Origin of the sequence: Aminobacter sp. DSM 101952 (genome assembly GCF_001424795.1) — a bacterium.
Taxonomy (GTDB): Bacteria; Pseudomonadota; Alphaproteobacteria; order Rhizobiales; family Rhizobiaceae; genus Aminobacter; species Aminobacter aganoensis.
Genome location: NZ_LMCL01000002.1, coordinates 166793 through 217149, shown reverse-complemented (window position 1 = coordinate 217149; position 50357 = coordinate 166793). Strand labels below are relative to the sequence as shown.

47 protein-coding genes, 1 tRNA gene, 2 pseudogenes and 1 riboswitch (1 of these 51 cut by a window edge) are annotated in these 50357 nt (G+C 63.3%); of the genes and pseudogenes, 30 read left to right on the top strand and 20 right to left on the bottom strand.

Annotation, left to right across the window (positions count from 1 at the left end):
* The 9 genes and pseudogenes from ASC75_RS04540 to gcvP form a co-directional block, all read left to right on the top strand.
* Positions 1-291 (top strand): annotated as a pseudogene (locus tag ASC75_RS04540) (S-(hydroxymethyl)glutathione dehydrogenase); the annotation flags it as partial.
* 111 nt (positions 292-402) lie between these two features.
* A complete protein-coding gene (locus tag ASC75_RS04535; protein ID WP_055970935.1) occupies positions 403-867 on the top strand; it encodes a GNAT family N-acetyltransferase in 465 nt (154 codons plus the stop codon).
* A gap of 24 nt (positions 868-891) precedes the next feature.
* On the top strand, positions 892-1374 hold the full coding sequence (locus ASC75_RS04530; protein ID WP_055970933.1) for a YaiI/YqxD family protein: 483 nt from the start codon (positions 892-894) through the stop codon (positions 1372-1374).
* On the top strand, positions 1371-2027 hold the full coding sequence (locus tag ASC75_RS04525) for a DUF1345 domain-containing protein (protein WP_055970931.1): 657 nt from the start codon (positions 1371-1373) through the stop codon (positions 2025-2027). Before ASC75_RS04530 ends, ASC75_RS04525 begins: the two co-directional genes overlap by 4 nt.
* 114 nt (positions 2028-2141) lie before the next feature.
* The gene (locus tag ASC75_RS04520; RefSeq protein ID WP_055970929.1) at positions 2142-3017 is read left to right on the top strand and encodes a cytochrome b/b6 domain-containing protein; all 876 of its coding nucleotides are present in this window, start codon (positions 2142-2144) and stop codon (positions 3015-3017) included.
* A gap of 1 nt (position 3018) precedes the next feature.
* A complete protein-coding gene (locus ASC75_RS04515) occupies positions 3019-3810 on the top strand; it encodes a molybdopterin-binding protein (protein ID WP_055970927.1) in 792 nt (263 codons plus the stop codon).
* A gap of 138 nt (positions 3811-3948) precedes the next feature.
* Positions 3949-4035, top strand: a riboswitch (glycine riboswitch).
* Between the two features lie 149 nt (positions 4036-4184).
* Positions 4185-5285 carry a glycine cleavage system aminomethyltransferase GcvT gene (gcvT, locus tag ASC75_RS04510; RefSeq protein ID WP_055970925.1) on the top strand — a complete coding sequence of 367 codons (1101 nt, stop codon included), beginning with the start codon at positions 4185-4187 and terminating at the stop codon, positions 5283-5285.
* Between the two features lie 5 nt (positions 5286-5290).
* Positions 5291-5659 (top strand): glycine cleavage system protein GcvH, encoded by a 369-nt coding sequence (gcvH, locus tag ASC75_RS04505; protein ID WP_055970923.1) that lies wholly within the window; start codon positions 5291-5293, stop codon positions 5657-5659.
* Positions 5660-5673: 14 nt separating this feature from the next.
* Positions 5674-8484: an aminomethyl-transferring glycine dehydrogenase gene (gene gcvP, locus ASC75_RS04500; protein ID WP_055970922.1), complete on the top strand. Its 2811-nt coding sequence runs from the start codon at positions 5674-5676 to the stop codon at positions 8482-8484.
* Positions 8485-8577: 93 nt separating this feature from the next.
* Here the strand turns inward: gcvP and ASC75_RS04495 are convergent, their stop codons facing one another.
* On the bottom strand, positions 8578-9753 hold the full coding sequence (locus ASC75_RS04495; RefSeq protein WP_055970920.1) for a diguanylate cyclase: 1176 nt from the start codon (positions 9751-9753) through the stop codon (positions 8578-8580).
* A 252-nt stretch (positions 9754-10005) separates the two neighbouring features.
* Between ASC75_RS04495 and parE the strand changes: the two genes are divergently transcribed.
* Complete coding sequence (parE, locus tag ASC75_RS04490; RefSeq protein ID WP_055970918.1) at positions 10006-12066, top strand: DNA topoisomerase IV subunit B; 2061 nt, start codon at positions 10006-10008, stop codon at positions 12064-12066.
* A gap of 13 nt (positions 12067-12079) precedes the next feature.
* On the opposite strand, the gene ASC75_RS04485 is transcribed toward parE, so the two are convergent.
* Entirely contained in the window at positions 12080-13201 is a 1122-nt protein-coding gene (locus tag ASC75_RS04485) for a DUF2336 domain-containing protein (protein WP_055970916.1), read from the bottom strand.
* A gap of 150 nt (positions 13202-13351) precedes the next feature.
* Here ASC75_RS04485 and ASC75_RS04480 point away from each other — a divergent pair, with 150 nt between their 5' ends.
* Positions 13352-13804, top strand: coding sequence for a MaoC family dehydratase (locus tag ASC75_RS04480; RefSeq protein ID WP_055970914.1), 453 nt, complete (start codon positions 13352-13354; stop codon positions 13802-13804).
* On the top strand, positions 13804-14682 hold the full coding sequence (locus ASC75_RS04475) for a CoA ester lyase (RefSeq protein ID WP_055970913.1): 879 nt from the start codon (positions 13804-13806) through the stop codon (positions 14680-14682). Before ASC75_RS04480 ends, ASC75_RS04475 begins: the two co-directional genes overlap by 1 nt.
* On the opposite strand, the gene ASC75_RS04470 is transcribed toward ASC75_RS04475, so the two are convergent.
* On the bottom strand, positions 14679-15284 hold the full coding sequence (locus ASC75_RS04470) for a flavin reductase family protein (protein WP_055970911.1): 606 nt from the start codon (positions 15282-15284) through the stop codon (positions 14679-14681). The two genes, ASC75_RS04475 and ASC75_RS04470, sit on opposite strands and share 4 nt — an antisense overlap.
* Positions 15285-15289: 5 nt before the next feature.
* Complete coding sequence (locus tag ASC75_RS04465) at positions 15290-15874, bottom strand: nitroreductase (protein WP_055970909.1); 585 nt, start codon at positions 15872-15874, stop codon at positions 15290-15292.
* A 136-nt stretch (positions 15875-16010) separates the two neighbouring features.
* Here ASC75_RS04465 and ASC75_RS04460 point away from each other — a divergent pair, with 136 nt between their 5' ends.
* A complete protein-coding gene (locus ASC75_RS04460; protein WP_055970907.1) occupies positions 16011-16979 on the top strand; it encodes a hypothetical protein in 969 nt (322 codons plus the stop codon).
* A gap of 90 nt (positions 16980-17069) precedes the next feature.
* Here ASC75_RS04460 and thrS read toward each other — a convergent pair whose 3' ends face one another.
* From thrS to yidD, 4 genes and pseudogenes are all read right to left on the bottom strand, one after another.
* The gene (thrS, locus tag ASC75_RS04455) at positions 17070-19046 is read right to left on the bottom strand and encodes a threonine--tRNA ligase (RefSeq protein WP_055970905.1); all 1977 of its coding nucleotides are present in this window, start codon (positions 19044-19046) and stop codon (positions 17070-17072) included.
* 148 nt (positions 19047-19194) lie between these two features.
* A pseudogene (gene blaOXA, locus ASC75_RS04450) lies at positions 19195-19926 on the bottom strand (class D beta-lactamase); the annotation flags it as partial.
* 139 nt (positions 19927-20065) lie between these two features.
* Positions 20066-21172 (bottom strand): D-alanyl-D-alanine carboxypeptidase, encoded by a 1107-nt coding sequence (locus ASC75_RS04445; RefSeq protein ID WP_055970903.1) that lies wholly within the window; start codon positions 21170-21172, stop codon positions 20066-20068.
* Positions 21173-21427: 255 nt separating this feature from the next.
* Positions 21428-21802, bottom strand: a complete 375-nt coding sequence (gene yidD, locus ASC75_RS04440) for a membrane protein insertion efficiency factor YidD (RefSeq protein WP_055970901.1) — start codon at positions 21800-21802, stop codon at positions 21428-21430.
* A gap of 347 nt (positions 21803-22149) precedes the next feature.
* On the opposite strand from yidD, the gene ASC75_RS04435 reads away from it, so the two are divergent.
* Positions 22150-23064, top strand: coding sequence for a LysR substrate-binding domain-containing protein (locus ASC75_RS04435; RefSeq protein WP_055970899.1), 915 nt, complete (start codon positions 22150-22152; stop codon positions 23062-23064).
* On the opposite strand, the gene ASC75_RS04430 is transcribed toward ASC75_RS04435, so the two are convergent.
* Positions 23061-23501, bottom strand: a complete 441-nt coding sequence (locus ASC75_RS04430) for an iron-sulfur cluster assembly scaffold protein (RefSeq protein WP_055970897.1) — start codon at positions 23499-23501, stop codon at positions 23061-23063. The genes ASC75_RS04435 and ASC75_RS04430 overlap by 4 nt on opposite strands.
* Before the next feature lie 237 nt (positions 23502-23738).
* Between ASC75_RS04430 and folE the strand changes: the two genes are divergently transcribed.
* From folE to ASC75_RS04415, 3 genes are all read left to right on the top strand, one after another.
* Positions 23739-24374 (top strand): GTP cyclohydrolase I FolE, encoded by a 636-nt coding sequence (gene folE, locus ASC75_RS04425; RefSeq protein WP_055970896.1) that lies wholly within the window; start codon positions 23739-23741, stop codon positions 24372-24374.
* 37 nt (positions 24375-24411) lie between these two features.
* Positions 24412-24870: a phosphoribosyl-AMP cyclohydrolase gene (gene hisI / locus ASC75_RS04420; RefSeq protein ID WP_055970894.1), complete on the top strand. Its 459-nt coding sequence runs from the start codon at positions 24412-24414 to the stop codon at positions 24868-24870.
* An 84-nt stretch (positions 24871-24954) separates the two neighbouring features.
* Positions 24955-25926: a patatin family protein gene (locus ASC75_RS04415; RefSeq protein ID WP_055970891.1), complete on the top strand. Its 972-nt coding sequence runs from the start codon at positions 24955-24957 to the stop codon at positions 25924-25926.
* Here the strand turns inward: ASC75_RS04415 and recJ are convergent.
* From recJ to ASC75_RS04390, 5 genes are all read right to left on the bottom strand, one after another.
* A complete protein-coding gene (recJ, locus tag ASC75_RS04410) occupies positions 25923-27713 on the bottom strand; it encodes a single-stranded-DNA-specific exonuclease RecJ (protein ID WP_055970889.1) in 1791 nt (596 codons plus the stop codon). The two genes, ASC75_RS04415 and recJ, sit on opposite strands and share 4 nt — an antisense overlap.
* A gap of 56 nt (positions 27714-27769) precedes the next feature.
* The gene (glpX, locus tag ASC75_RS04405) at positions 27770-28744 is read right to left on the bottom strand and encodes a class II fructose-bisphosphatase (RefSeq protein WP_055970887.1); all 975 of its coding nucleotides are present in this window, start codon (positions 28742-28744) and stop codon (positions 27770-27772) included.
* Positions 28745-28934: 190 nt separating this feature from the next.
* Positions 28935-30248 carry a homoserine dehydrogenase gene (locus ASC75_RS04400; protein WP_055970885.1) on the bottom strand — a complete coding sequence of 438 codons (1314 nt, stop codon included), beginning with the start codon at positions 30246-30248 and terminating at the stop codon, positions 28935-28937.
* 53 nt (positions 30249-30301) lie between these two features.
* Entirely contained in the window at positions 30302-31519 is a 1218-nt protein-coding gene (locus ASC75_RS04395; RefSeq protein WP_055970882.1) for an LL-diaminopimelate aminotransferase, read from the bottom strand.
* A gap of 49 nt (positions 31520-31568) precedes the next feature.
* The gene (locus ASC75_RS04390) at positions 31569-31958 is read right to left on the bottom strand and encodes a hypothetical protein (protein WP_082496390.1); all 390 of its coding nucleotides are present in this window, start codon (positions 31956-31958) and stop codon (positions 31569-31571) included.
* Between the two features lie 99 nt (positions 31959-32057).
* Here ASC75_RS04390 and phaC point away from each other — a divergent pair, with 99 nt between their 5' ends.
* From phaC to ASC75_RS04375, 3 genes are all read left to right on the top strand, one after another.
* Positions 32058-33887: a class I poly(R)-hydroxyalkanoic acid synthase gene (gene phaC / locus ASC75_RS04385; RefSeq protein ID WP_055970878.1), complete on the top strand. Its 1830-nt coding sequence runs from the start codon at positions 32058-32060 to the stop codon at positions 33885-33887.
* 216 nt (positions 33888-34103) lie between these two features.
* Entirely contained in the window at positions 34104-35285 is a 1182-nt protein-coding gene (locus ASC75_RS04380) for a YcbK family protein (RefSeq protein WP_082496389.1), read from the top strand.
* A 79-nt stretch (positions 35286-35364) separates the two neighbouring features.
* Positions 35365-35439 (top strand) — tRNA-Glu (locus ASC75_RS04375).
* Between the two features lie 106 nt (positions 35440-35545).
* On the opposite strand, the gene ASC75_RS04370 is transcribed toward ASC75_RS04375, so the two are convergent.
* The 4 genes from ASC75_RS04370 to ASC75_RS04355 form a co-directional block, all read right to left on the bottom strand.
* Complete coding sequence (locus ASC75_RS04370) at positions 35546-36562, bottom strand: DNA topoisomerase IB (RefSeq protein ID WP_055970876.1); 1017 nt, start codon at positions 36560-36562, stop codon at positions 35546-35548.
* Positions 36563-36575: 13 nt separating this feature from the next.
* Positions 36576-38387 carry a trehalose-6-phosphate synthase gene (locus ASC75_RS04365; RefSeq protein WP_055970874.1) on the bottom strand — a complete coding sequence of 604 codons (1812 nt, stop codon included), beginning with the start codon at positions 38385-38387 and terminating at the stop codon, positions 36576-36578.
* Positions 38388-38480: 93 nt separating this feature from the next.
* A complete protein-coding gene (locus tag ASC75_RS04360; RefSeq protein ID WP_055970871.1) occupies positions 38481-40649 on the bottom strand; it encodes an amylo-alpha-1,6-glucosidase in 2169 nt (722 codons plus the stop codon).
* A gap of 47 nt (positions 40650-40696) precedes the next feature.
* Positions 40697-41740: a glycosyltransferase family 4 protein gene (locus ASC75_RS04355; RefSeq protein WP_055970870.1), complete on the bottom strand. Its 1044-nt coding sequence runs from the start codon at positions 41738-41740 to the stop codon at positions 40697-40699.
* A gap of 166 nt (positions 41741-41906) precedes the next feature.
* On the opposite strand from ASC75_RS04355, the gene ASC75_RS04350 reads away from it, so the two are divergent.
* Entirely contained in the window at positions 41907-43607 is a 1701-nt protein-coding gene (locus ASC75_RS04350) for an HAD-IIB family hydrolase (protein WP_055970868.1), read from the top strand.
* Between the two features lie 28 nt (positions 43608-43635).
* On the opposite strand, the gene ASC75_RS04345 is transcribed toward ASC75_RS04350, so the two are convergent.
* Positions 43636-43818, bottom strand: a complete 183-nt coding sequence (locus ASC75_RS04345) for a hypothetical protein (protein WP_055970866.1) — start codon at positions 43816-43818, stop codon at positions 43636-43638.
* A 236-nt stretch (positions 43819-44054) separates the two neighbouring features.
* On the opposite strand from ASC75_RS04345, the gene ASC75_RS04340 reads away from it, so the two are divergent.
* The 7 genes from ASC75_RS04340 (at position 44055) to ASC75_RS04310 (ending at position 48122) form a co-directional block, all read left to right on the top strand.
* A complete protein-coding gene (locus ASC75_RS04340) occupies positions 44055-44267 on the top strand; it encodes a hypothetical protein (RefSeq protein WP_244487751.1) in 213 nt (70 codons plus the stop codon).
* 343 nt (positions 44268-44610) lie between these two features.
* Positions 44611-45000 (top strand): DUF427 domain-containing protein, encoded by a 390-nt coding sequence (locus tag ASC75_RS04335; RefSeq protein WP_055970862.1) that lies wholly within the window; start codon positions 44611-44613, stop codon positions 44998-45000.
* 63 nt (positions 45001-45063) lie between these two features.
* Positions 45064-45324, top strand: a complete 261-nt coding sequence (locus tag ASC75_RS04330) for a hypothetical protein (protein WP_156381101.1) — start codon at positions 45064-45066, stop codon at positions 45322-45324.
* Positions 45325-45573: 249 nt separating this feature from the next.
* Positions 45574-45873: a DUF1236 domain-containing protein gene (locus ASC75_RS04325; RefSeq protein WP_055970858.1), complete on the top strand. Its 300-nt coding sequence runs from the start codon at positions 45574-45576 to the stop codon at positions 45871-45873.
* 221 nt (positions 45874-46094) lie between these two features.
* Positions 46095-46622 carry a DUF427 domain-containing protein gene (locus tag ASC75_RS26915; RefSeq protein ID WP_055970856.1) on the top strand — a complete coding sequence of 176 codons (528 nt, stop codon included), beginning with the start codon at positions 46095-46097 and terminating at the stop codon, positions 46620-46622.
* An 81-nt stretch (positions 46623-46703) separates the two neighbouring features.
* Complete coding sequence (locus ASC75_RS04315; protein WP_055970854.1) at positions 46704-47663, top strand: SDR family oxidoreductase; 960 nt, start codon at positions 46704-46706, stop codon at positions 47661-47663.
* Positions 47664-47750: 87 nt separating this feature from the next.
* Positions 47751-48122 carry a nuclear transport factor 2 family protein gene (locus tag ASC75_RS04310; protein WP_055970853.1) on the top strand — a complete coding sequence of 124 codons (372 nt, stop codon included), beginning with the start codon at positions 47751-47753 and terminating at the stop codon, positions 48120-48122.
* A 13-nt stretch (positions 48123-48135) separates the two neighbouring features.
* Here the strand turns inward: ASC75_RS04310 and ASC75_RS04305 are convergent, their stop codons facing one another.
* Positions 48136-49056: a LysR family transcriptional regulator gene (locus ASC75_RS04305; protein ID WP_055970851.1), complete on the bottom strand. Its 921-nt coding sequence runs from the start codon at positions 49054-49056 to the stop codon at positions 48136-48138.
* A 110-nt stretch (positions 49057-49166) separates the two neighbouring features.
* Here ASC75_RS04305 and ASC75_RS04300 point away from each other — a divergent pair, with 110 nt between their 5' ends.
* Together ASC75_RS04300 and ASC75_RS04295 are read left to right on the top strand one after the other, a co-directional pair.
* Positions 49167-50282: a BMP family ABC transporter substrate-binding protein gene (locus tag ASC75_RS04300; RefSeq protein WP_055970850.1), complete on the top strand. Its 1116-nt coding sequence runs from the start codon at positions 49167-49169 to the stop codon at positions 50280-50282.
* A 29-nt stretch (positions 50283-50311) separates the two neighbouring features.
* A protein-coding gene (locus tag ASC75_RS04295; protein ID WP_055970970.1) for an ABC transporter ATP-binding protein crosses the window boundary here: on the top strand, positions 50312-50357 show its 5' end (the start). 1544 nt of this gene lie beyond the right edge of the window; 46 of the gene's 1590 nt are visible here — the first part of the coding sequence; the start codon lies at positions 50312-50314; the stop codon falls past the right edge of the window.

Genomic DNA, 50357 nt, shown 5'->3' with positions numbered 1-50357 from the left:
ATGCGCCAGGCGCTGGAAGCCAGCCATCGCGGCTGGGGCCAGTCGATCGTCATCGGCGTTGCGGGCGCCGGCCAGGAGATTTCGACGCGGCCGTTCCAGCTGGTCACAGGCCGGACCTGGAAAGGCACCGCCTTCGGCGGCGCGCGCGGCCGCACCGACGTGCCGAAGATCGTCGACTGGTACATGGAGGGCAAGATCCAGATCGACCCGATGATCACGCATACGCTCAAGCTCGAAGACATCAACAAGGGTTTTGACCTGATGCATGCCGGCGAGAGCATCAGAAGCGTCNAAGATCCAGATCGACCCGATGATCACGCATACGCTCAAGCTCGAAGACATCAACAAGGGTTTTGACCTGATGCATGCCGGCGAGAGCATCAGAAGCGTGGTCGTCTACTGATGAGCGCAGTCGCATATGAGGTCGACGTCAGGGGCCTGGACGACCTGTCCCCTGGCGATCTCTATGCGATGCTGAAAATGCGCATCGACGTCTTTGTCGTCGAGCAGAAATGCGCGTTCCCGGAGCTGGACGGCAAGGACCCCGAGGCTCTGCACCTCAGGCTGCTTGCCGGCAAGGAATTGCTGGCAAGCACCCGGATCATCGGGCCCTCCGGCACCGACGGCCCGGCCTATATCGGCCGGGTCGTGGTGTCGCCCGGCCACCGCGGCAAACGGCTTGGCGACAAGCTGATGGCCGAATCCATCGCCGCCTGCGAACGGCTGTTCCCCAGCCGCCCGATCGCGCTGTCGGCGCAGAGCCATCTCGAAAAATTCTATGCGTCCTTTGGCTTCGAGACCGTGTCGGAGGAATATCTGGAAGACGATATCCCCCATATCGACATGCTCCGGCCCTTGCCTGCCTGAGCCTTGCGCATGCAAGGTGCAGCGATGGACAACAAGCCTATCATCTACGTCGACGCCGACGCCTGCCCGGTCAAGGACGAGGTGGTGAAGGTCGCCGAACGCCTCGATCTCATCGTCACCTTCGTCTCCAATGGCGGCCTTAGGCCGTCGCGCGATCCAATGATCCGCAACGTGGTGGTCTCCAAGGGAGCGGATGCCGCCGACGACTGGATCGTCGAAAACAGCCGCGCCAACGACATCGTCGTCACCGCCGACATTCCGCTGGCAGCCAGGGCGGTCGCGCTGGGCGCCCATGTGCTGGGGCCGACCGGCAAGCCCTTCACCCCCGAGACCATCGGCATGGCGGTCGCCATGCGCGACCTCAAGCAACATCTGCGCGAGACCGGCGAGAGCAAGGGCTACAACGCATCCTTTGCACCGCAGGACCGCTCGCGCTTCCTTGGAGCGCTGGACCAGATGGCGCGCCGGGCCGTAAAAGTGGCAGCAACGGGTGGCGCACCGGCATGAAGCCGTTCGGCCGCCACTTCATCTTTCTCGCCAGCGCAGGCATTGGCCTGGTCGCGCTTGTCGCGGCACTGCTGTTTCACCATCCTCTCAGCTACAGCATCGCCGCCAACGCCTTCTTCGCCTGCTACATCTTCCTGGTGCTGCGCGAGATGCCGAGGCTGACCGCGGACTTCCTCAGCCGGCGCGCCCAGCAGGCCGACGAGCCGATCTGGATCATCTTCCTGGTGACGATCGGCATCGTGGTGGTTGCCGTCGGCTCGCTGTTCATCCTGATCAACGCGAAACAGGTACCCCACGCCTATTGGCTCGCCTTTTCGCTGCTGTCGCTGCCACTCGGCTGGCTGACAATCCACGCCATGGCGGCACTTCACTACGCCCGTCTGTACTGGAAAGGCGACAGCAAGGCAGACGCCACCTCGACGCGCAGCCGCAAGCCCGTCGGCGGATTGATCTTTCCCGGCACGGAACGCCCCTGCGGCTGGGACTTCCTCTACTTCGCCGTGGTCATCGGCATGACGGCGCAGACAGCAGACACCAACATCTCCTCGACGCACATGCGCCAGGCAGCGCTGGTCCATTCGATCCTGTCGTTCTTCTTCAACACCATCATCGTCGCTGCCGCAGTCAATCTCGTGGTTTCGCTCGCCAGCTGATTTCACGCCGATGTCATCGTCACCGCGAAACCCTTCCCTTGCCGCATCCGTAATTCGACCAAGGTATGCGCTCGGCGGGCAGTCTCCCGTTGCGCCCGACGGAGGTCAGCTACGATGGAAAGCCATGTTCTCAAGGCACATGACGGCGAGCCGGCGAATGCGGCGACTGGAACGCTCGTCTACCGGCAAACGTGGTGGACGCGCTTCACCCACTGGATCTGGGCGCTGTCGCTGTTCTTCCTGCTGCTCAGCGGATTGCAGATCTTCAACGCCCACCCGGCGCTCTACATCGGCAAGCAATCGGGCTTCCAGTTCGACAATGACCTCCTGGTCATTGGGTCCGACTATAATTCGAATGGACCAATAGGTTACACCGAATTCCTCGGCAAAAAATTCAACACCACCGGTATCCTCGGCCTTTCCGGCCCTGCCGACAATCTCGATGCCCGCGCGTTTCCCGCATGGGCGACAATTCCTTCCGGCCAGGACCTTGCGACTGGCCGCATCGTCCATTTCTTCTTTGCCTGGGCCCTGTCGGGAACACTGCTGGCATGGTTTGCCGCGAGCCTGCTCAACGGCCACCTGCGCCGCGACCTCGTGCCTCGCGTCGATGACATCAGGCGCTTGCCCAGGGACATCGCCGACCACGCCAGGTTGAAGTTCCACCACAGCCGCGACTACAACACGCTGCAGAAGCTCGCCTATGGCGGCGTGCTGTTCGTGCTTTTGCCGCCGATGGTCGTGACCGGCCTTGCCATGTCGCCAAGCATGAACGCGGCCCTTCCATTCCTCGCCGACCTGCTTGGCGGTCGGCAGACGGCGCGAACGATACATTTCGTTGCGATGGTGCTTCTGGTCGCGTTCTTCATCGTCCACATGCTGATGATCCTGGCGGCAGGCCCGATCAACGAACTGCGCTCGATCGTCACCGGGTGGTACCGCACGGATCCGCCCAATGGCGACAACGGTTCCCACAATGGGAGTGCGTGACATGCCGAAATTCCAACTCAACCGCCGGCGCTTTCTGACCGCGGCATCGCTCGGCATCTCGGGAATGGCACTGTCCGGCTGCGATGCATTCGACTTCCTGCAGGACCGCGACAACGGCGTGCGCAACGTGCTCGAAGGCGCCAACGGACTGACCTATCGCGCGCAGAGGCTGCTCGCGGGCCGCGCTTCGCTTGCCCAGGAGTTCTCCGAGGCGGACATTCGCCAGCCGCAGCGGCCCAACGGCGTGACTGCACCCGACGACGACACCTACAAGGGCCTGCTGTCGAATCAGTTCGCCGACTGGCGGCTCGACGTGGCCGGGCTCGTCGAAAAGCCGCTGTCGCTGTCGCGAGAGCAACTGATGGCGATGCCTTCGCGCACCCAGATCACCCGGCATGACTGCGTCGAGGGCTGGAGTTGCATCGCCAAATGGACCGGCGTGCAGATGGGGCTGGTGCTCGACGCCGCCGTGGTGAAGCCGAATGCCCGCTACGCGGTTTTCCACTGCCTGGACACGATCGAGCGCAGCCTGTCCGGCGAGGTCAAATATTATGGATCGATCGACCTGGTCGACGCGCGGCACCCGCAGACGATCCTGGCCTACGGCATGAACGGCAAGGCTTTGCCGGTCGAGAACGGCGCGCCGCTGCGCGTCAGGGTCGAACGCCAGCTCGGCTACAAGATGCCGAAATACGTGCACAGGATCGAGTTGGTCGACGGTCTCGGCGCGATGGGCCTGGGCAAGGGCGGCTATTGGGAAGACCGAGGCTACGACTGGTATGGCGGCATCTGACGACAGTGACAGCAATTGCGTTCACTACCCGGAAGTATTGGATGGGACTATCCGGCCGTGTGAATAAGCACTGCGCTCCTAGGTGACAAAGAGTCGTCGTTGGGATATTGACGAGTCGTCTGGGGCCTTTGCGGGCTCCACCTGTTTGCGGGAGAGAGCAGCGAAAGCTGACGCCGAAGGGGAAATCGCCCGAAATCTCTCAGGCAAAAGAACCGTAAACGGGAAGGACACTCTGGAAAGTCGGGGCCGAAAACCCCGCGCCGAAGGTGTAAGCGCTGCCGACAGAGTTCCGGAGCGCGAGTCTCTCAGGCTTCAGACAGAGGGGCACGGAATGGCCGCCGCAGCGGCTGGACACGTGCGACTCTGGAGAAGACATGACGGGCGACAACACCCACAACCTACCGCTTGCAGACCTGCATTCCGCCGCTGGCGCGCGCTTTGGTGCCTTTGCCGGCTGGAACATGCCGCTGACCTATCCCGCCGGCGTGATGAAGGAGCACCTTCACACCCGCGAGCATGTCGGCCTGTTCGACATTTCCCACATGAAGCTGTTCGTGGTCAGCGGCCCCGGTGCCGCCGACCTGCTCAACCGTGCCTGCCCGCTCGACTCCAAGGCGCTCGAGCTTCGCCAGTCGAAGTACACCTTCTTCCTGACCGAGGCGGCTGGCATCATCGATGACCTGATCATCACCCGGCTCGGCGACGAGCGCTTCATGGTGGTGGCCAATGCCGGCAACGCCGCGACCGACGAAGCGCATCTGCGCGACCTAGCCAAGGGCTTCGATGCCACGGTCGAGCCGCTCGACCGTGTCTTCATCGCCATCCAGGGCCCGGAAGCGGCCGAGGTGCTGGCAAAGGCAGGCATTGTCACTGACGGGCTGTTCTTCATGCAGGGCCTCGAACCCCGCGCCAACTGGTTCATGAGCCGCTCGGGCTATACCGGGGAAGACGGTTTCGAGATCGGCCTGCCCGAGGCGGACGCCCGCGAACTGCTGGGCAAGCTGCTCGGCGACGAACGCGTCATGTGGATCGGCCTGGCCGCACGCGACAGCCTGCGGCTCGAAGCCGGCCTCTGCCTGCACGGCAACGACATAACGCCCGAGACCGACCCGGCAGGCGCTGGCCTGATGTGGGCCATCCCCAAGGATCTGCGCACCGAAGGCACGTTCATCGGACGCGCGGCACTCGCCAAGATCCTCGCCGACGGAGCTGTGGAAAAGCGTGTCGGGCTGAAGCCCGAAGGCCGCCAGCCGGTGCGTTCGGGCACGCAACTCTTTGACGCCGACGGCAATCCGGCCGGTCGCGTCACGTCGGGCGGCTTCGGTCCCTCGGCCGGCTTCCCGGTCGCCATGGGCTATGTCCCGGCATCGCTTTCCAAGGCCGGCACCCGCGTCTTCGCCGATGTTCGCGGCACCAGGGTGCCTGTCGACGTCCATTCCCTTCCCTTCACGCAGCATCGCTATCGCAAAGGATAATTTCCATGACCAAGACCTATTACACAGAAGACCACGAGTGGCTGCGCGTCGAGGGCGACATCGCAACGGTCGGCATCACCGACTACGCGCAGGAACAGCTTGGCGACCTCGTCTTCGTCGAACTGCCTGAAGCCGGACGCAAGCTCGCCAAGGGCGACGTCGCCGTCGTCGTCGAATCCGTCAAGGCGGCTTCGGACGTCTATGCGCCGCTCGACGGCGAGATCACCGACGCCAACGCAGCCCTTTCGTCCGACCCGGCACTCGTCAACTCCGCCGCCACCGGCGAAGGCTGGCTGTGGAAGATGAAGATCGCCAATGCGGGCCAACTCGAAGGCCTGATGGATGAAGCGGGCTACAAAGCCCATATCGGTTGACAGGATTGCCTGAGATGACCACTGCACCATACCCCTTTTCGGCCCGTCACATCGGGCCCGGCGCGGCCGAAACCCGCGCCATGCTTGCCTCCATCGGCGTGCCCTCGGTGGAAACGCTGATCTCCCAGGCGGTTCCGAAGTCGATCCGGCTGGATCGTCCGCTGGCGCTGCCGGCGCCTGCGAGCGAACATGAAGCGCTTGCCGAACTCGGCGAGAAGATGGGCCGCAACAAGGTGCTGAAGAGCTTCATCGGCGCCGGCTACCACGGCGTCAACGTGCCGCCGGTCATCCAGCGCAACCTGTTCGAGAACCCGGCCTGGTACACCGCCTACACGCCCTACCAGGCCGAGATCAGCCAAGGCCGCCTGGAACTTCTGTTCCACTTCCAGACGCTCGTCGCCGAACTGACGGGCCTGCCCGTCGCTTCCGCATCGCTGCTGGACGAGGCGACCGCCGTCGCCGAGGCCGTCGGCATTGCGCTGCGTCATCATCGCGACAAGCGCAGCCGTGTCGCCCTCGCCGGCGCAACGCATCCGCAGACGCTGGACGTCGTGCGCACCCGCGCCGAGCCCATCGGCACCGAGATCGACGGCGCGACCATCGACGACAACACCGCGGCACTGATCGTTTCCTGGCCCGACACCAACGGTGTCTATGGCGACCACAAAGCCGCGATCGAGAAGGCCAAGGCCGCCGGCGCGATCGTCATCTTCGTCTCCGACCCGCTCAGCCTGACCGTCACCGATGCGCCTGCCAGCCTCGGTGCCGACATCGCCGTCGGCTCGATGCAACGCTACGGCGTCCCGATGGGCTTTGGTGGTCCGCACGCCGCCTATTGCGCTGTCTCCGACAAGCTGACCCGCCTGATGCCAGGCCGCCTCGTCGGCCAGTCGGTCGACAGCAAGGGCCGCCCCGGTTACCGGCTCGCTCTGCAGACCCGCGAGCAGCACATCCGCCGCGACAAGGCGACGTCGAACATCTGCACGGCGCAGGCTCTGCTCGCCAACATGGCGGCGTCCTTCGCCATCTGGCACGGCCCGTCCGGCCTGCAGGCGATCTCGGAGCACATCCACGCACTGGCTAGCCGTCTGGCCGATGGCCTTAAGGCTGCCGGCGTCGCCGTGCTCGGCGACAAGCGCTTCGACACCGTCACCGTCGAAGCCAAGGGCAAGGCCGAGGCGATCGCCGCCGACGGCGAGAAAGTCGGCCGGCTGCTGCGGGTCATCGACGCCGACCATGTCTCGATCGCCTTCGACGAAACCTCCACCGCGGCCGACCTCGAAGCGATTGCCGCGCTGTTCGGTGCCAAGGTGCCGGCGGAGGCCAAGCGCGCCCTGCCCGGCAAGCCGCGCGGCAAGGAGTTTCTGACCCAGCCGGTGTTCCACCAGAACCGCTCGGAAACGGACATGATGCGCTTCCTGCGCCGGCTCGCCGACAAGGACCTGGCGCTCGACCGCGCCATGATCCCGCTCGGCTCCTGCACGATGAAGCTCAACGCTGCCGCCGAGATGATGCCGGTGAGCTGGCCGTCGGTCGCCAACCTGCATCCGTTCGCACCGACGAGCCATTCGCTCGGATATCGCGCCATGACCGACGACCTCGAGGCATGGCTGTGCGAAATCACCGGGTTCGACGCGGTCAGCCTGCAGCCGAACGCCGGCAGCCAGGGTGAATATGCCGGCCTTCTGGCGATCCGTCGCTATCACCACTCGCGTGGCGAGACGCAGCGCAACATCTGCCTGATCCCGTCCTCGGCGCATGGCACCAACCCGGCAAGTGCGGCCATGGCCGGCATGGAAGTGGTGGTCGTGCACTGCCTCGACGACGGCGACATCGATGTCACCGACCTCAAGGTCAAGGCCGAGCAGCACGCCGACAAGCTTGCGGCGCTGATGTTCACCTACCCCTCGACGCACGGCGTGTTCGAGGAAGGCGCGCGCGACATCTGCGAGATCGTGCACACGCATGGCGGCCAGGTCTATTTCGATGGCGCCAACCTCAACGCCATGGTCGGGCTTGCCCGCCCGGCCGACATCGGCGCCGACGTCTGCCACATGAACCTGCACAAGACCTTCTGCATCCCGCATGGCGGCGGCGGCCCCGGCATCGGGCCGATCGGCGTCAAGGCGCACCTGGCACCCTTCGTGCCCGGCCACGTCGATGCAGGCACAAGCCATGCAGTTTCGGCTGCGCCCTTCGGCAGTGCCTCGATCCTGCCGATCACCTGGATGTACATCCGGATGATGGGTGGTTCGGGCCTGAAGCAGGCGACGGAGACGGCGATCCTGAACGCCAACTACATCGTCACCAAGCTCGAAGCGCACTATCCGGTGCTGTTCAAGGGCCGCAACGGGCGCGTGGCGCATGAGTGCATCCTCGACACCCGCGTGCTGAAGGAGCGCGCCGGCATCTCGGTCGAGGACATCGCCAAGCGCCTGATCGACTACGGCTTCCACGCACCGACCATGTCGTGGCCGGTCTCGGGCACGCTGATGGTCGAGCCGACCGAATCCGAGCCGAAGCACGAGATCGATCGTTTCTGCGAGGCAATGATCGCGATCGCTGCCGAGGCGGCCAAGGTCGAAAAGGGCGTGTGGCCGAAGGACGACAATCCGCTGGCCAATGCACCGCACACGGCGACCGAGACGCTTGCCGGCGAGTGGAAGCATCCCTACTCGCGCCTTGAGGCGGCCTATCCGGGCGGCGACCCCGACACCGCAGCCAAGTACTGGCCGCCGGTGTCGCGCATCGACAACGTGGCGGGCGACCGCAACCTGGTCTGCGCCTGCCCGCCGCTGTCGGAATATCTCGGCGCCGCCGAGTAAGCAGGCCCGAAACCAGATGAGACGGCCGGACATCTGTCCGGCCGTTTGCTTTTGCGGCGATGGCGCTATCTGCAGCCGTGCCGGATGACGAGTTTAGGCAAACAGCCGTGCAGGCTCATAGGTTGTCGCGCCACCCGTGGTGTCTGCCGTGACCGCCCGGTTTCGGCCGGAACGCTTGGCAGCGTAAAGCGCCGCGTCCGCCGCGAGCAGCATTTCATCGAGCGACGTCACTGCTTCATCGCCGAAACAGACGCCGACGCTGACGGTACTGCGCAGTGGCCCGAGCTTGGTGGCGACGATCTCGGCTCCAAAGGCGGCGCCGATTGCGCGCAATATCTCGTGCGCCTCATCGGGAGCGACGCCCGACATGACGACGGCGAATTCCTCGCCGCCCAGCCGAAAGCACTCGACACCTTCCTGGGCGTGGCTCCTGACGACATCGGCGAAGCGTTGCAGGACCGTATCGCCCGCGGCGTGGCCGAAGACGTCGTTGGTGCGCTTGAAATGGTCGAAATCGAACATGGCCAGCGCCATCGAAGGTCCGAACCGAGTGTCACGATGAAACATCGTCAAGGCCCTGCGGTTCAGCAAGCCGGTCAGGGGGTCGGTCAGCGTCTGCACGGTCAGCTGGCGCTGGGTGCGCAGGTGATGCAGCGAAATGGTCAGCGCCCCAAGTGCCGTCATGCAGGCAACGACGACGGCAGTGTTCAGGTCTTCGGCCCAGTTCTTGGGAACGGTGCCCAGCGACCACTGCCCCTCCAGGACCAGGACCAAGGCGCAGAGCGTGAAGGAGACGGCAGCGCTGCCAGCGAGCAAGGTGACGGCGGCCAGGATACGCCGATCATATTCGCCGGCGGCCCAGAACATCGCCGTTATCACCACCAGCAGCGCCGTAACCGTCGAATAGGCGAGGACGAAACCCAGACCGTCATAGCCGGCGGCGGTTGCCGCCGTGATCACCACCACCGCCGCAAGGACTGGCCCTGCTGCCATCCTGTGCCAACCGCGCTCGAGATACTGGGCCGTCGAGCACAGGATGACGAAGAAACCGGCAACCAGCAGTGCCAGGGTCACCTGACCAAGCCATGGCGAGGCGTTGCGGCCATATTGCCAAAAGCCGATGACATGGACGACAAGAAGTAGTATCCCCACCGCCATCGTGAAGACGAAACGCGCTTGGCGCGCCGTCAGCCAGATGGCGAGCAGCGTTCCGCTCAGACAGGCGCCGGACAGAGCCGTTGCGAGCAAAAGGGAACCGAAGTCAAGCACGAGGCCCCCGCCTTGTTGATTGTCCGATTGTTTGGGAAGCACTTATGGACTTAGCGGTCGCCCAGCAACCGCCAAAGGCCAGATCGTCGCCACTCATCAACCGGTGATTTCGGTTTGCGTTTACGAATAGTTGCACGGTTGTGTCGCGTTTGACAACATGACGCACGAACATAACCGGAACTTCTATTGCGCCGACGGCAAAACTGGCACACTTGGCAAACTGATTCGCAGCATCGGAAAACCGTATTGAGCATGGACGATAGCAACGATCTTTTCGGCAGCCTCGACAAGCAGCCGCCCCGCCCCGTTTCGCGTCCGGCGGACCCGCTGGTGCAGGCGGCAGTGGCCAAGCGCCCTGCTCCGGCGGCCAAGGACGGCAGCGAGGGCTACAGTGCAGCCGACATCGAGGTGCTCGAAGGCCTGGAGCCGGTGCGCCGGCGCCCCGGCATGTATATCGGCGGCACCGACGAGAAGGCGCTCCACCACCTCTTCGCCGAAGTCATCGACAACTCGATGGACGAGGCCGTGGCCGGGCATGCCACCTTCATCGAGGTCGAGCTTGACGCCGAAGGTTTCCTGACCGTCACCGACAACGGCCGCGGCATTCCCGTCGATCCGCACCCGAAATTCAAGAACAAGTCGGCGCTCGAAGTCATCATGACGACGCTGCATGCCGGCGGCAAGTTCGACTCCAAGGTCTACGAGACCTCGGGCGGCCTGCATGGCGTCGGCGTTTCGGTGGTCAACGCCTTGTCGGACCTGCTCGAGGTCGAGGTAGCGCGCGGCCGCCAGCTCTATCGCCAGCGCTTTTCACGCGGCGTGCCGCAAGGCGGGCTCGAAAGCCTGGGCGACGTGCACAACCGGCGCGGCACCAAGGTGCGCTTCCACCCCGATCCCGACATCTTCGGCAAGGGCGCGCATTTCGAACCGGCCCGCATCTACAAGATGGCGCGTTCGAAGGCCTATCTGTTCGGCGGCGTCGAGATCCGCTGGAGCTGCGACCCGACGCTGCTGAAGGAAAAGGACGAAACCCCGGCGAAAGCGGTGTTCCATTTCCCTGGCGGCCTCGGCGACTATCTCAAGGCCTCGCTTGGCGACGAGATGCAGGTCACCCGCGAAATCTTCTCGGGCAAGAGCGACAAGCAGAGCGGCCACGGCTCGATCGAGTGGGCTGTCACCTGGTTCGGCGGCGATGGCTTCATCAACTCCTATTGCAACACCATCCCGACCGGCGATGGCGGCACCCACGAGATGGGCTTCCGCAACGTCCTGACGCGCGGCCTGCGCGCCTATGCCGACCTCGTCGGCAACAAGCGTGCAGCGATCGTCACTTCCGAGGACGTGATGATCTCGGCTGCCGGCATGCTGTCGGTGTTCATCCGCGAACCGGAATTCGTCGGCCAGACCAAGGACAAGCTGGCAACGGTCGAGGCCATGCGAATCGTCGAGACAGCGATCCGCGATCCGTTCGATCACTGGCTCGCCGACAACCCGCAGGAAGCCTCCAAGCTGCTCGACTGGGTGATCGCGCGCGCCGACGAGCGCGTGCGCCGACGCCAGGAAAAGGAAGTGTCGCGCAAAAGCGCAGTGCGCAAGCTGCGCCTGCCAGGCAAGCTGGCTGACTGTACGCAGAACGCCGCCGCAGGTGCCGAACTGTTCATCGTCGAGGGTGACTCGGCAGGTGGCTCGGCCAAGCAGGCGCGCGACCGAAAGATGCAGGCGATCCTGCCGCTGCGGGGCAAGATCCTCAACGTCGCCAGCGCTGGCAACGACAAGCTGGCGTCGAACCAGCTGATCGGCGACCTGATCCAGGCACTGGGTTGCGGCACGCGCTCGAAATACCGTGAAGAAGACCTGCGCTACGACCGCGTCATCATCATGACCGACGCCGACGTCGACGGTGCCCACATCGCCTCGCTGCTCATTACCTTCTTCTTCCAGGAGATGCCGCAGCTCGTTCGCGGCGGTCACCTCTATATGGCGGTGCCGCCGCTCTACTCGATCCGCCAGGGCGGCAAGGTGGCCTATGCCCGCGACGACGCCCACAAGGAAGAATTGCTGCGCACCGAGTTCAGCGGACGTGGCAAGGTCGAGATCGGCCGCTTCAAGGGCCTTGGCGAGATGATGGCAAGCCAGCTCAAGGAAACGACGATGGACCCGTCGAAGCGCACGCTGCTGCGCGTCGAGGTCCTCGACGATGCCGACGAGACCAAGAGCGCGGTCGATGCGCTGATGGGCACCAAGCCGGAGTTGCGCTTCCGCTTCATCCAGGATCGTGCCGAATTCGCGGCGGCGGACGCCCTCGACATCTGAGGCAAGCGGCGGCTCAGGCCGCCGCGATTGCCAGCGCGTGGCCGCGTGCATTCTCGCGCAGCGCGTCGAGATGGATCGACTTGACCAATCCGGCCAATTCGCCTTCGGCGGCTTGGCCGCCGAGTTCCTTCAGCATCAGCCAGCTGACCTCCTGTGCACCGGCGACGCGGCGTCCATTGGCCACCTCGCGCCAGATCTTCAGGGCCCGCAGGATGATTGCATGCGTCGCATCGGCAAGACCTGCCGAGCGGAACAGGGCCGTCAGCGCCACGTCCTGGCCGGCAGAGAGAAGCGCCCTCACCCGTGGTTCGTCGCGACCGGTCAGCACGACCAGGGCAGCGCCGAAGAAGTCGACCTTGCCGTGGGCGAGGATGCGGATGATGAAGCTTGCCGTGAGATCCCCACGCAGACGAAGATGCTCGACGAGTGCCGCGTGTTCCTGGGCGCGAGTGCCTTCGATGAGCGTCATCGAAGCCTTCACGCAGGCGTCGCGCGTCACGCGCTCGGCACGGGCAGCACCCATCAGTGCCAGGACGAAAGGCGAGGCCTTCAGCGCTTCGCCGAGCTTGACCAGAAGCAGATGCCGGCAATCGGAAGGCAGCCGCTGGTCGGCCACCAGTGCCTCGCGCACACGCGCGTCGCTGCCGAAGCGCTCGGCGATCCGGCGGAAGCTCAGCGAAGCGATGTCGGCGCCATAATTCTGCAGCAACGTGACGCAGGCCTCGGCCTCGCCCACCTCGGCGATGGCGGCCGAGAGCGACATGGAGACGGCAGGCCGGTCGGCGATAAGTACCTGTATGGCGCACGAGCCCGCGGCGACACGGTCGATCAGGTCGGCGTCCGTCAAGAGCGGCGAGCGCGCCAGAACCAAAGCTGCGACGTCGGGCTGGTCGGATGCAAGAGCGGCGATGACCTGCAGCGGCGCATGAGCGCTCATCGACAGCGCCTCTGCCAGCGACTGACGCACCTTCGACGAGGGATCGTCTAGCAACAGCGTCAGCGCCGCCTCTGCGGCGCAGCGGTCCTCGAACGGCATTTCGCGGTTGACGTAGGCATTGGCCAAGGCGGCTGCGGCGGCTGCGCGCTCGCCCACCTTGGCGGTGTCGATCCATCTCAGGAAATGCGAGACCACCATTCGCTTTTCTTCGCCCCCGGCCAGCCGTGCCAAACCCCTGCCACGACCCTAGGAACAAAAGGTTTACGAACCGTTCACCATATCCGTTAACCCGCTTGCCGCCTGCCGTGGCAGCGCCTATCAAAACCGGTGCAACAGGAGGAAATGCGGATGGCCGGTCTTTATCTTGAGGAGTTCGTCGTCGGCCAGGTGATCCGGCACCAGCTCACCAAGACCGTCACAGAGAGCGACAACATGATGTTTTCGACGATGACGCTGAACCCGCAGCCACTGCACATCGATTTCGATTTCGCCGCCAAGAGCGAATGGGGCCAGCCGCTGGTCAATTCACTGTTCACGCTCGGCCTGATGATCGGCATTTCGGTGCACGACACCACGCTGGGCACCACCATCGGCAATCTCGGCATGACCGAGACCACCTTCCCTCACCCCGTCTTCCATGGCGACACCATCCGCGTCGAGACCGAGATCCTTTCGGTGCGCGAATCGAAGTCGAAGACCGATCGCGGCATCGTCGAATTCCTGCATTGCGCCTATAATCAGCATGGCACGCTGGTCGCCAAATGCCAGCGCCAGGCGATGATGAAGAAGAAGGCCGCCTGATGCGTTCGCTGCTGTTCGTTCCCGGAGATTCGGAAAAGAAGCTCGAACGCGGCTTCTCGTCGGGCGCCGACGTCGTCATCGTCGATCTCGAGGATTCGGTGGCACCCGACAACAAGGGCCATGCGCGCGGCGTCGCCGCCGATTTCATCGCCAGCAAGAAACTTGCGACACGCGCCTCGATCTACGTCCGCGTCAACGATCTTTCGACCGGAATGACCGACGACGACCTGCGCGCGATCGTCCCCATCGCACCCGACGGCATCATGCTGCCGAAGTCGAATTCCGGCGCCGACGTCCAGCATCTTTCGACCAAGCTCAGGGTGCACGAGGCCGAGAACGGCCTGCCTGACGGCGCGATCCGCATCATCCCGATCATCACCGAAACCGCCGCCGGCACCCTCGCAACCGCCAGCTATGCTGGCGCCAGCGCGCGCGTTGCCGGCCTGACCTGGGGCGCGGAAGATCTATCGGCGGCAATCGGGGCGCGTGCCACGCGCGACGGCGAGGGCCGCTACACCGACGTGTTCAGGCTCGCGCGTGCCTTGACCGTTCTCGCCGCCTCGGCAGCCGAGGTCGCCGCCATCGATACGGTGTTCGTCAACTTCCGCGACCACGAGGGCCTTCGCACCGAATGCCTGGAGGCCGAGCGCGACGGTTTCACTGCCAAGATGGCCATCCACCCCGACCAGGTCGCCATCATCAACGAGGCCTTCACGCCGGCGAAGGAAGCCGTCGAGCATGCGCAAGCGGTGGTCGCCGCGTTCAGGGAGGCCGGCAATCCTGGTGTCGTCGGCATTGGCGGCCAGATGTACGACCGGCCGCATCTGCGCCGCGCCGAGCGCCTGCTTGCACGGGCCGAGGTCGCCTTTGGGACTTAGTCCTCCCAGCGCGGGCGGCGCATCGCAAAGACTTCACTGACGCTGGAATAGTCCATGTAGCCGAGGCGTGAGACATTGCCGGACTTGACGACGTCGAACAGGCCGTCGGTCAGGAATGCCTCGTCGATGTGCACGCCGACGACCTCGCCGACGATGACGAATATGTCGGTCTGGTTTCCATCCAGTCCCTTCGGGCGAAAGATCTCCGTGACCTTGCATTCCAGCGCTGCCGGTGCCTCGGCAACACGCGGCGGCGCGACCAGCCGCGACGGTGCAGCCGTCAGCCCGGCATAGCCGAACTCGCTCGTGCCCCTGGGGGCATTGACCGAGCTCCGGTTCATCTTCTCGGCGAGGTCGCGCCCGACGACATTGGCCACGAACTCGTGGGTCTCGGCGGCAAAGGTTGCGCTGTCCTTCGGCCCCTCGGAGGAAAACCAGACCAGCGGCGGCTTGCCCGTCAGCGCGTTGAAGAAGGAATAGGGCGCAAGGTTCAGCGCGCCGTCCTTGCCGATGGTCGAGATCCAGCCGATCGGCCTGGGCGAAACGAGCGCCTTGAACGGATCGTGCGGCAGGCCGTGGCCTTGCGAAGGCTCGTAGAACATCGTTCCTAGCCCTCCCAGGGGCCAGTGTAGTCGCTGTGGAGCTTCGCCACATCAGGCCGCGGCCGCTCAATGGCCGTGCCTTCGTAGCTGCCGATATGAATGAAGCCGACAACCCGCTCATGCGGCGCCAGACCAAGCAGGGCGCGAGCCTCCTCGACATCGGAGTACCAGTTGGTGATCATGTTGGTGCCATAGCCGAGCGCGTTGGCTGCGGTCATCAGGTTCATCGCCGCCATGCCGCCGGACAGGAACATCTCCCATTGCGGGATCTTCGGATTGTCCTTGGGGCTCGAAACGACGCCGATGACCAGCGGCGCGCGTGAAAAGCGGGCGAGTTCCTGGTTGCGCCGTCCCTCCGGCAGCGGCCCTTCGCGGCGCTCTGCCAGTTCAGCCAGCTTCTTGCCGATCTCGATGCGCGCATCGCCGCGATAGAGGATGAAGCGCCAGGGCTCGAGACGGCCGTGGTCGGGCACGCGCGTTGCTGCCCGCAGCATCGTCTTGATCTCGCTGTCGGAAGGCGCCGGCGCGCGCAGTTCCGGGATCGGCGCGGAATTGCGGGTCAGCAAAAAGTCGATGATCGGCGATGGCACGGCGCGGGTACTCCTCGGTTTTGGGCTGAAGCACCGGCAGGAATGGCGGCTGCTTTGGCGGCGGCGCATCGCTGGTCGGAATCCATGGCGCCCGAATAGCCTTGAAATTGCCACCGCCTTGGGCTTCAAACAAGGGATGTCTAGGGGACGCTTCCGCTTTTTCGCACCGATTCTGGGTGCCGCACTGTTTGCAGTGCCGTCTTTTGCCGCTTTTGCCCAGGACGGCGCCGCAGCGATCGATGGCTTGAGCCTTCCCGGCATTTCAAGTTTCGCCGCGCCGCGCGGCGACGAATCCCTGGCAACCAGCGCGTTCGGCGAAATCACCCTGACCGCGCAGCTCACCGACAAGGGCGGCGACATCGGCCGCGGATTGGTCTGGCGTGTGTTCCGTCCCGAAGCTGGCCCGGATGGCAAGCTGCCGCTGGTGGCCTCCGCCCAGGGCGGCACCAGCATGTTCCAGCTGCCGCCCGGCAGCTATCTCGTCCATGCCTCCTATGGCCGCGCCGGCGCCACCAAGCGCATCACGGTCGGCAAGGAAGGCAAGCGCGAGAGCCTGGTGCTCGATGCTGGCGGACTCAAGCTCGACGCCGTGCTTTCGGGCGGCGTGCGCATTCCGCCGGCCAAGCTCAAGTTCTCGATCTATGAAGCGGACGAGGGCAGCGACGGCGAGCGCGCGCTGATCATTCCCGATGTCGAACCCAATTCGGTGGTGCGGCTCAATTCAGGCACCTACCACGTCGTCTCGACCTATGGCGCGGTCAATGCGGTGATCCGGTCGGACATCCGCGTCGAGGCAGGCAAGCTGACCGAGGCAACGGTCGAACATCGCGCTGCCGACCTGACGTTCAAGCTTGTGCGCGAAGCCGGCGGCGAAGCCATCGCCGACACGTCATGGTCGGTGCTGACCGAATCCGGCGACCCGTTGCGCGAGGCTGTCGGCGCTTTTGCCTCGATGGTCCTGTCGGAGGGCGACTACACCATCATCGCCAAGAACCGCGACCGCATCTACCAGCGCGACTTTACCGTCGTTGCCGGCCGCAACCAGGACGTCGAGGTCATCGCCTCCGAAGCGGCGGCAATCGACCCCAATGAAGGCGCCGACTGACGGGCGTAGTGACGCCATCCAAATTTTCTTGAACCCAGACAAAAAAGGGGCGGCATTGATGCCGCCCCTTTTTTACATCCATTTGGCCGCTCAACCCTGTGCTGCGCGACGGCGGTCCGGTGTCGTCGCTTCGTCGCGCAGGGCGGCGATCGCATCGTCGAGGCCCATCGACTGCTGGTCGCGCGAACCGAGGCGGCGGACATTGACGCTTGCCTCTTCTGCCTCGCGCTTGCCGCAGACGAGAATGACCGGAACCTTGGCCAGCGAATGCTCGCGGACCTTGTAGTTGATCTTCTCGTTGCGCAGGTCAGCCTCGGCCGAAAGGCCGGCAGCCTTGAGCTTCGCCACCACCTCGCGGGCATAGTCGTCGGCATCCGACGTGATCGTCGCCACCACCACCTGCTGCGGCGCGAACCACAGCGGGAAATGGCCCGAATAGTTCTCGATCAGGATGCCGAGGAAGCGCTCCATCGAGCCGCAGATGGCGCGATGGATCATGACCGGCTGCTTCTTCTCGGAGTCCGAGCCGATGTAGAAGGCGCCGAAACGCTCCGGCAGGTTGAAGTCGACCTGGGTCGTGCCGCACTGCCATTCGCGGCCGATGGCATCCTTCAGCACATATTCGAACTTGGGACCGTAGAACGCGCCCTCGCCCGGATTGATCGACGTCTTGATCTTGCCACCCGACTGCGCCTCGATGGTCTTGAGCACATTGCTCATGATCTCTTCAGCGTGGTCCCAGGCCTCATCCGAACCGACGCGCTTGTCGGGCCTGGTCGACAGCTTCACCGAAATCTCGTCGAAGCCGAAGTCGGCATAGGTCGTCAGGATCAGGTCGTTGATGCGCAGGCATTCTGCCGCGAGTTGCTCTTCGGTGCAGAAGATGTGCGCATCGTCCTGGGTAAAGCCGCGCACGCGCATTAGCCCGTGCAGTGCACCGGATGGCTCGTAGCGATGAACGTTGCCGAATTCGGCAAGTTTTACCGGCAGATCGCGGTACGACTTCAAGCCATGCTTGAAGATCTGCACGTGGCCCGGACAGTTCATCGGCTTGAGCGCGAAGACGCGGTCGTCGTCGGTGTCGTCGCCGGCAACGGTGACCTTGAACATCGCGTCGCGATACCAGCCCCAGTGACCGGACGTCTCCCACAGGCTCTTGTCGAGCACCTGCGGAGCGTTGACCTCCTGATAGCCTTGCGTGTCCAGCCTGCGGCGCATGTAGCTGACGAGGTTCTGGAACATCTTCCAGCCCTTGGCGTGCCAGAACACGACGCCAGGCCCCTCTTCCTGGAAATGGAACAGGTCCATCTCGCGGCCGAGGCGGCGATGGTCACGCTTCTCGGCCTCTTCCAACATGTGGATGTAGCCGTCGAGTTGGGCCTGGTCGGCCCAGGCGGTACCGTAGATGCGCGTCAGCATCGGGTTGTTGCTGTCGCCGCGCCAATAGGCACCGGCAACCTTCATCAGCTTGAAGGCGCTGCCGATCTGGCCGGTCGAAGCCATATGCGGCCCCCGGCAGAGGTCGAACCAGTCGCCCTGGGCGTAGATATTGAGGTTCTGGTCCTCGGGGATCGCATCGATCAGCTCGAGCTTGTAGGCCTCGCCCTTGTCGCGGAACACCTGCTTGGCCTTGTCGCGCGACCAGACCTGCTTGGTGAAAGGCTTGTTGCGGCCGATGATCTCGCGCATCTTCTTTTCGATCGCCGGGAAATCCTCGGGCGTGAAAGGCTCGTTGCGAGCGAAGTCATAATAGAAGCCGTTGTCGATGACGGGGCCGATGGTCACCTGGGTCCCAGGCCACAATTCCTGCACCGCTTCGGCGAGCACGTGGGCCGCGTCGTGACGTATCAGTTCCAGCGCGCGCGGATCATCGCGGGTGACGATCTCGACCTTACCGGACTTGCCGAGCGGGTCGGACAGGTCGCGCACGGTGCCGTCGATGGCATAGGCCACGGCTTTCTTGGCAAGCGACTTCGAGATCGACTCGGCCAGGCCAGCACCGGTCAGCGCCGCGTCGTATTCGCGAACGGAACCATCGGGAAATGTCAGGGAAACGGAATTCGACAAAGCTCTTCTCCTATCCAGTCCCGCAAACGAGCGCGGGTGGGCAAAAACACCGGATGCGTCCGGCAACGAGCGACCTTTTAGGGGGAGAATGGGCTGTCGTAAAGCCGGGCAGCACTGCCCTGCCGCGCCCCGCAACTATGACGGCGCGTTAGTCGGCCGGCTCCACCAACTCGGGAAGACTTGCCAGGAAACTGTCGCGCACCTTGGGGCCGAGGAACACCGGGCTCTTGCCATCATTGACGAAAAGCCTGGCGAAGACGATGCGGCGGCCACCCTTCTCGGCCCAGCCGACAAACCAGCCGAGGGGCCTGCTGCGGTCGATCTTGCCCGACTTGCCAGTCAGCCAGCCGGTACCGGTCTTGCCCTTGACCTGCCAGTCGCCCGCCTGGAAAGGCGGCAACACGGCCATCGTGAGATCGATGGAGCGCGTTGAAACCGGCAGGCTGCGCTCAAGGATGCGACGGATGAAGCCGACCTGCTCATCGGGCGAGATCTTCAACGAGGAACTCAGCCAGCTATGCGTAAGCCCATCCTTCTTGCCGGGATTGCCCGAGATGTCGCCGTTGCCATAGGCGAAGCCACCGACATAGCCGGCAAACCGCTTGCTACCGAGCTTGCGCGTCATCTCACGGGAGAACCACAGGACCGAGTCCCGCTCCCATATCGTCGGGTCGACCGCCTTGTGGTCGCGCTTCACCGCATCGAACTCGGGCCGGTAGTCCCAGCGTGGCGAATGCGCATCGGCGAGAATGCCGGCATCGTACCCCATCAGCGCCAGCGGCACCTTGAACGTGGATGCCGGGCTTACCCGGCGGTCGCAGGTGCCGTCGCGACGCAACACGGCACCGTTGCCCGCATCGACGATGAGGGTGCATTCGAGGATCGGTCTCGGGACGACCAGTTCGGTCGCAGAGGACGCAGGCATCAAAGCCAGCAAGGCAAGAAGTGTGGTTGCGCCTAGGGCAAGATGACGGATCGCAAAGGACACGTGTGATGTTCCCAATTGCACGGCCCTATGCTCAGGGCGATTCCGCGGCAATGCAGTCAAGTCTCTTGCGCTGAATCACAGCGCATGCCCGCTTCGCTGTGGCCTCATCGTCAAAACCTTCGAAACGTGCCCGATAGAGTGTCTTGCCGTTGCGAATTGTAGGCTCGATCTGCGCTGAAGCACCGGCATGAACGGAGCGGACAGATTTCGTGACCTTGTCCAGCAATGCCCGAGCAGCCTCCTGGCCCGGCAAGGCAGCGATCTGAATGTGCCATCCCGTCAGTGCAGACGCGGGGAAGCCGCCATCGCCCTGTTCGATCATGGAATCATCCATGGCAACTTCCATCGGCGGTCGTGGCGTCGGAACAGGCACCGCAAGCGCCACCAAAGGCGTGGGGGCGGTGACGCCCTTCTGCCGGCTGAAGCGCGTCAACAGCGCCGCCATCTGCTCGTCGCGCTTGCGCGCCGTCTTGCCGCCGAGCACCACGCCGATGAGGCGGTGGCCATTTAACGTGGCGGAGCTCGCGATGTTGTAGCCTGCCGCACTGGTATATCCCGTCTTGATCCCGTCCACGCCGTCATGTCGGTACATGAGGTTGTTGTGGCCCTTGCGACGCTTTCCGCGAAATACAAGGGATGGTTGCGAGAACAGACTATATTCCTTGGGAAATTCTCGCTGAAGCGCCAGACCGAGCACAGCCATGTCTCGTGCCGTCGTCGTCTGCCTGAGCCCGTCAGTCAGCCCGGACGGGTTGGTAAAGACGGTGTGCTTCATCCCGAGCCGCCTGCCCTGTCGCGTCATCAAACGACCGAAGGCAGCTTCCGATCCGGCCAGACGCTCGCCTATGGCGGCGGCTGCATCGTTGGCGGAGACAACGATCATGCCGTCCACTGCTTCACGCACGCTGATCGTGTCGCCGGGCTTCACCCATAACTTGGTGGGAATTTTCATGGAAGCATGGCGGGACATCACGATCTGATCATCCCACCGCAGCCGGCCATCACGGATCGCCTCGAACGTTATGTAGAGCGTCATCATCTTGGCCAGTGAGGCAGGCGGCTGGATACGGCTACCGCCTTGCTCCGCCAAAACCACACCACGGTCCGCATCGAGCACGACCCAAGAGGTTTCGGCCATCGTCGCACCGGGTGCCCAGCATGACGACGGCGACCGCGAACAGAGCACCAAAAAAAGTGCGGACACCCCGCGCTGCACGCAAAGCCTGCATCAAGCCCTCTCGAACAAAAATCGCTTTCGGAAAAGCGGGTGCAGCTGAAATGGAACCTTGGGCCTGGGACCAGGCGGGCGCAGAATGCTTACATTTCGCTTAACAAATAATGAGTGAAATTTTAACGATTGCCCGGCTGGCGGGATAATACAGCCCGCATCGTTCTATCCACGGTCGCACGTTCGACCGACCTCTCGATACCGCCAGGGCGTGAACCAGCGATAGCGTGGCGCCAGTTCCTCCGGCACGCGGTCGATGCCGTGCGTGCCCCACGGCCCGCAGCGCGACACCCTGACAAGACCCATCCAGCCGCCGGCCCACAGGCCATGGCGGGCAATCGCCTCGTGCGCGTATTCCGAGCAGGTCGGCAGGTGCCGGCACGAATTGCCGATGAAACCCGAAAGTGTGAGCTGATAGAGCCGTACCAGGGTCGTGCCGAACACACGCCCCGGCGTCTTGCGCCAGGGACCGGGCCAATTGCGGCCCCGTGCCGCCAGTTTGGGATGGCTATGGTCGTGGCCGCCGCTCACCGCCTGCATCGCTCCGGGTTGTCCATCCGCCATAGATGTCAATTCCGACATGCAGACGCAATGTCCGGCGCATAGGACCGCCCAGTTGCGGCGCCGTGTCACGCAAGCCAGCTGAGTTTCGCCGGTCGGTGGGGGCACCGATGCTGCGGGACATCGAGCTGCTGCCGAGCGGCGCCGCAGCGTCCTGTGAAGCGAGGGGAATGGTCGGCCTGGAAAGTCGCGATGCGGAACATTTCCGCATAAGCGTTGAAGAGCGTCGGCATGGTCTTGCCTCCTTGATGGGAGGATTTGACCGCCTCTGGTCGTTTCCTTCAAACGAGTATAACGTCCACCATGGATAACTTGAGATTATGCGAATGAAGCGCGGGCGGTTGCCGCTGACAGCATTGAGAAGCTTCGAGGCAGCCGGACGGCACCTGAGCTTCAGCCGCGCGGCGGAAGAGCTGTTTGTCACCCAGGCCGCCATCAGCCGCCAGATACGCGAACTGGAAACATTCCTGCAGCAGCCGCTCTTCGTGCGCTATCACCGCCGCGTCGAGTTGACCGAGCCGGGCCAGAACCTGCTGCAGCAGCTCATCAAGAGTTTCGACGACATCGACCAGCGGCTTGCCGAGCTGGCGACCAGACCGTTGCTTTCAGTGGTCAGCGTCAGCGTCGAACCGGCATTGGCCGCCAGCTGGCTGGTGCCGAGGCTCAACAGGTTCCGCGAATTGCGGTCCGATATCGACATCGCGCTCGATGTCGATCCACGGCTGATCGACTTCCGCAGCGGCCAGGCTGAACTCGCCTTGCGTTTCAGCGCGCACAACACGTCATGGCCGCGCTGCGAGGCGGAGCTGCTGGGGCCGGTCACCGATTCGCCGGTGCTGTCGCCGACGCTGCTGGCGTCCGGTCCGCCGCTGGAGTGTCCGGCCGATCTGCGCCGCTATACGCTGCTGCATGAAGAAAACCGCCAGGGGTGGGCCCGCTGGTTCGAAGCCGCCGGCGCCATTGAAGCGCCGGTCCCGGAACGAGGACCGCTCCTGGCCGACGCCGCCTTGTCGAAACAGGCGGCGATGCTGGGCCACGGCGTGGCCCTTGGCGACCTCTTGCTGGTGCGCGAGGAACTCCAGGCGGGAACGCTGGTCAAGCCGTTCGAGGCAAACGTCGTGTGCGGCGGCTACTGGCTGGTGGCCAAGAACCTTCACAAGCTGTCGGAACCAGCGACAGCCTTCGCCGACTGGATCAGGGCCGAATTCGCCGAAAGCCTGCGCCTCCTGGAGGACCTTTAGGCCGCGGCCTGCTTGCGCTCGATCTGGCCGATGGCATCGACCACGGCATCGAAGGTCAGCATGGTCGAGGCATGGCGCGCCTTGTAGTCGCGCACCGGCTCCAGATATTTGAGGTCATCGAAGCGGCCTTCGGGCGGCGTGCCGCCTTCCTTGAGCATGCGCAGCATGGCCTCGCGCACGGCGCGAAGCTCGACGGCGCTGGCGCCGACGACGTGCTCGGCCATGATCGACGACGACGCCTGGCCCAGCGCACAAGCCTTCACTTCATGGGCGAAATCGGTGACGACGCCGTCCTCCATCGTGAGATCGATGGTGACTGTCGAGCCGCACAGCTTGGAATGCGCAGTGGCAGACGCATCAGGGTGATCGAGGCGCCCGAGCCGGCCGATGTTGCCGGCAAAGCCAAGAATTTTCGTGTTGTAGATGTCGTCGATCAACTTTTTTCACTCTGAGTGCGTGTTATGAGCAACTCTTGTCGCTGTCGCATCTTTCAATCGTCGTCTCCACCTATATATAATGGTGGCGCTCGCCTCCCGGCAAGGCAACAGGACTGACATCGGGAGGATGGGTGGAAATGAGCAGCTTTAGGTACGGCACTCAATCGGTGGTCCCTGAAGTGGCTGTGTCCGTTCAACTCGTCCCTGCTCAGACAGGGACTACTGGAGACGCCTGAGATGGATGCCGTTGCCAAGAAGCTGATGCCGCAATCAGCCTATATGGAAAAGCCTGCAACCGACCGGCCGACCGAGGCCGAGGTCGAGGCTGCAGTGAGTGTTCTTTTGCGCTGGACGGGCGACAATCCCGCGCGCGAAGGCCTGATCGACACGCCGAAGCGCGTGACCAAGGCTTTCCGCGAGATGTTCAACGGCTACGACATGTGCCCGGCCGAAGAGCTCGGCCGCACCTTCGAGGAAGTGGCCGGATATGACGACCTCGTCATCGTTCGCGACATCAAGTTCCATTCGCATTGCGAACACCACATGGTGCCGATCATCGGCAAGGCCCATGTCGGCTACCTGCCGGACGGCAAGGTTGTCGGCCTGTCCAAGATCGCACGTGTCGTCGACATCTTCGCCCACCGGCTGCAGACCCAGGAAGCGATGACGGCGCAGATTGCCGGTGTCATCCAGGACGTGCTAAATCCGCGCGGCGTCGCCGTGATGATCGAGGCCGAGCACATGTGCATGGCCATGCGCGGCATCCGCAAGCAAGGGTCGTCGACCCTGACCTCCACCTTCACCGGCGTTTTCCGGGACACCCCCGAAGAACAGGTCCGGTTTGTCACCATGATACGAGCCGGCGGGCTCTAATCTTCCCTCGCCGGTTCCCGAAACCCAGGATCCGGCGATGTCCGCTCTGAAATTCTCCGAAGCTACAAACGACAAGCGTGCGCTCGAAGAGGGCGAGGCGTTCACGCCGCGCTTCGACGCGAACGGGCTGGTCACCGCGGTCGTCACCGATGCCTCTGACGGCATGCTGCTGATGGTGGCGCATATGAATGCCGAGGCGCTGGCGCTGTCGATCGAAACCGGCATCGCGCATTACTGGTCGCGGTCGCGCGGCTCGCTCTGGAAGAAGGGCGAGACCTCAGGGAATTTCCAGAACATCGTGGAGATGCGGACCGACTGCGACCAGGACGCGGTCTGGCTGCGTGTAAAAGTTACCGGCCACGACGCAACCTGTCACACCGGCAGGCGTTCCTGTTTCTATCGGACGGTGGGGCAAAAGGACGGCTTTGCGACGCTCAGCGCGGACGGCAGCGTTCCCCTGTTCGATACAGACGAGACCTATCGCAAGAAATCGTGAACCGGCTTCCGGTCCCGCGACACAAAGATTCACGATTTTAATACGTGTCCGGTGTACTCTGGTTTCGGGACAAGGGAGATCGTGATGCTCGAATGGGCGTCATTCCACGCGCGTCAGAACGTCCGGGAAGCCAACGGCTTTTCCTCGGGCACGGGCGCCGACGGTTCACAGATAGCCAAGGAAACCGGAATCTCCCTCGCGCTCGGCGGTGGTGCCGCGCGCGGCTGGGCACATATCGGCGTGCTGCGCGCGCTCGATGAAGCCGGCATTCGGATCAACATGATCGCCGGCACCTCGATCGGCGCACTGGTCGGCGGCTGCTACCTCGCGGGCAAGCTCGACCAGCTCGAGGAATTCGCCCGCAGCCTGACCAAGCGCCGCATCTTCGGCCTGTTCGACCTGCAGATCGTCGGCAATGGCCTGTTCGGCGGCATGAAGCTGGATTCGCGCATGCAGCAGCACATGTCCGGCCTGACCTTCGAGGACCTGCCGAAGCCGTTTGTCTGCGTTGCCGCTGAAATCCGCACCGGCCATGAGATCTGGCTGTCGAGCGGTTCGCTGATCAAGGCGATGCGGGCCTCCTATGCCCTGCCCGGTGTCTTCGAACCCGTGACTTGCAACGGTCGCGTCCTTGTCGATGGCGCGCTGGTCAATCCTGTACCGGTCTCGGTCTGCCGCGCCAACGAGCAGCCGCTGGTGGTGGCCGTCAACCTGCACTACGACCTGTTCGGCCGTGCGGCCGTCATCAAGCACAGTGCCGGCGAACTGATGGTCGAACGCGACGCCAAGCCGGCCGACCAGTTCGACGCCAATCGCAGCGCGCGTGAATCGCGGCTGGGCATTACCGGGGTGATGGTCGAGGCCTTCAATATCATCCAGGACCGCATTTCGCGGGCGCGCCTGGCCGGCGACCCGCCCGACCTGTCGCTGCAGCCCAAGCTCGGCCACATCGGCCTGTCGGAGTTCCACCGCGCCGACGAAGCGATCCGCCTCGGCTACGAGGCCACAAAGGCGCAGATGGAAGAGATCGTCCGACTGCAGGCCGTTCTCGGCTAAGGCCCGGCAAGCGACGCGTCGATGACGCGCAACTGTACTGTCCGGTTGCCGTTCCAGTGATTGACCGACAGCGACCCGGCGACATGGATGGTGCGACCGGTGTTCCTCAACAGGAACTCGCCGAGCGGCGCCTCGGCGGAGCGGAACGAGATGCCCTGGATGCGGCCGCCGCTCTCCGAGCGCAGGTCGATCCGCACATGGCCCGTGCCGATCACCCGGACATCGGCCAGCTTGTGCCGCGGCAAGACGAATGTCGGGGCCACGTGCCCCTGGCCGAACGGGCCGGCCTTTTCCAACGACTCGACAAGCGCCAGCGTCGCGCCTTCGGCGGCCAGCGCACCGTCAACCAGCAGGCTTTCCTCGTCCTGCAGGCGGAACACGTCTGCTGCCGCTCGCGTCTCGAAGAAGGCACGCAATTCGCCGAGCTTGGCGCGCTCGACGGTGATGCCGGCCGCCATGGCATGGCCGCCACCCTTGACCAGCAAGCCGGCCTCGACGGCCTCGCGCACCAGGCGACCCAGGTCGAAACCTGAAACGGAACGCCCCGAACCGGTGCCAAGGCCGTTGCCGTTGAAGGCAATGGCGAAAGCCGGCCGTCGGGCATGGTCCTTGAGCCGCGATGCCAGCAAGCCGACGATACCCGGATGCCAGGTGGTGTTGGCCGTCACCAGCACTGCCGGCCCCGGCCCGGCGCCGATCTCCGCATCGGCCTCGGCGCGTGCCTCGGCCAGCATGACCGTCTCCATCGCCTGCCGCTCCTGGTTCAGGCGATCGAGCGTTTCGGCGATCGTGCCGGCCTCGACCGGATCGTCGGTCGCCAGCAGCTTGCTGCCGAGCGCGGCATCGCCGATGCGCCCGCCGGCATTGATACGCGGTCCGAGCAGGAACGACAGATGGAACGTGTTCAGCGGTTCGCCGATGCGGGCGACGCGGGCGAGCGCGGTCAGCCCGGGATTGTTTTGCTGGCGCATCGCCTGCAGGCCCTTGACGACGAAGGCCCTGTTGACACCGGTCAGCGGCACCACGTCGGCCACGGTCGCGAGCGCCACCAGATCGAGCAGCTTGAGCAGGTCGGGGCGCGGGGCGTCCGGCACTCGCTCGCGCAACACCTTGGCGGTCTGCACCAATGTCAGGAAAGTCACCCCGGCGGCACAGAGATGGCCCTGGCCCGAAAGATCGTCGTCGCGGTTGGGATTGACCACTGCAGCGGCATTGGGCAGCGGGCCGCCGACCTGGTGGTGGTCGAGCACGACGACATCGGCGCCGGCCTCGTTGGCCGCGTCGATCGATGCCGCGCTGTTGGTGCCGCAGTCCACCGTGACGATCAGGCGGGCGCCGCGGCCGATCAGTTCACGCATCGCATCGGGATTGGGGCCGTAGCCTTCGAAGATGCGGTCAGGGATGTAGATTTCGGCCTCGACGCCGAAGTGGCCGAGAAACCGCTTCATCAGCGCAGACGAACTGGCACCATCGACGTCGTAATCGCCGAAGATGGCGACACGCTCGCCGCGCTGCACCGCATCGGCGATGCGGCTGGCGGCCTTGTGCATGTCGGTCAACGTTGCCGGGTCCGGCAGCAGGTCGCGGATGGTCGGATCGAGGAAGCGCTCGGCATCCTCCGGCAGGACGCCGCGCCCGGCCAGCACGCGCGCGACGATGTCGGGCACGCCATGGCCCTGGGCGATGGCAAGCGCCAGCATGTCCTGGCGTTCGGTCAGCCGGTGTTCCCATGAAACACCGGTGGCCGAACGCCTTACGCCGAGGAAATTACGCTTTTCAATCGCCATTCAAAGGAGGTCCACCCGCTTCGGATCGACCATAGGCGACCGCGACAAGCGCGTAATCAGAATTTTTCGAGATCCTGATGGCGCGCCTTGATTTCACGGACGGTCTTGGACGACGAGCGCAGCACAATGGTGTGCGTGGTGATCGAGTCGCGTCCGAACTTCACGCCGGCAAGCATGTTGCCGTCAGTGACGCCGGTCGCCGCAAACAGCACGTCGCCGCGCGCCATTTCCTCGATGCGATAGACCTTGTTGGGGTCTGTGATGCCCATGGTTGCCGCGCGAGCGACCTTGTCGGCGCTGTCGAGCAGCAGGCGGCCTTGCATCTGACCACCGGTGCAGCGCAGCGCCGCTGCCGCCAGCACCCCCTCCGGCGCACCGCCGGTGCCGAGATAGATGTCGATGCCGGTTTCATCCGGATCGGTGGTGTGGATGACGCCGGCCACGTCGCCGTCGCCGATCAGTCGAATGGCGGCACCGGTCGCGCGCACGGCTTCGATCAGCTTGGCATGACGCGGACGATCAAGGATGCAGGCGGTGACTTCTTCGACCGGCACGCCCTTGGCCTTGGCGACGCTGGCGATGTTCTCTGCCGGCGAGGCATCGATGTCGATGACGCCATCGGGGTAGCCCGGGCCGACGGCGATCTTGTCCATGTAGACGTCAGGGGCAAACAGCAGGCTGCCCTTTTCGGCAATGGCGATGACGGCCAACGCATTGGGCAGGTTCTTGGCGCAGATGGTGGTGCCTTCGAGCGGGTCGAGCGCGATGTCGACCTCGGGACCGCCCGCGCCGACTTCCTCGCCGATATACAGCATTGGTGCCTCGTCGCGCTCGCCTTCGCCGATGACGACGGTGCCATCGATGGCGAGGCGGTTCAGCTCCTGGCGCATGGCGTCGACAGCCACCTGGTCGGCGGCCTTCTCGTCGCCGCGTCCGCGCAGCCGTGCGGCAGCGACAGCCGCGCGCTCGGTGACGCGCACGAGTTCCATGGTGAGAATCCGGTCGAGGCCGGCAACAACGCTTTTCGCCATATCAGGGTCCTGAAGTCGATGAATTCGGAGCGCCCGAACCGGGCCGGCCCTTATTGTCAAACCCTTGTGACAACGGCAAGACCTGTTGCCCGCTTTATCGAAAGCGAAACAATATCAATCGATTGAAAGGTATCTAAGGCTTGACTGCCCGACCGAGGGCGCAATTCCGCCCTCGCCCGGAGCGCCAGCCTCAGCCGGCGCGCTCGATGCGAATGACCTGCGGCTTGTCGGTCAGGTGACCGTCCTTGGTCACGCCGTCGACAGCCTTGCGCACGGCAGCCTCGGTGGTCTCGTGCGTCACCAGGATGACGGTCTTCTGCGTAGCACCATCGGAACCGTTGGCGTGCTGGACGATCGATTCCAGCGAGATGTCGTTGTCGGCCATGCGCTTGGCGATCGCCGCGAACACGCCGGTACGATCATGCACGGTCAGGCGGATGAAATAACCGCCGGCGTGGCTGCGCATCTGCGCCTTCTTGTAGGGTCGCAGTTCCTTCGCCGGGCGGCCGAAGACCGGGCCGTGCTGGAAGCCGGGACGGCTCTTGGCGATGTCGGCAATGTCACCGACCACCGCAGAAGCCGTGGCATTGCCGCCGGCGCCGGGTCCGGACAGCAGCAGTTCGCCGAGGATGTCGGTCTCGATGGCAACCGCGTTGGTCACGCCATGAACCTGGGCGATGACGGACGCCGTCGGCACCATCGTCGGGTGGACGCGCTGCTCGATGCCGCTTTCGGTGCGCTGGGCAACGCCAAGCAGCTTGATGCGGTAGCCGAGCTCGCCAGCGGCACGGATGTCTGCCTGGGTGATGTTCGAGATGCCTTCGAGATAGATGTCGTCGGAGGCGATGCGCGTTCCGAAGGCCAAGCTGGTCAGGATCGCCAGCTTGTGCGCCGTGTCGTTGCCCTCGATGTCGAAGGTCGGGTCCGCTTCGGCATAGCCGAGGCGCTGCGCGTCCTTGAGGCAGGCCTCGAAGGTCAGGCCTTCCGCTTCCATGCGGGTCAGGATGTAATTGCAGGTACCGTTGAGAATGCCGAACACGCGGTTGACGCTGTTGCCGGCCATCGCCTCGCGCATGGTCTTGATGACCGGGATGCCACCGGCCACCGCCGCCTCGTAATTGAGCAGGACGCCCTTCTTCTCGGCCACTTCGGCAAGTGCCACGCCATGTTTTGCCAGCAGCGCCTTGTTGGCGGTGACGACATGACGGCCGGCATCGAGCGCGGCAGAGACGCAGGAACGCGCGGCACCTTCGTCGCCGCCGATCAGTTCGACGAAGACGTCGATGTCGGCTTTCTCGGCCAGTTCGATCGGGTCGTCGAACCATTTCGCGCCACCGAGGTCGACGCCGCGGTCGCGCGAGCGATCACGCGCGGAAACGGCGGTCACGACGATTTCACGGCCGCACTGGCGGGTGAGCTCCGCCGACTTGTCGCGCAGCACGCGCGCCACCGAAGCACCGACCGTGCCGAGACCGGCAATTCCAATACGCAATGCTTCAGCCATGGTCGACGGCGCCTCTTACTTCAGTAGTTCTGGGAATGTGTTCGTGACGCCGCTCAGCGATGGGCTGCGAGCGGAACCACGTTGTTGGGATGTTTGGCGGTGGTTTGCAGGAAGCGCTTGATGCTTCGTGCCGCCTGGCGGATGCGGTGCTCGTTCTCGACAAGCGCAAGGCGCACATAGTCGTCGCCGTGCTCGCCAAAGCCGACGCCCGGCGCCACGGCCACGTCGGCGTGCTCGATGAGCAGCTTCGAGAACTCGAGCGAACCAAGATGCTTGAACTGCTCCGGGATCGGCGCCCAGGCAAACATCGTCGCCGCCGGCGCCGGGATTTCCCAGCCGGCGCGAGCGAAGGAGTCGACCATGACGTCGCGGCGCTTGTGATAGACCTCGCGCACTTCGGCAATATCGGTGCCGTCGCCATTCAGGGCCGCGGTCGCCGCCACCTGGATGGGCGTGAACGCACCATAATCGAGATAGGACTTCACGCGCGTCAGCGCTGCGATCAGCCTTTCGTTGCCGACGGCAAAGCCCATGCGCCAGCCAGGCATCGAGAACGTCTTTGACATCGAGGTGAACTCGACGGTGACGTCGATCGCGCCCGGCACCTCAAGCACCGAAGGTGGCGGATTGCCGTCAAAATAGATCTCGGAATAAGCGAGGTCTGACAGGATGATGATGTCGTGCTTCTTCGCGAAGGCGACGACGTCCTTGTAGAAATCGAGCGAAGCGACGAAGGCCGTCGGATTGGACGGGTAGTTGAGGATCAGCGCCAGCGGCTTGGGGATCGAGTGGCGCACGCCACGCTCCAGCGCGGGAATGAAGCCGTCATCGGGCTTCGCCTGCAGCGAGCGGATGACGCCGCCCGACATGATGAAGCCGAAGGCGTGGATCGGATAGGTCGGATCGGGGCACAGCACCACGTCGCCGGGCGCGGTGATCGCCTGCGCCATGTTGGCGAAGCCTTCCTTGGAGCCGAGCGTGGCCACGACCTGGGTGTCCGGGTTGAGCTTCACGCCGAAGCGGCGGGCATAATAGTTTGCCTGGGCGCGGCGCAGGCCGGGAATGCCGCGCGACGACGAATAACGATGGGTGCGCGGGTCGCGGACCACTTCACAGAGCTTGTCGACAATCGCGGCAGGCGTCGGAAGGTCGGGATTGCCCATGCCAAGGTCGATTATATCGGCGCCGCGCGATCGGGCGCTGGCCTTCAGCCGGTTGACCTGCTCGAAGACGTAGGGCGGAAGGCGGCGGACCTTGTGAAATTCTTCCATGTCGCTTCTCAGGTAAACGGGGGCTGCGCGATGCGTGCGCGATATACACTCAATTGCAGGCGGGGTCGATAGGCTCGCACTTGCCTTCGATGGCCTTCAGCGTGTCGTCGCCATGCTTGCGGGCAAGCGTGGTCATCGCCACCGAACTGCCTCCACCGGCACCGGCCTTGGCGCCCTGCCGCCGTTGCGCAGCGTGAAGTTCGGCGAGCTTGGCCGCCTTCTGCTCTTCGGTGAACTGGGGCGCGGCAGCCGTCGGTCGGATGTTGAGGTTGGGATAGGTGCCGGTGTCCTGCGCGCCGCGACCGCCGGCAAGGGCGGTGCCACTGTCAGCGCTCGTCGTGCTGGAGCAGCCGCTGGCGACCACGGGCACTGCCAGCAATCCCGCCGATACGACCAGGCGGGCGCAGAAAAAAATATGCCGACCAACACGATGTGTCATAAAGTTTCCCCGACAGGCGCGGTAGAGCGCGTTGGACCCGGTAAGACGTCGCATGATAGTATGTCAACAATGGGCGCTTTGGGAGGACCTGCAAGAACCATGGCGAAGGTAGACGATTCGGACAAGCCGAGTGGCGATTCCCCCTCCTCCGTCGAGCAATACCTCGTCAAAGATCCCGAGCGCTTCGCACTCAACATGGCCCGCATGATCGAGCAGGCCGGCAAGGCCGCATCGGCCTGGGCCGAACCGCGCGAAAAAGGCGAGGTGCGCGACACCGTCGCCGAGCCGATGACCGACATGGTCAAGACCTTCTCCAAGCTCACCGAATACTGGCTGTCCGACCCGCAACGCGCGCTCGAAGCGCAGACCAGGCTGTTTTCCGGCTATCTCGACGTCTGGAGCAAGTCGGTCCAGCGGATGGGCGGCGACGAGGTCGAGGATACGGTCAAGCCTGAGCGCACCGACAAACGCTTCCTCGACCCCGAATGGGGCCGCAACGCCTTCTTCGACTTCCTCAAGCAAGCCTATCTGGTGACCGCTCGCTGGGCCGGCGACCTTGTCGACCACGCCGACGGCCTCGACGAGCACACCCGCCACAAGGCCGGATTTTACGTGAAGCAGGTCGCCAACGCGATCTCGCCGTCGAATTTCATCCTGACCAATCCGGAGCTGTTCCGCGAAACCGTCGCCAGCAACGGCGAAAACCTGGTGCGCGGCATGAAGATGTTCGCCGAGGACATCGTTGCCGGCAAGGGCGACCTCAAGCTCAGGCAGGCCGACTATTCCGGCTTCGAGATCGGCAAGAATATCGCCACCACGCCTGGCAAGGTGGTCGGTCGCAGCGACGTCGCCGAAATCATCCAATACGCTCCGACAACCGACAAGGTACTGAAGCGTCCGCTGCTGATCTGCCCGCCGTGGATCAACAAGTTCTACATCCTCGACCTCAACCCGCAGAAATCCTTCATCCGCTGGGCGGTCGAGCAGGGTCACACCGTCTTCGTCATCTCCTGGATCAATCCGGACCAGCGCCACGGGCTGAAGGACTGGGAGGCCTACATCCGCGAAGGCCTGCAATACGGCCTCGACACGGTCGAGCAGGCAACCGGCGAGCGCGAGGTCAACACCATCGGCTATTGCGTCGGCGGCACGCTGCTGGCTGCGGCGCTGGCACTGCTGGCGCAGGAAGGCGACCACCGCATCCGCTCGGTCACCTTCTTCACCACCCAGGTCGATTTCACCTATGCCGGCGACCTCAAGGTCTTCGTCGACGAAGACCAGATCGCCGCCCTGGAGCGCGCGATGAAGGATCGCGGCTATCTCGACGGCACCAAGATGGCGACCGCCTTCAACATGCTGCGTTCTGGCGACCTCATCTGGCCCTACGTCATCAACAACTACATGCGCGGCAAGGACCCGCTGCCGTTCGACCTGCTCTACTGGAACGCCGATTCGACGCGCATGGCGGCCGCAAACCATTCCTTCTACCTGCGCAACTGCTATCTCGAGAACAACCTGTCGCAAGGCCGGATGGAGCTTGCCGGCCGAACCATCTCGCTCGCCGACATCACCATTCCCGTCTACAACCTCGCCGCCCGCGAGGATCATATCGCGCCTGCCCGCTCGGTGTTCCTCGGCTGCCAGTATTTCGGTGGCGATGTCGATTATGTCGTCGGCGGGTCGGGCCATATCGCCGGCGTGGTCAATCCGCCGGCCGCGGGAAAGTATCAATTCTGGTCGAGCGGCAAGCCAACCGGCGACTTCGACACCTGGCTGAAGGGCGCCACCGAGACCGCCGGGTCGTGGTGGCCGCACTGGCAGCGCTGGATCGAGGCCAAGGACGATACACGCGTCGACGCCCGCAAGCCCGGCATCAACGGCAGGGTGCTGGAAGATGCCCCCGGCAGCTATGTCAAGGTCCGCGTGTAACCTGCTGTAATGTGTGGTGAGTTGACGCCCTTAACAAAGGGGGCGAGAACGTGGCGCCCATCATGATCTGGCCTTAATTGGCGCCTAGCCCGACCGTGGGGAGATCATTGCCGATGATCGGGTGCCGTTTCTTGTTCAGAAACGTGGTTGCGTAAACATACGATTTTGATCGCCAAGACGTAATCTTTGGCCTGCAGTGCATGAGAGGGGACCAGCTTGAGGTCAGGACGACTGCGATTCGCAGACCGGCGATGCGGCGTTGCGCTGACCGTACTGGTTTCGCTGCTGCCCGTATCCTGCTCCTCGACCGGCGAGCCCAACCTCGAACTCGCAAACCCCGCACTGACCGCTGACGCGACCGGCCAGGCCACAGGCGCCGATACGGTCGCGATGCCCGGTGCTCCCACCGCCAATCTTGCCATGAACGCCGAGGGCAACGCCGCCCTGCCCGACCAGGTCGGTTATGTTCCCCTTGCCAAGCCGGGCGGCGAAACGCCTGCCGAAGCAGCCATTGCCAGCGAGGAAGCGGCGCAGGCGCCCGTAGCGGCAGCCGCAGCGCAGCCCGCGATCGAGGAACAGCAGCCGGTTCAAACTGCCGAGGCCCAGGCAGCCAAACAGCCGGCGCAACAAGACACCGGCTTCTACCTGACCAATGGTCCTGCGCCACAGCAGGCCGAGCAGCCGAAGAAGAAGGGCTTCCTTGCCTCGCTCTTCGGCTCTTCGCCGGCCAAGGCCGCGCCCGCCGCGCAAAAAGCAAAGCCCCTGATCGAAAAGGCAGCTGAAGCGCCGGCGACACATGCAGCCGAAGCCAAGGCCAAGCCGATCATCACGCTTGCCTCGGCAAAGTCGGACGCCAAGCCGGTCGAACTGGCTTCGCTCGGTGGCGGCGGCGATTCGAACTGGGCGCTGCCCGGCGTTCGCCAGACCGACCTTTTCGAGATCAAGCGCAAGTCGGGCATCGACGACGACAGCGACGTCGACCTGCACGAGGACGAGGATCCCGGCCTGGAGGTGGCGTCCGCCGCCGGCATGGCACGACTCGCCCCCAACGGCCTGCTCAAGCAGACCGAAAGCGTCGATGTCGGCTGCCTGAAGCCGTCGCTGGTGCGCATCCTCAAGGCCGCCGAGCAGCACTACGGCAAGAAGATGATCGTGACGTCGGGCTATCGCAACGCTGAGCGTAATCGCCGGGCGCGCGGCGCCAAGAACTCGCAGCACATGTATTGCGCTGCCGCCGACATCCAGATTCCGGGTGTCGGCAAATGGGAACTGGCCACCTTCCTGCGGGCGATGCCCGGTCGCGGTGGCGTCGGCACCTATTGCCACACCAATTCCGTGCACATCGACGTCGGTCCGGAACGCGAGTGGAACTGGCGTTGCGGCCGCCGCCGTGGATAAGCCAAAAAAATTTCGCGGCGCAGCAAAAAGACGGGTTGCCTGTCGCGAACAAGCCAACTATACACCGCCTCACCTGAGCGCGCCCATCGTCTAGCGGTTAGGACACCGCCCTTTCACGGCGGTAACAGGGGTTCGATTCCCCTTGGGCGTACCAGGTTTTCCAACCACTTAGCAGCTGCACATGCCTACCCCGCGATAGCGGTCGAACACGTGTGCATCACTCAGTTCCCCTGTCCTTCCCCTCGCCGGCTTCCAAGCGACTACAAGGCTGAAAGCCAAGCGAGTGCTCTGGCCTCGTCGAGATCCAGCCACGCACTGCGCGCTCTTCGACCCCCATGTGCTTGCTTGCCGATCCGGCCATCGAACCACCGCTTCAGAACCTCGGGGTGAATGTAGCCCTTCCGGCAAACTGCGCGGGTGTTGCCGAGCCTGTTTGCGACTTCATCGATCACCTGATTGCACAGGCGTCGCCTGGCGGGCAGACCATCCGGACGCTCGAGATCCTTGAACAGCGCCAGCGCGCGCACAGTTCCACCCCAGGTCCTGAAATCCTTGGAACTGAAATCTGGACCGCACGCCTCGCGGATGTAGTCGTTCACGTCGTCGGACGTCACACGCGATCGTTCGCCATCGTCATCAATGTATTGGAAGAGGTGCTGCCCGGGCAATTCCTGTATGCGCCGGACCAGTGCTGCCATGCGGCGGTCGACAAGCTGCAACCGCCATTCCTTGCCGGACTTGCCCTTGAAGGCAAAGCGCAGGGTCGAGCCGCTGATGTCGACATGACGGCCGCGCAAGGTGGTCAAGCCGAAACTGCCGTTTTCGCGCGCATATCGAGCGCTGCCGACGCGGATCATGGTGTTGTCCAGGAGCCAGACGATTGCGGCGACAACCTTTTGCCGGGACAGGCTTCGCTTGCCCAGGTCCGCATTCACCTTGCGCCTCAGCCGGGGAAGTGCCCGGGCAAATTCGCCGAGGCTCGAGAACTTTGCCTCGTCGCGGCGTTCTGTCCAGCGCGGGTGATAGCGATACTGCTTGCGCCCGCGCTGGTCACGACCTGTTGCCTGGATATGGCCCAGGCTATCTGGGCAGATCCACACTTCGGTCCACGCCGGTGGGACGGCCAGGCCGCGAATCCGCTCCAGCTCGTCCGGACCCGTGACGCGGCCGTCGGCAGATCTATACGAGAAGCCCTTGCCGGCCCGGCGCCGGGAGATACCGGGCTCCTCGTCGTTGACATAGCGCAGACGCGCACGGCTTGAGGAAACGCCTGCCAAGCCCCTGCCCGCCTCATCCTGTTCGGTGCATGGTGGGCTGCCTGCGACGGCTGAACATCTGGGCCATCGTACGCGCGAGCCGTCTTTCCGGCTTGGCCTCTGCGACCGTGTCCGCCACCCTGCTGCGCTTTCGAATGCGCGCGGCATCCTGGAGCATGGTGCCCGCCCATCGATAGACATTGTTGGAGCTGACGACCTCACGCATGCGTATCATGCGGGCTGTCTGCTCCTGCACCGGCATGGAGACGGCGCGATAGATCGCCTCGCCCATGGCCGTGGGGTCGTAAGGATTGACGATCAGCGCATCGAGCAACTCCCGGGAAGCGCCGGCAAAGGTGCTCAGGATCAGCGCGCCCTGTTCATCGTCGCGGGCTGCCACGAACTCCTTGGCAACGAGGTTCATGCCGTCGTGAAGGCTGCTCACCACGCAGACATCGGCAGCGCGATAGACGGTATAGATGTCGCCCTGGTTGTGATGCTGATCCATCAGGATGATGGGGGAATAGCTCTCATTGCCGAAGCGGCGGTTGAAATCCTCGACGAAATCCAGGCACTCGCGATGCAGTTGCCCATATGCGGGAAGCACGCCCCTGCTGGGAGCGGCGATCTGCAGGAACACCAGCTTGCCTATCCATTCCGGATGCCGCTCAAACATCTGTTCCAATGCCAGGAACCGGTCGATGATGCCCTTGGTGTAGTCCATGCGCTCGACCCCGACCAACAGCCGCATCTGCTCGGGCAAGCCGAGGAAGTCGAAGATCTTGTCGCGGCATTCGGCAACTGGCGGCTGGCTTTCCAGCACCGACGGCGGCCAATCGATAGAGATCGGATACGGATGAACCAACGTGGTCTGTCCGCCGAACGATATTGCGGAGTGCTCGCGTTCGATCCGGCTTTCCAGAAAGCGGTCGATGCTTTCGATGAAGTTGTTGCAATGGAACTGGATGTGAAAGCCGACGATCGAGCTGCCGAGCAACCCGTCCAGGATTTCCTCCTTCCATGGGCAGATGCTGAACACTTCCGAGTTCGGCCATGGAATATGCCAGAAGGTAATGATCGTGGCGTCGGGCAGCCGCTGCCTCACCATCCGAGGAAGCAGCGCGAAATGATAATCCTGGATCAGCACGATCGGGTCGGGCCGGCGCGCTTCTTCGCACACGCGGTCGGCAAACTTCTGATTGACCGCCTTGTACTGCTCCCAGTCCGACTCCCGGAACACCGGGCGTGTAAAGACGATGTGGCAGAGCGGCCAAAGGCCGTCATTGGCGAACCCGAGATAGTAGCCCTGCTGCTCCTCCTCGCTCAGCCATACCCGGCTCAGCGTGTAGGCAGGCTTGTCGGGCGGCACTCGAATCCGGTCGTCGCTATCGACCACCATGCGATCGGCCGTACCGCCGCCGTGCGCAATCCACGTTCCCGCGCAGGCGCGCATGACCGGCTCCAGGGCCGATACCAACCCGCTGGCCGGCACGACGAGGTCAATCTTGCCGTCGGTGAGATTGTGGATGTAGGGCTCGCGATTGGAAACAAGGATGATCTGGGCGTCGGGAAGCTCCTTGTCGATGACAAGGCGCATCGCTTCGGGCGTCCAACTGGCCAGCGGACTGTCGGCCACCCGGTTGTTCTGCTCGAACTCGGGAAGGATCTGCTTGGGCATCTCCGTGGAATAGCCGGGCTGTTCGGCAACAGGCGGACTGCCGGCAAGACGCCCTCGGCGCATGGCGGCTGCCGCGAGGCAGGCAGCCGCGATCGACAACAACAGACTTAGGGCCACCACGGCCCAGAGGCCAATGTCGAGTTCGGAAGAAAAATTCTCAATTGCCATGAGGGGGATTGCCTGCTTTCCCGGTCGCAAGTCTTTCGCGACCCTGCATGTTCGAACTCCCTTGCGGTGAATGGGTTCCGAAAATCGATGCAATCAGGAACGCACGATCAGCGGCGCCAGTCCCTCGTGGCGCGGATCGAGATAGGCCACGATGCGATCCCCGACCCGCTGGAAATGGAGGTCCACCGCGACATTGCCAACGCTCAGGCGGCGGATGGAGACCTGGTCGATGCCGATGGGGAGGCGCGGACGCGTGACGTGGATTTCGGAAGCGAAGCCGTCGATCTCAAGACCCAGGCTGGCCTGGATGAGCATGAACACCGATCCCGATGACCAGGCCTGCGGCAGGCAAGCGACGGGATACGCCACAGGCGCCTCGCTGGGCGACCGGGTGAAGCCGCAGAACAGTTCCGGCAGGCGCATGTTGAAATGAACGGCAGCCTCGAACGTCCCGCTCATGAGGCGAACGACGCTGTCCCGGGCGCCGTAGCGCGCCAGGCCTGCCGCGCAGATGGCCGTGTCGTGCGGCCAGATCGACCCGTTGTGGTAGGACATCGGATTGAAGGGCAATTCGTCATCCGGCAGCGTCCTGACACCCCAGCCGGTGTGAAAGGCAGCACTCAGCAACTGGTCGGTGATCAACTGCGCCCGCGCGGGCGAAGGCAGGCCGACGTAAAGGAGATGGCCCGCATTCGATGCGCGCACCTGGCACGGCTGTCCCTCGCCGTCGATCGCCAGGGCGTAGAAGTTTCGATCCTCCATCCAGAAATGGCGTTCTACCGAAATGCGCATGCTTTCAGCGCAAGTGTGCCAGTGGGCAGCCTTGGCGTCTTCGCCCTTCAGGGTCGCAAGGTCGGCCAATCCCGCATAAGCCGCATAGGCATAGCCCTGGACCTCGACCAAGGCGATCGGGCCCTTCGGAATGCGGCCATCAGCGTGAAAAACCGCGTCGAAGCTGTCTTTCCATCCCTGATTGGCAAGGCCCGTCTCGGCCGCCCGCGCATAACTCACGAACCCGTATGGGTCATTCCGGCTTGCGTTTTCCATCCAGGCCGCGGCCTCATTGAGCGAGGGCCACAGCAGGTCGATGAACGAAAGATCGCCGGTGCGCTTGGCATATGCGGTGGCAAGATAGATGTAGAGCGGCGTGGTATCGACACCACCGTAGTACCTGCCGAATGGTAGTTCACGCAGCACCGCCATTTCGCCCTTGCGCGTCTCATGCATGATCTTGCCGGGCTGTGAATCGCTGAACATCGACGTCTCGGTCGCCTGGTGCTGGGCGAGAAACGACAGCACGCCGCGGGCAAGACCGGGATTGAGCCACAGCATCTGCAAGGCTGAAATCACCCCGTCGCGCCCGAACGCGGTAGAGAACCAGGGAATGCCGGCATAAGGATAGGGTCCCGTCGGAAGGTCGGTGGTCAGCAGCGCGATATCCGCGCGGGCGCGCGACAGCCAATCGTTGAACACACGGCCGGAACTATGGACATTGGCGCCATGACGCCGCTTGGCCCGCATTTGCCAGCGCGCCTTGGCAGCGGCTGCCCTATGCCGCTCGCGGCTCGGCGTCCCCCCATGATCGCCCCCGGCTTCAATGAACAGCGAAAGGCTGTCGCGGCGCTGCAGGTCCAACCGAAAGTCGGCGCGGTCGGCGGCCAGCGCAGACGGGTGAATGGAAAATGAAATCGTCGATTGCCGTTCGAGCCGGTCCAGTCCCTCGTAGCGCATTTTGACATGGTCGGCCTCGATCTCGATGTCGAAGGCCCGGCCGCGCTTGCTGCGCGTCGAACCGCGGACCTCGAACATGTCGCGAAAATCGGCCTCGAAACGCACGGAAAGGGGTAGCTCGACATCGTGCGCGCTGTAGTTGGACAGGCGGATGCGCTCGTACATCCTGTCGTCCCACAAAAGCCGCGACCTTTCGATGTGGATCACACCTTGTGGCGTTGGCGCGCCGCCATCGGGCGTCAGCGGCAAATTGGTCAGATTTGCGGTGAAGATGATGTTGTCCTGGCTGAGGGAGGCGCCCAGCAGCGATGGCTCCGTGTCGCCGATCAACAGCCGAAACAGCGAGAGTACGCGGGTATCGTCCCGGAAAAGCCCATCCCCGCGGCCTCGTATGTCGCCGTAGTCATCAGTCACGATGAAGCAATCGCTGTGTTTCAACGCGAACTGGCGATGTGGATTGCGCGGGGCCGCGTCGCCGAGCATTGCCAGGGCAACGGCTGGATCGAGATGACGTTCGTCGAGCTTGGCCAAATGCCTGCTCCCTCCTTGTCTCGGACGCGCTGCGAGGCGTCCAGATTTCAGCGCGCCAACCCGTCCATCAGCTGGACATAGGCGGCCTCGTACTCGCGGACCATGCGGTCGGCCGAAAACCTGGCTTCGAAGGTCTGCCGAACGGTTCTTCGGTCGAGTTCAGGCAAACGCACAACGGCAGCGACCGCCTCGTCGATCGACCGCACGATGTAGCCCGTAACCCCCTGGTCAATGATTTCAGGCATCGCGCCATTGTCCCAGGCAATCACCGGCGTGCCGAATGCCATGGCTTCGATGACGACCAGGCCGAACGGCTCGGGCCAGTCGATTGGAAACAGCAGGGCTGCGGCATTGCCCAGGAATTCGGCCTTGTCGCTCTCTCCGATCTCTCCGATGTACTCGATCTGCCGGCCGTCGATCATCGGCGCGATCGTTTCATGGAAGTATGTCCGATCGTCGTCCCCGATCTTTGCCGCGATCTTCAGTTTCAGTCCGCTGCGACGGGCAATTTCAATGGCCCGGTCCGGCCGCTTGTCGCGCGACAGACGACCGAGAAAGGCAAGATAGCCGAGGGGATCCCGCTCGACAGGACGATGAAGGTCGAGCGGCAGGCCATGCTGAACCGTGGCAATCCAGTTTGCTTCCTTCAAGGGCTGTCGCTGTCGGTCCGAGATGGAGATCATCGGGAAATGCGGCCACCTTCGATACGCATCCGGAAGGTCGGCATAGTCGAGGCGGCCGTGTGGTGTCGTCACCGTTCGCTCGGGAAAATCCTCAAAGAACGGGAAGTGGACAAAATGGCTGAGATGGAAATGAAGCAGGTCGAACTGATCTGCTTGCTGCCTTACCTGATGCAACATCGACAAATGTGCGGCTGTCGGCGAAGTCAGCGGATTGGCATCGAGCCTGAGTGCTTGGTGGCGAACGGGAACGAGGTCTGCCCTGGTCACAGCATCGGCGCTGGCAAATAGTGTCACCTGATGCCCGCGCTCCACCAGGCCGTCGACCAGATAAGCAATTATCCTTTCCGTTCCGCCGTAGAGCCGTGGGGGTACGCTTTCGTAGAGCGGCGCGATGTGCGCGATCTTCATGCCGTGGTTCCTGATGGTCGTCCCAGGGGTGAACCGCGCAACCGGCCAATGGTTCCCCTGACTGCGCTCACCGTGCTCGAATGGACAGCTCGGTTCGCAGGGTTCCCGCCCGACGGTGGAACGATCATCCGCCGAGCAGATTGAGGTCTGGAGCGGAGAACCGATAATGTATGTACTTGCCCTGGCAACCGACTATGACGAGACCCTTGCCGAGCACGGCCTGGTATCAGGCGCCACCTTCAAGGCATTGGAAGATTTCAAGAAAACCGGGCGCAAGCTGGTCCTCGTGACCGGACGCGAACTGCCCGACCTGGAACGGGTGTTCCCCCAACACGATGTCTTCGACAGGATCGTCGCCGAGAACGGGGCACTGCTCTACACGCCCGGGACGAAAAAAAAGCGGCTTTTGGCCCCCGCTCCACCGCAAGAATTTGTCGAGCGCCTGAGATCGCGCGGCGTGAGCCCACTCTATGTCGGGGATTCTATCGTCGCGACGCTGGTTCCCAACGAAACTATCGTCCTGGATGAAATCCGCAGGCTGGGGCTGGAACTGGAGATCATCTTCAACAAGGGCGCCGTCATGGTGCTGCCAAGCGGCATCAACAAGGCAACCGGGCTGGCGGCGGCGTTGGAAGAACTGGAGCTTTCGCCGCACAATGTCGTAGCGATCGGCGATGCGGAAAACGACCATGCGTTCCTGCGCGCCGCGGGTTACGGCGTCGCCGTGGCGAATGCCCTGCCATCCGTCAAGGAAACAGCCGACAGGGTGACGTCCGGCCAGCGTGGCGAAGGGGTCAGCGAACTGGTGGGCCAGCTCAGGGCCAATGACGCCGAGCTCATGCAAAGCAGCCGCCAGTTCGTCAAGCTAGGCGTCACCGGCTCCGGGTCAGACGTTGACATCTCGCCATCCGGCGGCGGGATCCTGATCGCCGGTAATTCGGGGATAGGCAAATCGACGCTTGCGACCATGCTCACCGAGCGTTTCGTCGAGAAGGGCTTCCAGTTCTGCATCCTCGACCCGGAAGGAGACTATGAGCAACTCCAGGATGTCGCCGTTGTCGGCGACGCTGGCACCCCGCCAAGCGTTCGGGAAATTCTGCACCTGCTGGCGAAACCGTCGAACAACATCGCCGTGAACATGCTCGGACTGAAGACCGACGACAGGCCGGAATATTTTGCCAAGCTGCTGCCCGAACTCGCGGCGCTGCGGGCCCGCACCGGCCGGCCGCATTGGCTGGTCATCGACGAAGCGCACCACCTCCTGCCCGCCGCGCGTGTCGGCGCCTCATTTTCGCTGCCCAAGGAACTTCCGGCGACCATCCTGATAACGGTACACCCAGACCTGGTCTCGACGGATGTCCTTGAGTCCGTCGAGACGGTCGTCGCGCTCGGCCCTGAGGCCGACCAGGTGCTTGCGCCCTTCTGCGAGGCCGTCGATGACCAAGCTCCCGCAGCCGTGTCGCCACCTTCCGACAAGCAAGTGATCTTCTGGAAGCGAGCGGCAGGCCAACCGCCGCAGGCGATTTCAGTCGATCCGCCCAGGCAGGAGAAAAAGCGGCACAAGCGCAAATATGCGGAAGGCGACCTCGGCGACAGCAGCTTCTATTTCAAGGGAGCAGAGGGCGCGCTCAACCTGAAAGCCCAGAACCTGATGATTTTCCTGCAGATAGCCGATGGGGTCGACGATCCCACCTGGGAACATCACCGCCGTGCCGGCGACTATTCCGATTGGTTTCGAAACAAGGTCAAGGACAAGAAGCTGGCCAAGGAGGCTTCGGCGATAGAACGCGACCAATCGCTGGACCCGAAGGCCAGCAGAGCGGCGATTTCGGAAGCAGTGCGGCGGCGGTACACGGTGGAGGCGTGAACCTCGACATACGCCAGATTGATGCCCATCAAAGCAAGCGTGCACATTCACGCAGGCGGAAGCGTTCATTTCTGGCGAACTTCTCGGCCCAGGACAGCCGTTCGAACCGATAGTCGGTTCGTCCTCCGTTTTCGAGAACGCGGACGATCCAACCATCACCGTGGTGCTTCACGAAGACATGGTTGGCGGCAAATTCCACGATCTCGCCCATGCGTCTTCTCCAAGGTTGGAGCCCAGCCTCCGCAGCCCAATGGCAGGACAACGGCCAACAACCCGATGAGTTGCAAGGAACCTTGCGCCCGGCCAATTCAATTGTGCTTCCCGGCCAGACCGCGCGAGCCGCCCCCCAAATAACAAGATCGGAACCATTGCCACTGGCCCGTCATTCTATCTCTCGTGGAAAACGAACGGACAGGTGCAACGATGGACAGCCGGTGCGAGAAGCTGGTGCGAAGCATTCTTGAAGATCCCATGGCGTCGGACGAGATCAAGATCCAAAGGCTGCGTCACTTCGAAGACGAGGCTCGAGCCCTGCAACGTGCCGCATCCGAAAGCGCGATGAACCCCGACGATGGCTGGCAGGCCGACTTGCGATGCGCTCGCATGGCGCTGGAAGAGCTGGGCGCCAGACGGATACGCAAGGGTGCCGCCTCGCTATGACCCATTCCTGGCGAAGCGAAAGCAACGCTCGCATCGACCAGCAACACGACCCGCGCTTTGGGATGCCACGTTGCTGGAGGATGAGCGGCGACAGACCAGTCTGGCCCGGGCAAGCTGCGACGGCGCTCGATCCGCAAAAATGGGCAGCGGGTGCAACGCGACAAGTTCTGCTGAACCTTTTGCATTTCCATACGTTCGATAGAAGCTGCGGACTGCGTCAACCGGGCATGGCGGCGCCGATGAACAGGAAGTCTTTTTCCCGGTTTCTCTTCCTGGCCAACGAATAGGCAGACGAGCATCTCACCCGCCCGGTCCGCAGCGCCCTTCGGGAGGAGCAACAACGATGTATGAACCGCAACGCGACCCCACCACGATCACGCCCTTCATCGGAACAGTGACGGTCAGCTTTTCCGACGCGATCATTGGATCGTCGAAGAATGCCAAGCTCTTGAGCATCCCGGGCAAGGATCCGGTCTATTTCCTCCCCTTCGAGGATGTCTATTTCGACTTCCTGACACGGGCGACGGTTGCAGATCATGAGCATCTGGGGATCGCGACCTACTGGAGCGTGAATGCCGTGGGCGAGGCTGCCGACAATTTCATGTGGTCATACGAAGCGCCCGAGCAATCGGACGCGATTCTTGAACGGCATGCCGCCTTCAATCCAAGAAAAGCGCGCATCGAGGCAACGCCGGCCGACGACCAGTTGCGCGCACACGACATTGCCGAATGACCAGAACAGAATTGCGCGGGCCGTCCTCCCACCCAGGCGGACCGGCCCGAACACCGGAAGGCCATGACGATGAAACTGTCCGGGCATGATGTCGATCTCGACGAGCCGGCGACTGTCTATGAAGACCGGTTCACACCCGGCCTGTTCTTCAGCCACCTCTCCCAGGCGATCCGATACGTCGCCTGCATTCCGATCGGAAAGCAGAGCGGCTCGGTGAGCATCGTCTCGCAGTCGGGGCTTCAATTCGGTGTGGCTGAAATCAACGTGTTGCACGACCACCTGCTGAGGTCGCGTGCGGCCAAGGCTAACCCCACGGCATTCTGACGCGCGGCGGCCAACTGCGGGCTGTTGCAGTCGACCGAAGCGATGGCGGAATACGCGAAATCACTTGCTTTTTGCCCAGATGGCTGGCCGAGACTCCATGCGGCTCGACGCACGCACTCATGATCGAGTGGCAGCAACGCAGCCGTCCCAGCCCGATCTTGCTGCCAGGGAACCTGATCCCGAACGCGACGTTGTGAAAAGAGGTTTCGATCCTTTCGAAACCAATTCCACCCACCAAGGGAAAAGAACATGAAACTGAAGCTGTGTACTGCCTTTGCCGCGCTTGCGTTGTCAGCGGGCCTTGCAAGCGCTCAAACGATCGTCATCCAGCCGGAGCAGCAAACCCTGATCAGGGAGTATGTCAAAACGCAACCGATGGCCTCGGTCGACCTGCCGGGACTGGAGATCAACATCGGCAACAAGCTGCCCGATACAGTCGAACTCCACGCCGTCGAGGTGCCTGACGTGACATACCAGTATGTAGTGGTTGGTGGTCGCACGGTGCTTGTCGATCCGGGCACCCGCGAGATCGTCTACGTCCTCGACTAGCGCCCCCTTCGGGACGGGCCGATCCACTTTCACCTCAGGAGAAGACAATGAACAACATCATTTACCTGGTCGGGCTGGTCGTAATCGTGCTCGCGATACTGTCGTTCTTTGGGTTGCGGTAGCCGTGCTTCGGGCAGGCTTTCCAACGTACCGCCTGCCGGGTCGACAAGAACGCCAGGCGCGCGAGATCATATGTTGCTGGGCATCCAAGGGAGGCAATCATGGCATCGGACCATTCACGCATCTCTGCGTTCACCGGAACAGTGACGGTCATGTTCTCGGATCTCGTCATCGCATCCTCGACGGAGGCGAAAGCGATCTGCGTGGATGACGAACCCGACGTGTTCTACATCCCATTCAAGGATATCAATTTCGAGCACCTGACCGCACTCAACAGGACGGTTCATCGGGAGGGCTGGGGCGTCGCCCATTTCTGGGCCGTATCCACGGAAACCGGCCAGGACTTCATGTGGGCATACCTGGAACCGGAGGCGAGCCTCGCTGCGCTTGCGAACCACGGCGCTTTCAATCCCGAACTTGCCAGTATCGCGGCCACCGCCACGAGGCATGACATCGCCACCGGCGAGCTGGAGACCCCTCTGCACCTGCCGACCGACGACGAACTGGTGAGGCATCTCGCGGAGACCACCGATGTGTCTCCCCTGCAAGCCGAGGCGCTGGTGCGGCGGCACGGCCGCGACAGGGCCAAGCTTGTGGCGCTGGCCAAGTCGTTCAAGGCGGAGAGCTAGCGCCGGTAATCGGGCTCGCCGTGTCGGAACTGTCCACTCGACCAGGCGTTTGCAGATTGGAACAGTATCGGAGGTACCAGCATGTCCCCGCAGGCAGAAGCGAAGAAGCAGCGATCGATCCAGCGAAAAGTGGAAAAGGACGACCGCCAGGAAAACAAGGGGGGCAAAAAGAGCGCGATGCAGGCCGGCGCTAGGCCCTACCCCACGCCTCCGTTTCCCAAACAGCACCTGCCTAAGCCCGGCGAGGAGGCACTGGTCGAACCCGCCCCACTTTACGATGCGCCCTACTACAAGGGTTCTGACAAGCTATCCGGCAAGGTCGCGCTGATCACCGGCGGCGACTCCGGCATCGGCCGGTCAGTGGCGGTCCTGTTTGCGCGCGAAGGCGCCGACATCGCCATCGGCTACCTGAGCGAACAGCGGGACGCCGAACGCACCCGCGAGGCGGTCGAGGCCGAGGGCCGGAAATGCATATTGTTGCCCGGCAACGTCGCCGAGAGGGAGGTCTCGCGCAAGCTGGTCGCGGCGACGATGAAGGCATTCGGTCGCCTCGACATCCTAGTCAACAACGCCGCCTTCCAGGTCCACTCGACCGACTTCGCCGACCTGACCGAAGAGCATTTCGATACGACGCTGAAGACCAACCTGTATGGCTATTTCCACATGAGCCAGGCCGCGATCGAACACATGCAGCCGGGGTCGGCCATCATCAACACCGGCTCGGTCACGGGCATCAGCGGCAGCAAGGAACTTGTCGACTATTCGATGACCAAGGGCGGCATCCATGCCTTCACCCGGGCGCTTGCCGCCAGCCTGGTCGACCAGGGGATCCGGGTAAACGCCATCGCCCCCGGTCCGGTCTGGACGCCGCTCAACCCTTCCGACAAGGAACCCGCGGACGTCTCGACATTTGGTGCGAAGACGCCAATGAGGCGGCCGGCGCAGCCCGAGGAAATCGCTCCGGCCTATGTGTTCCTCGCCTCATCCCACTGTTCCAGTTACATCACCGGCGAGATCCTGCCGATCATCGGCGGCTACTGACAAGTCGCGCCGGCCAGGCGGCGCGCGCCCGGCTTCCGCCCGACCGGCCCTGCTTGCACGCACATTCCCAATTGACGGAGACGGAAGATGGACATTCGGTCGACACTGACGGGACTATCCGAGGCCTTCAACGCGCACGATCTTGACCGCATCATGGAGTTCTTTTCCGACGATTGCATCCTTGAGATGCCAAGGGGAAGTGAGCGCTGGGGTTCCCGTTTCGAGGGCAAGCAAAACGTACGTCAAGCGCTGGGAACACGCTTTGAAGGCCTGCCCGACGTCCACTACGGCAATGTGGAGCATTTCGTGGATGCGACGGCCGATACCGGCATCTCAAAATGGACCCTCACCGGGACCACGCGAGAGGGCACGGCAATAGAGGTCCAAGGCTGTGACTTCTATACATTTCGCAATGGACAGGTGGCTCGCAAGGACTCCTACTGGAAAATCGTTGAGTAGTTGAACGTGCGGTTCAAGCGCTGTTGAGCGACAGCGCCTGGACCTCATCCAGTGAACTGGCGATGATTGCAGCGATGGCCTTGCCGGTGTCCGTCAGGGCGTTCACGTCGCGGGAACAGAGAGACAACGCCACCGACATTCGGTGACCGGAGAGCGGCACGAAGCCCAGTTTTCCGTCCCTGACCTCCTCGTAGACATCGATCAGGGTCAGGATGCTTATTCCCAGTCCTTCCTGAACGATCGCCTTCAGGAGAGCGATCGAGTTCGACACGGCGATCTTGTGGATCGGGGATCTCAATCTCTGGATAAGCAGGTCGGCCATGGGCCCTATGGTCAGGCTGTCGTCGGTCGATAGAAAATTCTCGCTCAGTATGTCTTCTATATCGACGGATTTCCGTTGCATCAGTCTGTGCGACGGGTGCGCGACTATTCCAAGGCTCAGATGGGCCGTCTTGACGATGTTCAGCCCGATATCCTGAGGCGTATTGAATGCGATCGCCAGATCTATGGAGCCGGACTTGACCTTGTCGAGTATGATGTTGGTGCCGTCGACATAAGCGCGCAGGCTGGCTCCGGGATGCTGGGCCTGAAGCATGCGAAACGCCTTCGGCAGGAACCCCGTCGACAGGCACTCCATGATTCCGATGCTCACCGTGCTGCCGCACGAGGGACGCAAGCCTTCCATTTCAGCATCGGTCGCGGTGACTTCCTGCTGCAACTTTCTGACCTGGCCCACCAGGATGCGACCGGCCTCCGTGGGCCGCATTCCGCGTGGCAGGCGCTCGAAAAGCGGCTGCCCATATTCGAGCTCGAGATTGAGTATCTGGCGATTGACCGCCGAGGGTGTCGCATTCATCTGCTCCGCTGCCTTACGGATCGACCCAAAACGGGCGACCATTTCCAGCGCCTTCGCGCCTTGCGTAATCAACGGCATTCGCGACACCTGCGACTGTACAGTTTTTTGATACACTACTGACGCAAATATTCGCTGGTCAATGAGGGGTTTGAAAAACTAGCCTTCTGCTCGATTTCGGGGGGAATTCAATGAACTTTCAGTACAGCTTTTCTCGTCGCCGGTTCCTGGCTCTGTCGGCCGCCGCTTCTTCGTCCCTCATCATGCCGGGCTGGGTCGGCAAGGCTGGCGCGGCACCGCTCGCGGCTATCAAGGAAGAGGATGCGATCATCGCGTTCGGCCTGACGGGGCCGGTCTCGGACGAAGGCTGGAACACCAAGCAAAATGAAGGAGCCAAGGCGATCCAGGCAGCCTTCCCGAAGGCCAAGACACTGGTGGTCGAGAGCATTCCGTTCTCCGCCGACGCAAGCCGGACTTTCCGCCAGTTCGTGCAGGAAGGCGCCCAGATGGTGTTTTCCACCTCGAACTATGGCGATTTCTTCGCGTCGGTTGTGGAGCGCTCGCCGGAAGTTGCCTTCCTGGAAGCCGACGGGCGCCGGGTCGCCGACAATCTCGGCTGGTACTACGCCGCCCATTGGCATCCAACCTACGTGCTCGGCGTGGCAGCCGGCCTGCTCAGCAAATCCGGCAAGCTCGGCTTCATCGCGTCCTTCCCGGTGCCGATGGCGATCTCGTCGAGCAATGCGTTCATGATGGGCGCACGCTCGGTCAATCCATCGGCCACCCTGCAGGTCATCAGCATCAACTCGTGGTTCGATCCGCAAGGCGCCAACCAGGCCGCAAGCGCGCTGATCGACAATGGCTGCGATTTCCTGTTTGGCGTGATGAACGAGGCCTCCTATCTGCAGGTCGCCGAACAGCGCGGCGTGCGGGCTGCGATGTGGAGCTCCGACATGCGCCGCTACGGCAAGAACGCCTATGTCAGCTCAATTATCCCGGACTGGACGGCGTTCTATGTCGACCAGGTCCGAAAACGGCTCGAAGGCACGTGGTCGGGCGGCGGCCAGACGCTGCTTCCCCTAGGCGGCGGCATCGACCGCGATGCCTGGGGCGAGACGGTTCCGGCCGAGGTAGCGGCCAAGGCCGACGCCGTGCGCGAGAAGATCATCGGCGGCTGGAGCCCGTTCACGGGCGAGATCAAGGACACGACCGGGGCCGTGCGGGTAAAGGCGGGCGAAACGCTCGACGAAGTCGCGCTCTACAACTGGGACTGGTCGGTGGAGGGCGTGTCCGGGCTCAGCACGTAAACCGATCCCCTCGTTCGATGGACGCTGCAATGCCAGATCCGAGACTTCGCCCCGTCAACGGCGGCACGGCACACT

What these genes read in the sequence shown, in the direction of transcription:
- gcvP (WP_055970922.1), top strand. Translation starts at nt 5,674, where the DNA reads ATGACCACTGCACCATACCCCTTTTCGGCCCGTCACATCGGGCCCGGC.
- parE (WP_055970918.1), top strand. Translation starts at nt 10,006, where the DNA reads ATGGACGATAGCAACGATCTTTTCGGCAGCCTCGACAAGCAGCCGCCC.
- ASC75_RS04325 (WP_055970858.1), top strand. Translation starts at nt 45,574, where the DNA reads ATGAAACTGAAGCTGTGTACTGCCTTTGCCGCGCTTGCGTTGTCAGCG.
- ASC75_RS04445 (WP_055970903.1), bottom strand. Translation starts at nt 21,172, where the DNA reads ATGGCCGAAACCTCTTGGGTCGTGCTCGATGCGGACCGTGGTGTGGTT.
- ASC75_RS04395 (WP_055970882.1), bottom strand. Translation starts at nt 31,519, where the DNA reads ATGGAAGAATTTCACAAGGTCCGCCGCCTTCCGCCCTACGTCTTCGAG.
- folE (WP_055970896.1), top strand. Translation starts at nt 23,739, where the DNA reads ATGGATGCCGTTGCCAAGAAGCTGATGCCGCAATCAGCCTATATGGAA.
- ASC75_RS04515 (WP_055970927.1), top strand. Translation starts at nt 3,019, where the DNA reads ATGCCGAAATTCCAACTCAACCGCCGGCGCTTTCTGACCGCGGCATCG.
- yidD (WP_055970901.1), bottom strand. Translation starts at nt 21,802, where the DNA reads ATGCAGGCGGTGAGCGGCGGCCACGACCATAGCCATCCCAAACTGGCG.
- ASC75_RS04390 (WP_082496390.1), bottom strand. Translation starts at nt 31,958, where the DNA reads ATGACACATCGTGTTGGTCGGCATATTTTTTTCTGCGCCCGCCTGGTC.
- ASC75_RS04485 (WP_055970916.1), bottom strand. Translation starts at nt 13,201, where the DNA reads ATGGTGGTCTCGCATTTCCTGAGATGGATCGACACCGCCAAGGTGGGC.
- ASC75_RS04315 (WP_055970854.1), top strand. Translation starts at nt 46,704, where the DNA reads ATGTCCCCGCAGGCAGAAGCGAAGAAGCAGCGATCGATCCAGCGAAAA.
- ASC75_RS04535 (WP_055970935.1), top strand. Translation starts at nt 403, where the DNA reads ATGAGCGCAGTCGCATATGAGGTCGACGTCAGGGGCCTGGACGACCTG.
- ASC75_RS04300 (WP_055970850.1), top strand. Translation starts at nt 49,167, where the DNA reads ATGAACTTTCAGTACAGCTTTTCTCGTCGCCGGTTCCTGGCTCTGTCG.
- ASC75_RS04400 (WP_055970885.1), bottom strand. Translation starts at nt 30,248, where the DNA reads ATGGCTGAAGCATTGCGTATTGGAATTGCCGGTCTCGGCACGGTCGGT.
- ASC75_RS04415 (WP_055970891.1), top strand. Translation starts at nt 24,955, where the DNA reads ATGCTCGAATGGGCGTCATTCCACGCGCGTCAGAACGTCCGGGAAGCC.
- ASC75_RS04330 (WP_156381101.1), top strand. Translation starts at nt 45,064, where the DNA reads ATGACGATGAAACTGTCCGGGCATGATGTCGATCTCGACGAGCCGGCG.
- ASC75_RS04475 (WP_055970913.1), top strand. Translation starts at nt 13,804, where the DNA reads ATGCGTTCGCTGCTGTTCGTTCCCGGAGATTCGGAAAAGAAGCTCGAA.
- ASC75_RS04470 (WP_055970911.1), bottom strand. Translation starts at nt 15,284, where the DNA reads ATGTTCTACGAGCCTTCGCAAGGCCACGGCCTGCCGCACGATCCGTTC.
- phaC (WP_055970878.1), top strand. Translation starts at nt 32,058, where the DNA reads ATGGCGAAGGTAGACGATTCGGACAAGCCGAGTGGCGATTCCCCCTCC.
- ASC75_RS04350 (WP_055970868.1), top strand. Translation starts at nt 41,907, where the DNA reads ATGTATGTACTTGCCCTGGCAACCGACTATGACGAGACCCTTGCCGAG.
- ASC75_RS04310 (WP_055970853.1), top strand. Translation starts at nt 47,751, where the DNA reads ATGGACATTCGGTCGACACTGACGGGACTATCCGAGGCCTTCAACGCG.
- ASC75_RS04520 (WP_055970929.1), top strand. Translation starts at nt 2,142, where the DNA reads ATGGAAAGCCATGTTCTCAAGGCACATGACGGCGAGCCGGCGAATGCG.
- ASC75_RS04530 (WP_055970933.1), top strand. Translation starts at nt 892, where the DNA reads ATGGACAACAAGCCTATCATCTACGTCGACGCCGACGCCTGCCCGGTC.
- ASC75_RS04335 (WP_055970862.1), top strand. Translation starts at nt 44,611, where the DNA reads ATGTATGAACCGCAACGCGACCCCACCACGATCACGCCCTTCATCGGA.
- ASC75_RS04345 (WP_055970866.1), bottom strand. Translation starts at nt 43,818, where the DNA reads ATGGGCGAGATCGTGGAATTTGCCGCCAACCATGTCTTCGTGAAGCAC.
- ASC75_RS04460 (WP_055970907.1), top strand. Translation starts at nt 16,011, where the DNA reads ATGTCTAGGGGACGCTTCCGCTTTTTCGCACCGATTCTGGGTGCCGCA.
- gcvH (WP_055970923.1), top strand. Translation starts at nt 5,291, where the DNA reads ATGACCAAGACCTATTACACAGAAGACCACGAGTGGCTGCGCGTCGAG.
- ASC75_RS04355 (WP_055970870.1), bottom strand. Translation starts at nt 41,740, where the DNA reads ATGAAGATCGCGCACATCGCGCCGCTCTACGAAAGCGTACCCCCACGG.
- gcvT (WP_055970925.1), top strand. Translation starts at nt 4,185, where the DNA reads ATGACGGGCGACAACACCCACAACCTACCGCTTGCAGACCTGCATTCC.
- recJ (WP_055970889.1), bottom strand. Translation starts at nt 27,713, where the DNA reads ATGGCGATTGAAAAGCGTAATTTCCTCGGCGTAAGGCGTTCGGCCACC.
- ASC75_RS04525 (WP_055970931.1), top strand. Translation starts at nt 1,371, where the DNA reads ATGAAGCCGTTCGGCCGCCACTTCATCTTTCTCGCCAGCGCAGGCATT.
- ASC75_RS04365 (WP_055970874.1), bottom strand. Translation starts at nt 38,387, where the DNA reads ATGGCAATTGAGAATTTTTCTTCCGAACTCGACATTGGCCTCTGGGCC.
- ASC75_RS04480 (WP_055970914.1), top strand. Translation starts at nt 13,352, where the DNA reads ATGGCCGGTCTTTATCTTGAGGAGTTCGTCGTCGGCCAGGTGATCCGG.
- glpX (WP_055970887.1), bottom strand. Translation starts at nt 28,744, where the DNA reads ATGGCGAAAAGCGTTGTTGCCGGCCTCGACCGGATTCTCACCATGGAA.
- hisI (WP_055970894.1), top strand. Translation starts at nt 24,412, where the DNA reads ATGTCCGCTCTGAAATTCTCCGAAGCTACAAACGACAAGCGTGCGCTC.
- ASC75_RS04305 (WP_055970851.1), bottom strand. Translation starts at nt 49,056, where the DNA reads ATGCCGTTGATTACGCAAGGCGCGAAGGCGCTGGAAATGGTCGCCCGT.
- ASC75_RS04435 (WP_055970899.1), top strand. Translation starts at nt 22,150, where the DNA reads ATGAAGCGCGGGCGGTTGCCGCTGACAGCATTGAGAAGCTTCGAGGCA.
- ASC75_RS26915 (WP_055970856.1), top strand. Translation starts at nt 46,095, where the DNA reads ATGGCATCGGACCATTCACGCATCTCTGCGTTCACCGGAACAGTGACG.